General features: G+C 47.2%; 56 protein-coding genes, 1 tRNA gene and 1 riboswitch (2 of these 58 cut by a window edge). Of the genes, 38 read left to right on the top strand and 19 right to left on the bottom strand.

Annotated features, from left to right (window positions below; genetic code table 11):
• The 3 genes from QJS83_RS08785 to QJS83_RS08775 all read left to right on the top strand — a co-directional run.
• Window positions 1-51 carry the 3' portion of a tetratricopeptide repeat protein gene (locus tag QJS83_RS08785; protein ID WP_284604127.1) on the top strand. The gene continues 672 nt to the left of window position 1, outside the view, so 51 of the gene's 723 nt are visible here — the last part of the coding sequence; its start codon lies off the left edge, out of view; its stop codon occupies window positions 49-51.
• An 8-nt stretch (window positions 52-59) separates the two neighbouring features.
• On the top strand, window positions 60-578 hold the full coding sequence (gene hpt / locus QJS83_RS08780) for a hypoxanthine phosphoribosyltransferase (protein WP_284604126.1): 519 nt from the start codon (window positions 60-62) through the stop codon (window positions 576-578).
• A gap of 318 nt (window positions 579-896) precedes the next feature.
• A complete protein-coding gene (locus QJS83_RS08775; RefSeq protein ID WP_284604125.1) occupies window positions 897-1,118 on the top strand; it encodes a Flp1 family type IVb pilin in 222 nt (73 codons plus the stop codon).
• Between the two features lie 29 nt (window positions 1,119-1,147).
• On the opposite strand, the gene QJS83_RS08770 is transcribed toward QJS83_RS08775, so the two are convergent.
• The 3 genes from QJS83_RS08770 to QJS83_RS08760 are packed head-to-tail and all read right to left on the bottom strand — an operon-like array spanning window position 1,148 to window position 3,899.
• Window positions 1,148-2,038 (bottom strand): hypothetical protein, encoded by an 891-nt coding sequence (locus tag QJS83_RS08770; RefSeq protein WP_284604124.1) that lies wholly within the window; start codon window positions 2,036-2,038, stop codon window positions 1,148-1,150.
• Window positions 2,038-2,907: a DUF58 domain-containing protein gene (locus QJS83_RS08765; RefSeq protein WP_284604123.1), complete on the bottom strand. Its 870-nt coding sequence runs from the start codon at window positions 2,905-2,907 to the stop codon at window positions 2,038-2,040. The genes QJS83_RS08770 and QJS83_RS08765 overlap by 1 nt, the downstream gene beginning before the upstream one ends.
• Entirely contained in the window at window positions 2,907-3,899 is a 993-nt protein-coding gene (locus QJS83_RS08760; protein ID WP_284604122.1) for an AAA family ATPase, read from the bottom strand. The genes QJS83_RS08765 and QJS83_RS08760 overlap by 1 nt, the downstream gene beginning before the upstream one ends.
• Before the next feature lie 129 nt (window positions 3,900-4,028).
• On the opposite strand from QJS83_RS08760, the gene QJS83_RS08755 reads away from it, so the two are divergent.
• From QJS83_RS08755 to QJS83_RS08735, 5 genes are all read left to right on the top strand, one after another.
• A complete protein-coding gene (locus tag QJS83_RS08755; RefSeq protein WP_284604121.1) occupies window positions 4,029-4,841 on the top strand; it encodes a M56 family metallopeptidase in 813 nt (270 codons plus the stop codon).
• A gap of 58 nt (window positions 4,842-4,899) precedes the next feature.
• On the top strand, window positions 4,900-5,148 hold the full coding sequence (locus QJS83_RS08750) for a DUF1844 domain-containing protein (RefSeq protein ID WP_284604120.1): 249 nt from the start codon (window positions 4,900-4,902) through the stop codon (window positions 5,146-5,148).
• Between the two features lie 22 nt (window positions 5,149-5,170).
• Window positions 5,171-6,601 (top strand): trypsin-like peptidase domain-containing protein, encoded by a 1,431-nt coding sequence (locus QJS83_RS08745; protein ID WP_284604119.1) that lies wholly within the window; start codon window positions 5,171-5,173, stop codon window positions 6,599-6,601.
• A 294-nt stretch (window positions 6,602-6,895) separates the two neighbouring features.
• Window positions 6,896-7,219: a septation regulator SpoVG gene (gene spoVG, locus QJS83_RS08740; protein ID WP_041872822.1), complete on the top strand. Its 324-nt coding sequence runs from the start codon at window positions 6,896-6,898 to the stop codon at window positions 7,217-7,219.
• Between the two features lie 189 nt (window positions 7,220-7,408).
• Window positions 7,409-7,484, top strand: a tRNA-Gln gene (locus QJS83_RS08735).
• Between the two features lie 139 nt (window positions 7,485-7,623).
• Here QJS83_RS08735 and QJS83_RS08730 read toward each other — a convergent pair.
• Window positions 7,624-8,028 (bottom strand): hypothetical protein, encoded by a 405-nt coding sequence (locus QJS83_RS08730; RefSeq protein WP_284604118.1) that lies wholly within the window; start codon window positions 8,026-8,028, stop codon window positions 7,624-7,626.
• A 142-nt stretch (window positions 8,029-8,170) separates the two neighbouring features.
• Here QJS83_RS08730 and QJS83_RS08725 point away from each other — a divergent pair, with 142 nt between their 5' ends.
• From QJS83_RS08725 to QJS83_RS08690, 8 genes are all read left to right on the top strand, one after another.
• A complete protein-coding gene (locus tag QJS83_RS08725; protein WP_284604117.1) occupies window positions 8,171-8,878 on the top strand; it encodes a hypothetical protein in 708 nt (235 codons plus the stop codon).
• Window positions 8,879-9,022: 144 nt separating this feature from the next.
• Window positions 9,023-9,496, top strand: a complete 474-nt coding sequence (locus tag QJS83_RS08720; RefSeq protein ID WP_284604116.1) for a hypothetical protein — start codon at window positions 9,023-9,025, stop codon at window positions 9,494-9,496.
• A 97-nt stretch (window positions 9,497-9,593) separates the two neighbouring features.
• Window positions 9,594-10,454, top strand: coding sequence for a hypothetical protein (locus QJS83_RS08715; protein WP_284604115.1), 861 nt, complete (start codon window positions 9,594-9,596; stop codon window positions 10,452-10,454).
• A gap of 155 nt (window positions 10,455-10,609) precedes the next feature.
• Entirely contained in the window at window positions 10,610-11,275 is a 666-nt protein-coding gene (locus tag QJS83_RS08710; RefSeq protein WP_284604114.1) for a hypothetical protein, read from the top strand.
• A gap of 32 nt (window positions 11,276-11,307) precedes the next feature.
• Window positions 11,308-12,222 carry a substrate-binding periplasmic protein gene (locus QJS83_RS08705; protein WP_350158685.1) on the top strand — a complete coding sequence of 305 codons (915 nt, stop codon included), beginning with the start codon at window positions 11,308-11,310 and terminating at the stop codon, window positions 12,220-12,222.
• 185 nt (window positions 12,223-12,407) lie between these two features.
• Complete coding sequence (locus tag QJS83_RS08700) at window positions 12,408-15,614, top strand: Kelch repeat-containing protein (RefSeq protein WP_284604112.1); 3,207 nt, start codon at window positions 12,408-12,410, stop codon at window positions 15,612-15,614.
• Between the two features lie 142 nt (window positions 15,615-15,756).
• Window positions 15,757-16,965, top strand: a complete 1,209-nt coding sequence (locus QJS83_RS08695; RefSeq protein ID WP_284604111.1) for a hypothetical protein — start codon at window positions 15,757-15,759, stop codon at window positions 16,963-16,965.
• A gap of 230 nt (window positions 16,966-17,195) precedes the next feature.
• Complete coding sequence (locus tag QJS83_RS08690) at window positions 17,196-18,329, top strand: hypothetical protein (protein ID WP_284604110.1); 1,134 nt, start codon at window positions 17,196-17,198, stop codon at window positions 18,327-18,329.
• A gap of 6 nt (window positions 18,330-18,335) precedes the next feature.
• Here QJS83_RS08690 and QJS83_RS08685 read toward each other — a convergent pair whose 3' ends face one another.
• The gene (locus QJS83_RS08685) at window positions 18,336-18,938 is read right to left on the bottom strand and encodes a hypothetical protein (protein ID WP_284604109.1); all 603 of its coding nucleotides are present in this window, start codon (window positions 18,936-18,938) and stop codon (window positions 18,336-18,338) included.
• 352 nt (window positions 18,939-19,290) lie between these two features.
• On the opposite strand from QJS83_RS08685, the gene QJS83_RS08680 reads away from it, so the two are divergent.
• Window positions 19,291-19,674: a hypothetical protein gene (locus QJS83_RS08680; protein ID WP_284604108.1), complete on the top strand. Its 384-nt coding sequence runs from the start codon at window positions 19,291-19,293 to the stop codon at window positions 19,672-19,674.
• On the opposite strand, the gene QJS83_RS08675 is transcribed toward QJS83_RS08680, so the two are convergent.
• Window positions 19,671-20,966 carry an MFS transporter gene (locus QJS83_RS08675; RefSeq protein ID WP_284604107.1) on the bottom strand — a complete coding sequence of 432 codons (1,296 nt, stop codon included), beginning with the start codon at window positions 20,964-20,966 and terminating at the stop codon, window positions 19,671-19,673. The two genes, QJS83_RS08680 and QJS83_RS08675, sit on opposite strands and share 4 nt — an antisense overlap.
• A 50-nt stretch (window positions 20,967-21,016) precedes the next feature.
• Between QJS83_RS08675 and QJS83_RS08670 the strand changes: the two genes are divergently transcribed.
• On the top strand, window positions 21,017-21,280 hold the full coding sequence (locus QJS83_RS08670) for a metal-sensing transcriptional repressor (protein ID WP_284604106.1): 264 nt from the start codon (window positions 21,017-21,019) through the stop codon (window positions 21,278-21,280).
• A 6-nt stretch (window positions 21,281-21,286) separates the two neighbouring features.
• On the opposite strand, the gene QJS83_RS08665 is transcribed toward QJS83_RS08670, so the two are convergent.
• Together QJS83_RS08665 and QJS83_RS08660 are read right to left on the bottom strand one after the other, a co-directional pair.
• Window positions 21,287-23,956 (bottom strand): RCC1 domain-containing protein, encoded by a 2,670-nt coding sequence (locus QJS83_RS08665; protein ID WP_284604105.1) that lies wholly within the window; start codon window positions 23,954-23,956, stop codon window positions 21,287-21,289.
• A 10-nt stretch (window positions 23,957-23,966) separates the two neighbouring features.
• Window positions 23,967-25,610, bottom strand: a complete 1,644-nt coding sequence (locus QJS83_RS08660; RefSeq protein ID WP_284604104.1) for an autotransporter outer membrane beta-barrel domain-containing protein — start codon at window positions 25,608-25,610, stop codon at window positions 23,967-23,969.
• 235 nt (window positions 25,611-25,845) lie between these two features.
• Here QJS83_RS08660 and QJS83_RS08655 point away from each other — a divergent pair, with 235 nt between their 5' ends.
• Together QJS83_RS08655 and QJS83_RS08650 are read left to right on the top strand one after the other, a co-directional pair.
• Window positions 25,846-26,643 carry a trypsin-like serine protease gene (locus QJS83_RS08655; RefSeq protein ID WP_284604103.1) on the top strand — a complete coding sequence of 266 codons (798 nt, stop codon included), beginning with the start codon at window positions 25,846-25,848 and terminating at the stop codon, window positions 26,641-26,643.
• Between the two features lie 188 nt (window positions 26,644-26,831).
• The gene (locus QJS83_RS08650; RefSeq protein ID WP_284604102.1) at window positions 26,832-27,623 is read left to right on the top strand and encodes a hypothetical protein; all 792 of its coding nucleotides are present in this window, start codon (window positions 26,832-26,834) and stop codon (window positions 27,621-27,623) included.
• Window positions 27,624-27,643: 20 nt separating this feature from the next.
• Here the strand turns inward: QJS83_RS08650 and QJS83_RS08645 are convergent, their stop codons facing one another.
• Together QJS83_RS08645 and QJS83_RS08640 are read right to left on the bottom strand one after the other, a co-directional pair.
• On the bottom strand, window positions 27,644-29,254 hold the full coding sequence (locus QJS83_RS08645) for a hypothetical protein (RefSeq protein WP_284604101.1): 1,611 nt from the start codon (window positions 29,252-29,254) through the stop codon (window positions 27,644-27,646).
• Window positions 29,255-29,391: 137 nt separating this feature from the next.
• Entirely contained in the window at window positions 29,392-30,138 is a 747-nt protein-coding gene (locus tag QJS83_RS08640; protein ID WP_284608787.1) for a hypothetical protein, read from the bottom strand.
• Window positions 30,139-30,352: 214 nt separating this feature from the next.
• Here QJS83_RS08640 and QJS83_RS08635 point away from each other — a divergent pair, with 214 nt between their 5' ends.
• The 3 genes from QJS83_RS08635 to QJS83_RS08625 all read left to right on the top strand — a co-directional run bounded on the left by QJS83_RS08635 (window position 30,353) and on the right by QJS83_RS08625 (window position 32,663).
• A complete protein-coding gene (locus QJS83_RS08635; protein ID WP_284608786.1) occupies window positions 30,353-31,183 on the top strand; it encodes a S1 family peptidase in 831 nt (276 codons plus the stop codon).
• Between the two features lie 115 nt (window positions 31,184-31,298).
• Window positions 31,299-32,057 (top strand): TIGR02147 family protein, encoded by a 759-nt coding sequence (locus QJS83_RS08630; RefSeq protein WP_284608785.1) that lies wholly within the window; start codon window positions 31,299-31,301, stop codon window positions 32,055-32,057.
• Entirely contained in the window at window positions 32,058-32,663 is a 606-nt protein-coding gene (locus QJS83_RS08625) for a hypothetical protein (RefSeq protein WP_284608784.1), read from the top strand.
• Window positions 32,664-32,687: 24 nt separating this feature from the next.
• On the opposite strand, the gene QJS83_RS08620 is transcribed toward QJS83_RS08625, so the two are convergent.
• Window positions 32,688-33,365 (bottom strand): hypothetical protein, encoded by a 678-nt coding sequence (locus tag QJS83_RS08620; protein ID WP_284608782.1) that lies wholly within the window; start codon window positions 33,363-33,365, stop codon window positions 32,688-32,690.
• Window positions 33,366-33,497: 132 nt separating this feature from the next.
• Window positions 33,498-33,779, bottom strand: a complete 282-nt coding sequence (locus QJS83_RS08615; protein ID WP_284608781.1) for a hypothetical protein — start codon at window positions 33,777-33,779, stop codon at window positions 33,498-33,500.
• Between the two features lie 132 nt (window positions 33,780-33,911).
• On the opposite strand from QJS83_RS08615, the gene QJS83_RS08610 reads away from it, so the two are divergent.
• Genes QJS83_RS08610 through QJS83_RS08600 form a run of 3 tightly spaced genes read left to right on the top strand, consistent with a single transcriptional unit; the run spans window position 33,912 to window position 37,025 of the window.
• Window positions 33,912-35,531 carry a S8 family serine peptidase gene (locus QJS83_RS08610; RefSeq protein WP_284608780.1) on the top strand — a complete coding sequence of 540 codons (1,620 nt, stop codon included), beginning with the start codon at window positions 33,912-33,914 and terminating at the stop codon, window positions 35,529-35,531.
• Window positions 35,532-35,540: 9 nt separating this feature from the next.
• Window positions 35,541-36,317, top strand: a complete 777-nt coding sequence (locus QJS83_RS08605; RefSeq protein WP_284608779.1) for a substrate-binding periplasmic protein — start codon at window positions 35,541-35,543, stop codon at window positions 36,315-36,317.
• Between the two features lie 15 nt (window positions 36,318-36,332).
• Entirely contained in the window at window positions 36,333-37,025 is a 693-nt protein-coding gene (locus tag QJS83_RS08600; RefSeq protein WP_284608778.1) for a DUF502 domain-containing protein, read from the top strand.
• On the opposite strand, the gene QJS83_RS08595 is transcribed toward QJS83_RS08600, so the two are convergent.
• Window positions 37,022-37,879 carry an endonuclease I family protein gene (locus QJS83_RS08595; RefSeq protein ID WP_284608776.1) on the bottom strand — a complete coding sequence of 286 codons (858 nt, stop codon included), beginning with the start codon at window positions 37,877-37,879 and terminating at the stop codon, window positions 37,022-37,024. The two genes, QJS83_RS08600 and QJS83_RS08595, sit on opposite strands and share 4 nt — an antisense overlap.
• Window positions 37,869-37,967, bottom strand: a riboswitch (purine riboswitch). It overlaps the preceding gene by 11 nt.
• 105 nt (window positions 37,968-38,072) lie before the next feature.
• Here QJS83_RS08595 and QJS83_RS08590 point away from each other — a divergent pair.
• On the top strand, window positions 38,073-38,993 hold the full coding sequence (locus tag QJS83_RS08590; protein WP_284608774.1) for a TIGR02147 family protein: 921 nt from the start codon (window positions 38,073-38,075) through the stop codon (window positions 38,991-38,993).
• 218 nt (window positions 38,994-39,211) lie between these two features.
• Window positions 39,212-39,769 (top strand): manganese efflux pump MntP, encoded by a 558-nt coding sequence (locus tag QJS83_RS08585; RefSeq protein WP_284608773.1) that lies wholly within the window; start codon window positions 39,212-39,214, stop codon window positions 39,767-39,769.
• Here QJS83_RS08585 and QJS83_RS08580 read toward each other — a convergent pair.
• The gene (locus tag QJS83_RS08580; protein WP_284608772.1) at window positions 39,766-40,902 is read right to left on the bottom strand and encodes a sensor histidine kinase; all 1,137 of its coding nucleotides are present in this window, start codon (window positions 40,900-40,902) and stop codon (window positions 39,766-39,768) included. The genes QJS83_RS08585 and QJS83_RS08580 overlap by 4 nt on opposite strands.
• A gap of 269 nt (window positions 40,903-41,171) precedes the next feature.
• Here QJS83_RS08580 and QJS83_RS08575 point away from each other — a divergent pair, with 269 nt between their 5' ends.
• Together QJS83_RS08575 and infA are read left to right on the top strand one after the other, a co-directional pair.
• Window positions 41,172-41,474 (top strand): RNA recognition motif domain-containing protein, encoded by a 303-nt coding sequence (locus QJS83_RS08575; RefSeq protein ID WP_284608770.1) that lies wholly within the window; start codon window positions 41,172-41,174, stop codon window positions 41,472-41,474.
• A 56-nt stretch (window positions 41,475-41,530) separates the two neighbouring features.
• Window positions 41,531-41,752, top strand: a complete 222-nt coding sequence (infA, locus tag QJS83_RS08570; protein WP_284608769.1) for a translation initiation factor IF-1 — start codon at window positions 41,531-41,533, stop codon at window positions 41,750-41,752.
• A gap of 1 nt (window position 41,753) precedes the next feature.
• Here the strand turns inward: infA and QJS83_RS08565 are convergent, their stop codons facing one another.
• The gene (locus QJS83_RS08565) at window positions 41,754-42,728 is read right to left on the bottom strand and encodes a phospholipase D-like domain-containing protein (RefSeq protein ID WP_284608768.1); all 975 of its coding nucleotides are present in this window, start codon (window positions 42,726-42,728) and stop codon (window positions 41,754-41,756) included.
• A gap of 172 nt (window positions 42,729-42,900) precedes the next feature.
• Here QJS83_RS08565 and QJS83_RS08560 point away from each other — a divergent pair, with 172 nt between their 5' ends.
• From QJS83_RS08560 to QJS83_RS08540, 5 genes are all read left to right on the top strand, one after another.
• Entirely contained in the window at window positions 42,901-43,545 is a 645-nt protein-coding gene (locus QJS83_RS08560) for an ArsR/SmtB family transcription factor (protein ID WP_284608767.1), read from the top strand.
• Window positions 43,546-43,561: 16 nt separating this feature from the next.
• The gene (locus QJS83_RS08555) at window positions 43,562-44,713 is read left to right on the top strand and encodes a cytochrome c biogenesis protein CcdA (protein WP_284608766.1); all 1,152 of its coding nucleotides are present in this window, start codon (window positions 43,562-43,564) and stop codon (window positions 44,711-44,713) included.
• Between the two features lie 54 nt (window positions 44,714-44,767).
• The gene (locus QJS83_RS08550; protein ID WP_284608765.1) at window positions 44,768-46,978 is read left to right on the top strand and encodes a DUF748 domain-containing protein; all 2,211 of its coding nucleotides are present in this window, start codon (window positions 44,768-44,770) and stop codon (window positions 46,976-46,978) included.
• A gap of 180 nt (window positions 46,979-47,158) precedes the next feature.
• On the top strand, window positions 47,159-48,244 hold the full coding sequence (locus QJS83_RS08545) for a hypothetical protein (protein ID WP_284608764.1): 1,086 nt from the start codon (window positions 47,159-47,161) through the stop codon (window positions 48,242-48,244).
• An 86-nt stretch (window positions 48,245-48,330) separates the two neighbouring features.
• Window positions 48,331-48,981, top strand: a complete 651-nt coding sequence (locus tag QJS83_RS08540; protein ID WP_284608763.1) for a hydrolase — start codon at window positions 48,331-48,333, stop codon at window positions 48,979-48,981.
• Window positions 48,982-48,985: 4 nt separating this feature from the next.
• On the opposite strand, the gene polX is transcribed toward QJS83_RS08540, so the two are convergent.
• Window positions 48,986-50,701 carry a DNA polymerase/3'-5' exonuclease PolX gene (gene polX / locus QJS83_RS08535; RefSeq protein ID WP_284608762.1) on the bottom strand — a complete coding sequence of 572 codons (1,716 nt, stop codon included), beginning with the start codon at window positions 50,699-50,701 and terminating at the stop codon, window positions 48,986-48,988.
• Window positions 50,702-50,722: 21 nt separating this feature from the next.
• A complete protein-coding gene (locus tag QJS83_RS08530) occupies window positions 50,723-51,610 on the bottom strand; it encodes a LysR family transcriptional regulator (RefSeq protein WP_284608761.1) in 888 nt (295 codons plus the stop codon).
• 89 nt (window positions 51,611-51,699) lie between these two features.
• Between QJS83_RS08530 and QJS83_RS08525 the strand changes: the two genes are divergently transcribed.
• Genes QJS83_RS08525 through QJS83_RS08515 form a run of 3 tightly spaced genes read left to right on the top strand, consistent with a single transcriptional unit; the run spans window position 51,700 to window position 54,815 of the window.
• Window positions 51,700-52,860, top strand: coding sequence for an MFS transporter (locus tag QJS83_RS08525; RefSeq protein WP_284608760.1), 1,161 nt, complete (start codon window positions 51,700-51,702; stop codon window positions 52,858-52,860).
• A gap of 24 nt (window positions 52,861-52,884) precedes the next feature.
• Complete coding sequence (locus tag QJS83_RS08520; protein ID WP_284608759.1) at window positions 52,885-54,327, top strand: DNA-3-methyladenine glycosylase 2 family protein; 1,443 nt, start codon at window positions 52,885-52,887, stop codon at window positions 54,325-54,327.
• Window positions 54,324-54,815, top strand: coding sequence for a methylated-DNA--[protein]-cysteine S-methyltransferase (locus QJS83_RS08515; RefSeq protein ID WP_284608758.1), 492 nt, complete (start codon window positions 54,324-54,326; stop codon window positions 54,813-54,815). The genes QJS83_RS08520 and QJS83_RS08515 overlap by 4 nt, the downstream gene beginning before the upstream one ends.
• A 35-nt stretch (window positions 54,816-54,850) precedes the next feature.
• Here QJS83_RS08515 and QJS83_RS08510 read toward each other — a convergent pair whose 3' ends face one another.
• Together QJS83_RS08510 and QJS83_RS08505 are read right to left on the bottom strand one after the other, a co-directional pair.
• A complete protein-coding gene (locus QJS83_RS08510) occupies window positions 54,851-55,750 on the bottom strand; it encodes an alpha/beta fold hydrolase (RefSeq protein ID WP_284608757.1) in 900 nt (299 codons plus the stop codon).
• 483 nt (window positions 55,751-56,233) lie between these two features.
• Window positions 56,234-56,428, bottom strand: the final stretch of a protein-coding gene (locus QJS83_RS08505) for an endonuclease I family protein (RefSeq protein WP_284608756.1). 684 nt of this gene lie beyond the right edge of the window; the window shows 195 of its 879 coding nt (coding positions 685-879); its start codon lies off the right edge, out of view — the gene reads right to left on this strand; the stop codon is at window positions 56,234-56,236.

Raw genomic sequence — 56,428 nt, 5'->3', positions numbered from 1 at the left:
CGCTATTTGAAAATGGCTCAAGCAGCTGGCATTACTTCCATCGATTTGTAGAGGCAAAAATGGCACAACTTAAAGAACAAATGGTTCCCTTCCTTACGAGCGACGAAATCGCTGAACTTGTCGAGTCACTAGCGATGCAAATCGAAAGCGATTATGAAGGAAAGGATGTTGTCTTTATTTGCCCTCTTCGCGGTTCCGTTCATTTCACCGCGGATCTTATGCGCAAAGTAGATCTTCCTCAGCAAGTGGACTTTGTTCACGTGCAAGCGGTTGAAAAAGGCGGCGCGATCAAGATCGTGAAAGACATCTCTGTAAACATCGCCGGCAAACACGTTTTGATCGTTGAAGAAATCATCGATACAGGCCGCACATTGAGCTTCTTGAGAAGCCGTTTATTTGCGTCAGCACCGGCTTCATTGAAAATCGTAACTTTGTTGGATAAACCGGCTCGCCGTGAATTGCCAATCAAAGCGGATTATATCGGCAAGACGATCGACGATCGCTATGTAGTTGGATACGGCATGGACTCCGAAGAAATCGGAAGAAACTATCCAGATATCTATACGTTGAAGAACTAAGAAACGACGACGTTCACGACAAAAAGAATAACCACACAGAACGCATAGAGAAACACAAGTTGTTTTGGCATGCTGAGAACTCCCTCAGCCCCAATCTATGCACTCTTAGGACCTTCGTCAATCCTCACTTGACCAAGGTCTATCAAAAACTTCGCGTACAAACAGTTTGAAATCGTAAAACTCTTCGACAGGAAGAAGGTCTAAGGGGCCTCCCTTTCCATTTCTCAAAATGAGACACGTTCAAACTTCGGTTTCTGTAATCCGTCCCCTAAAGAGAATCCCAAAATTATCCGATATTGTGTCTAAGGGGGAACATCTATGAAGAAGTTCAAGAACTTTTCTAAGAAGCTATTGAAAAACAAATCCGGTCAAGGTGCGACTGAATACATCCTATTATTGGTTGTCGTCGTTGCATTGGTTTTGATGTTTAAAGATCAAATCAAAACGACTGTGAGCGGTAAGATCACCAAACTGCAGCGTCGGCGTTTTCTTTTTTCTATTCCAGAAAATCCACGCCAGCACCAAAACCAGAGGAACTAAAAACCAAAAAGCCCAAAGAGAATGATAAGTCATGACATTCTCTCCATCTTCTCAAGCAAGATCCGGCAGTGCTTCGTTAAATTCAGAACGTCTTGTTCTTTGACTTGGTCTTTATCTTGAAAGCCGCGGTGATACTCGTTAAGAAGCTTCCGCAGCTCATCGCCGTACTCGACATAAACGCTGTGATGATATTTCTTAATATCTTTCAAGATAAGTCGATCGCTCCACTCCATTGCCGGCAAACGATATTTGCGCGTCAGATACAGACGAAGCATCTTATTTGTTTCCTGCAAAACTTCCTGCACTTCTTCTTGTGCGGCCGGAACTCCAAAGAAAACTTTGTTCTGACGTTGCAATCGGCGCAGACTTTGATGGAATTGATTCAGAGGCGTCAATGCCGAGTCATGCTCTTTCAAGCGTTCCAGCATATTTCTTCTTTGTACGATTCGATAAATTTTAGAAACGCAGAGAAGAACAAACAACCCTATGACCCCAGCAAGTATCGCCCAATACAACATCGGGACACCGATCTCGGCGGGACCGATCGGTCCAAAAGGCTCTTGCTTCGTTGGCGGCTCCCCCGGATTCGGTGGCGGCAAAACGCTTTGCACTTGGTACTGCACTGGCCCCAAAGCGAGCGTCGTTGTCCCATCGCTAAGCTGCAAATCTGGATATTGAAAATTTCCCGCCTTATAAGCGGTGACTTTGAGATCCGCCGTCGTTGGCGAGCGGAATTCAAAACCCAGCAAATGAATTTGATATTTTTCTTCAGGCTTGAGGATAAAGTGCAATTTTTCCTGCGCGAGATCTTTCGGAAATTCACCGTCGCAAACCAACAAGAACTCACGACCCACCGTGAGTTGGTTGTCATTGAGCCCTTGAACAGAGGGCGTTTCTACTTTGCACTGCACAGCTGCCATTATTTTCTCTTCTTAAAAAAAGCCACCAGCGGATTTACGTAATCTTCGCTGGATCTTACGTCGATGCGCTCTACCTGAGAAAGGCGCAGCGAACGATCGCGTTGATCTTTTCGTTTCATCACCGCCTCTTCATATTGAGCGCGGAATGAGGGTGAAGATGTATCGACAGTGAGAATTTCTCCGGTCTCTGCATCTTGCACTTCGATCACGCCCATTTTCGGAAGAGAGTACTCCGCCGCATCGTTCACAACGCACGCAACGACATCATGCTTTCTTCCCAAAAGGCGTAAACTTTGATCAAAGTTTTCATCCATAAAATCACTGAACACAAAAACAGTCGCACGCTTCTTCAAAATCCCCTGCAAATAAGTAAAGGCTGAAGACAACTTAGTGCGATGGCTTTTGGGTTTATAATAAAACAAATCCCGAAGCAGACGATGCACGTGACCGCGGCCTTTTTTCGGAGGAACAAAATGTTCCACTTGATCGCTGAACAATAACAAACCCACTTGGTCATTATTTTTCACAGCCGAGAACGCCAAAAGAGCCGCCATGTGAGTCATGACTTCCCCTTTGAAATAAGGCCCGGTTCCGAAATCGCTGGAACCACTGACGTCGACGGCAAGAATCAACGTCAATTCACGTTCTTCTTCAAAAGTTTTGATATACGGTTTGCCGGTTCTAGCCGTCAGAGGCCATGAGATGCTGCGCACGTCATCGCCCGGAACATACTCGCGGAAGTCTGCGAAAGTCATACCCTGACCTTTAAAGGCCGTATGGTATTCACCGGCAAAGAGATTGTTCACAAGTTTTCTTGTGTTGATCTCTAAGAGTTTAACTTTCTTTAAGACCTCAGGAGGTAAACTCACTAGGGAACCTCAACCTGGCTAAGAATTTCTTTGATGATATCGTCGGTTTTAATGTTTTCCGCTTCGGCTTCGTAAGTGAGGATCAAACGATGTCTCATCACGTGATAAGCAATCGCCTTTACGTCCTCTGCCGTCACATAACCACGACCGCGAATAAACGCATGCGCTTTTGCTGCACGATACAGACTGATCGTCGCACGCGGTGAGCCGCCCACGTTGATCAAATTCGCGATACGGCTAAGACCGTACTCACCCGGCTTACGTGAAGCCATGATGATTTCAACGATGTAGTTTTTGATTTTGTTATCGACATAGATTTGGTCGGCACGTTGAGACGCGCGCAACAAATCCTCTTTCGAGATCACAGAGTTTACCACCGGCTTGTCGTTTGTTCCCATGCGGTTGAGGATCTCAAGTTCCTCACCTTTGCCTGGGTAAACCACATTGATCTTGAACATGAAACGGTCCATCTGCGCTTCTGGCAGTGGATAAGTTCCCTCTTGCTCCAGCGGGTTTTGCGTTGCAAGAACCAAGAATGGCGCTTCGAGTTTGTAAGAGACGTCGCCGATAGTCACTTGTTTTTCCGCCATCGCTTCAAGTAGAGCGGATTGAACTTTTGCCGGCGCACGATTGATCTCGTCAGCCAAAACGATGTTCGTGAAGATCGGTCCCTTACGGGGAGCGAACTCCCCTGATTTCGGATTGAAAATCATCGTCCCGATAAGATCCGTCGGCAAAAGATCGGGCGTGAATTGGATGCGTTGAAAATCCAAAGAAATGGATTTTGAAACCGTGGCAATCGTCAGCGTCTTCGCCAAGCCAGGCACACCTTCCAAAAGAATGTGTCCACCGGTGAGAAGGCCCATCATAATGCCCTCCACCATTTCTTTTTGCCCCACGACAACTTTGTTGATTTCAGCCATCATTTTTTCGATGAATTGGCTTTCTTGCTTAATGGCGGCATTCAGGGCCATGATATCGACTTCACTCACGCTGCATTCCTCCTAAGAGATTAACTTATTTATTTCACAGTTTTCCCTGAGACTTCGCAAGCTTAGAGTTTCTAGAACAGTGCTTCCTCTACCCTTGCCAAGGCCCGAATAAAATGGGACAAAAATATTATGATCAACAACAATACAAAAGTCTGGATATTCATTCTTGTTAGCTCCTTAGCCCTTCTTGTTTTGGGGTACCAGTTAGGCGAACGACTGGGGTTGCTGATCGGTTTTCTTTTCGCTCTCTTTCTTAACTTTTTCGTTTTCTTTTACGGCGAGAGCCGCGTGCTTGCAAAACTCAATGCGAAACGTGTGCGCGGTCAAGATGCCTGGGGCCTCATTGACAAAGTTGAAAAAATGGCCGCGCAACTGCGCATGCCGACGCCGGCGATTTATGTTACACCACACTCTTCCGCGAATGCGTTCTGCGTGGGTCACTCTTGGAAGCGCGGCTCCTTGGGTTTCACTGCGGGGCTTTTGCAGAAATTAGACGAGCGCGAACTCGAAGCGGTCGTTGCCCATCAAATCTGTCACATCCGCCGTCTTGATACTTTCGCCTTTAGCGTGAGCAGTACACTTGCGAATTCCGTCGTGGGCCTTGGCCAATTTTTGGATTCTTTCTTGCCTTACAAGTTGCAATTTTTTATGCCGCTTTTGTCTCCGATCGGCTGGCTGATCATCAAAGGCGTTGTTGTCGAGAAAACTTTTTTCGAAAACGACCTCATGGCGTCGGAGCTTCTTGAAAACCGCAACCGTCTTGGCGAAGTTTTGTGGCGCATGGAAGGCCTTGCGCAAACACATCCTCTGGAAGTTCCGCCTTGCACAAGTCACTTGTTCATGGTGAATCCAGAGGGTTTTGAACAAAAGAATTTATTTTTAAAATCTCACCCTCCTATCGAAGTGAGACTGCAAAAACTGATGGGATATTATCCGATCTAATTGCGGCGGCTTGACAGAAGGATTTTTCAACTCACGTTTTTAAATAACGAGGTCGTATATGAATGAAAACCTAGAAGCCTCTTTTTCAGTCCTAGTTATGTCTATCGCTTCCTCCGCCATTATGGCGATGGGGTTGGCGCCTCATCCCCAAACGGGAGAAACCAGCAAAGATAAGAATATGGCTCGGTTTAATATCGACCTTTTGCTGGTTTTACAAAAAAAGACTCAGGGAAATCTCAGTAGCGACGAAGCTAAATTTTTGGAAAACTTAATCAGTGATCTACAAATGAAATACGTGTCCGTATAGGGTTCTGTTAAAGGAGACTTGTATGAAGAAGCTGTTGGTAGTGATTCTTGCTATGACGATGATGGCGCCGTTGGCTCAGGCGCAGACGACTCTTCCTCTTCCGAAGGAAGCGCCGAAATTGAAACTCAACGATCCGCTTCCGGGAAATCTTTTTGTCGAATTGGCAAAGGCGATCAACCCTGCGGTTGTGAATATTTCTACAACGGCTCTCCCTAAAAACATGCCGGGCCGCCGCGATCCTATGCTCGACATGTTGGAACAGCTTTATGGTTTCCGCATGCAACAGCCGCAGCAGCAACGCCCGCAACAAATGGGTTTGGGCACAGGCTTTATCATTCGTGAAGACGGTTTGATTGTGACGAACAATCACGTGATCGCCGGTGCGGATGTGATCAACGTTCAGCTCAGTGAGAAATCCAAAGACGTTTATGAAGCGACTTTGATCGGCAGTGACGAAAGAACAGATATCGCTCTTATAAAAATCACTCCGAAAGAAAAATTGCCAGTCGCAGTTCTTGGAACTTCGAAAGATCTTGAAGTCGGAGAATGGGTTGCTGCCTTCGGGAATCCTTTCGGCCACGGTCACTCGATGACAAAAGGGATTGTTTCCTCTAAAGGCCGCGACATCACAGAGATCAATAAGATTCCTTTGATTCAAACAGATGCTTCCATCAACCCAGGGAACTCAGGCGGTCCTCTTGTGAATACAAAAGGTCAAGTTGTCGGCGTGAACTCGGCGATTGATGCGCGCGCGCAAGGCATTGGCTTTGCGATTCCTATCGACGAAGTGAAAGCGGTTATCGCGATTCTAGAAACGAAAGGCCGTATTGCTCGCGGTTACATTGGCGCTGCTCTTGGCGATCTTGATCCTGAAGCGGCTGAGTATCTTGGTCTTGGTGACGTTCGCGGTGCTGTTATCACAAATATGGATCCGCGCGGTCCGGCGATGAAAGCTGGAATGAAAATCTATGACATCATCACAGAGTTCAACGGCAAAACCATCAACAGCTCCTTGGATTTGATCGACGCTGTTGCTGACGCTCCGATCGGCAAATCGGCTAAGGCCAAAGTCATCCGCAATGGAAAGACAATCACCCTGAACGTCAGCGTTGCAGAGCGTGCGGAAGAAAAACGTCCAACGAGAGCTCTCGTAAAAACTTATCAAGGGCAAAAAGCTCCCTTTAACCTGGGCTTCTCAGTGACTGATCCCACTCCGGATTTGCGCAAAGAGTGGGGCCTCCCTGAAGATATGAAACAACCTGTGGTGATCGAAACAGAGCGCGCGTCTCTTGCAAGCCGCAATGGCCTGCGTGTCGGTGACGTCATTCTTGACGTTAACAAAGTGGCTGTCGAAAACACAAAAGACGTTCTCAAAAACCTCAAAAAGGGCCAAAACACTCTCCGCATCGCCCGCAACACCCGCATCCAAATCATCACCCTCCAAACCCCTTAAAAAAGGTGTCCGGTGATTTTTACGTCTACAAAGCGTCAAAGCCCGTCATTCCGACGGGCTTTTTATTTTAGCGAGCACCGCTTCATTACCTATCTGCGAGTAGGCATCTCCGAGTTTCGTGCTATATAAACAAGCAACTGTCGGCTCAATCTGAGACGATGAGGCGATTTAATACGGAAATTAAAAAATTCCTCGACCTAGGTCTTTAGTTTTTTAAGGCGTCGCCGAGAAGAAATACGGACCATAGTTTGGCTCCAAGGTGTGCAACAAGAACGGCAACAGGAAAGGGACTCTATGAAAGTCACCGAGGTCAAAGTATTCCCCGTCAATGAGGACCGGCTCAAAGCCTACGTCTCAATCACTCTCGACAATTGTTTCGTCGTTCGCGACTTGAAGGTGATTCAAGGCACTAGCGGCTTGTTTGTGGCAATGCCGAGTAAGAAACGGAAAGACGGTCAGTTCCGCGATATCGCGCATCCTCTAAACCAAGAGACGCGCACAATGATCGAGGATCTGATTTTTGAAGCATATGAAAAAGAATTGAAATCCATGGGCGAAACGCTAGTAAATCTCAAACGCCAAAAGGCGCCTAACAGCGACTACGGCGACGATTACTAGTCTGAAGTTCCCTGCTCACTCGCCGACTTGCCTTCTGGTGTGGAGAAGACAAGGGAGGCGGCTTCAACAAAAGTCCCATGGTCCTTTTAAGCCCGTCGCATCCCGACGGGCTTTTTTAGTTAGCCAACGCGTCATTTATTGCTTTTCGGCCCCAGAATCCGTAATTTAGCGGTTCGTAAGTCATCTTGTTGGGGTATCGACAAGTTGGTAAGTCAACAGATTTTGATTCTGTCATTCGCAGGTTCGAGTCCTGCTACCCCATCCATTTTTTCTAAAAAATCAAAGAACAACATAGAAACCAAAGTATCTGCTAAAGGCCGAACTACGTCTTTGGGGTAGCATGACTCGAAAAGCGGCAGGCCCGGATGGCCTGAGAAGACCGAGCCTTACTCCTTGTTACCCGATTACGATTTCTTTGATTCAAGAAGACGTATTTTTTCTCTTAATTCCTTCGACGCGATTTCTGTCTTCGTAAAAATACTTTTGTCAGGCCATATTAAAGAAGCTGCAATCGCTGCCTCTTTTAACTCTTCAATATTTTCGACAATGGAATATGCTTGCAGCCTCCATTTAGGTACTTGCACTGACCAAACAAGCCAACCAAGCACAAAGCCTCCTCCGAAGAAAAAGGCAAACCACAAGAACCCCTTTGTTCCTACAGATTCAACCAATCCGTAGTTGCTAAGAACAATAAATAATAGCCATGGGAAAAACGCCGCAAACATCGACGGATATGTGATTCGGCTTCGACCAAGAGCAATCGCCTTTTCCAATTTTTCGTTTTTATCTACTATTTTCGTTGAAGTCATAAAGTCGATCCGGCCTTCCTCATCTAATACTCGGTTCCTTTCTTGTTTAATTCAAGATCTTAAAGGTCTTTGCTCTTAACCAAAACCTAACTTTACATAACGAACCGATTTTCATTAAGTGGTCGCCCAAAGGAGACCTCTTATGAAAGTGTTTATTTCTTCTCTAATCCTGGCTCTCGCGGCTCAGGCGCAAGCTGCAACGGTTTATCAAGGAACCATTGATCTGCGAAATGCGTCCAATCACGCGCGCATCCCGACTGAAATCAATGCCGGTCTTTACTCTGTGGAGGTATCAGTTGAATCTTCGCCGGCTAAGAGTGAAGAAAATATCGCGCTCTCCAAGCAAGCTTTCTCAGACGACAACGAATACGTCTGCAACGTGACGGGGCAATTTAAAGTGGGCCAATTCACTTTGAAAGTAAGAAGCCTCACCACTCACTGGGAATCTGAAACAACAACAGATGTTTACGCCACTTTCGGTTCTTCGCAGTCTTTCCCTCGTGGTGAAAGCACGCAGAGCTGCCGAATCAACACAAAAGACTTTGAAGGAGTTGCCGCTTATAGCATTCACTTGCCTGACGTCACTCTTGAACTGCCTATCAAGGACGCCCGCTTCTCTTCGGTGAAACTCAGAATGAATCCGATCGCAGAGGCTTTTCTCGCGCAATATGAACTGTTAGCTGGGACGAAGGAAAACACGCTCCAAGTACTAGCTCCAGGTGCTCCTTTCGAATCTGCATTGCAATCTTCAGGCAACAAGAACATCAGCTATGAATTAGGTATTACAACAAAGCAAGGCTCTTACCTTTATTTCGGTTCTGAAAAAGCCCTTGCTCAGCGAGTAAAATAGTCCCGTAAGGTGCCAGGCCCTGTTTCTGGGAACGGCGCTTCCAGAAACAGGGCCTGGCACCTTTTCTTGTTCGCGTCTTTGCGTGCGAACACTGTTGGTGTGAGCCTTGCAACCGATGGGACTCCAATCAAAGGAGTTCATTTTATGAAGATGATAAATTTACTCAACGGTCTTCTTGTCCTTGGCTGTGTCATGGCCCTTCAACCCGGTTATGCAATGGAACCTCTCTCTGATAACGAGCTTGCGTCGGTGACTGGGAGAGAGGGCTTTAATAAGGAACGCCTTCTTCAGGACTTTGCCGACCTTCAAGCAAAGCTCGTTGCCGACGCTAACGACGGTGACGGAAGAATCAGCGCAGAAACATTTATTGGCCAAACGCAGCTCATTTTTGGCGCTATGGGTATTAGCTTAGACAATATCGTGGTCGATGGTGTTCAGTACAACGGCACCATGACATTGGATGCAAATGGCGTAAAAACCACAGTCGCTATTCCTTCTTATTTTAAGAGCATTCAAATCGGAGCCGTTCGTTTAGGCGGTGGCCCTTCGATCGGCATGGTTGAAATCGTTGGTTTGAATCTGCATAACGTTCATGTTCAAGTGTCATTTCATAAGTAACTTATCTGAGAAACGCCCACATCGGGCGTTTCTTTTTACCGACATACTGCGGGAATATTTCTTGCTTTAAAAAAGCTGATTTTTTCCTGGAGAACTTATGAGAATGCTTCTTCTTTTTATCCTCACCTTTTCTTTCCTCAATGGCGCCACAGCCGAAGCGAAAGAATTGAATATCCCCGCGCGCATTCGCACCATCAGTAAAGAAATCCGCAAAATCAGAGAACGCCAACAAAAGGAAGCCTATTACGCCAAATGGTATCGCGAGCAAGAAGCCGTCTTAGCTCAGCAAAGAGAAAAGCCATGGCAGATATTTCCATCGCTCCAAGAATGGCGTCATCGACAAACCGCTCGCGGTTTTGACGAGTTGATCACGCAAGAAAATCAGACCGTTGAAATCTATAAAAACAGTATTTACCTCTATGCCTTAGCTCACGTTATCACCTATGACAAAGAGGCACGAAAAAATCTTTTAGTTGCGAAAAACCTGGTTCCCTACATCGAAGAAGGTCGTCGCGCCCTCCAATCCTTGGAAGATAGCAGAAGCGCTATTGATAGCGCTCAGGCAGCAGAAACGATGAGTTTCGTCAGCAACGCCATCGTAAGAAGAAGCGGCACCGTGTACAGCGCCATGGGCACGAAAGCCTCCCGCGACGCTTTCGCAAAAACACAAGAGAGCTTCAAACTTGCTTCGGCTTTTTATGAGAAACTTCATCAAGGAGCACAACAGGGTCGACAGTCTGTCGAACCCCTCAATAAAAGTCCTGCGTATAATCCTGCGGCGAAAGCTTACAACTCGGTCCTCACACTGAAGAGTCTTGCCGAGATTGACGAGCATATCACCACTGTCTCCACGCACATCGACCTCGTCGTGACAACTCTGGTGGAAAGCGTTCACATGCTGGAAAAAAAGAATGATCGCATCGCCATAGATTTTGCGAATAGTATTTTGTCTGAGTAGAGATACTTTCCGCATTTGATCGAGCGGACTGGCAAATTGATGCGAACAGCAAACACATTTTTGAGAGGTCGCATCGCAAAACTGTCTCAGACTGAGAATAAGTCTTTAGTAGCCCTACGGACAACCGATCAGCTTGGTGTCAACAGGGAGCGTTCATGAAGTTGATTATCAGGGGCACACTCGCCATCGGCCTTGCGATGCTACTTTCTTCTTGTTCTTTGGAATTGGACCTTAAAGCAAGCAGATCCGACTTAGCTTCAACTCCTGACACTCCAGCGACGCCTCCGCCTTCAGGTGCTTGGACACTTTCTGACGTTTACGGCGCCTGGCAAACCGATTGTTTTTTAATGGGCGGCACTTTCAGTCGAGTGTTTTACAATATTACCGCGAACGACATTTCAGGATTGCAGTGCGCTTACTCCTCTCTTCAAGATTGTCAAGATCGAGTAAGCCCCACTCCCGCACCCTCGGGACCTATTGCCTTAACCTGGTACTCGCAAGAACTCAAAGCAGAGAGCGAAAGTCTTAACAATAGCATCAGTGCCTACGAAGGGTATTTTTTCGGTGCTGATGATCCCGGCGGAGCCTTCACACCTTTTTGGGGAAGTCCTACTTCCAAAAATACGATGTTCGGCCTTGTGCCTGACTCAAGCACGAATCTTTGGGTGATTCTAGATAACGGTGTTATTGACTACGCCGCTTTAAAAACCGGCTATCAAACCGCTTTGCAAATTGATTTCAACCAAGTGTCTTCTACGAATCCAACAACTCATATTTATCTTCAACGACACACAAGTTTTCCTGCGGACTGCTCGCAATAAGAACTAACCGTCCTCGTTGTGGCATTACACACTTGGATGCGTTCGCTGAGTTAAGGCGAACCAAAGATTCATCAAAAGACTTGCCGATCGAGCAAAAAAAAACTCAAAATCTAAGTCAAATACCTCGTCTGGAGAAAGTATTGAGAGCATTCCTTCTTTGTTGTTTATTTTTATCAAATACAATCCCGGCTCTATCCTTTGCAGAGACGATAAAAATTCTTTCCGAAGATGATTTCCCGCCTTACAGCTATATGGAAAAGGGCACTCTAAAGGGGTTGTCTGTCGACATCATACGTGCCGCATTCAAAGAACAAAACATTGATGTCACTTTTGAAGGCGTTCCTTACTCGCGCTGTTTGACAAAAACGCAGAATGCTTCGGAACTGGCGTGTTTCAATTCCACTTATGACGAGAAGATGACCAACGTGCTGATATTTCCGAAATCTCCGCTTGTCGTGATCAGCGCTGTGGCCATCACTCATCGAGATAACACGTTAGGACCGAAGGTGCGCCAAATTTCCGACTTGCATGGACAGAAAGTTGTTCTAACAACGGGTTACTCTTACGGTCCCTTTGATTACGACACAAAAATTGACAAGCACTTTGCCAACTCAGATGCCAATGTTTTGAAGATCGTTGCCAATAAAAGAGCGACTTACGGAGTTATCAATATTTTGGCGTACTACTATCACGCAAAACAGACGGATCCCAAAACTCGAGATGCATTGAAAATTTCTGGTCCCATCGGCTCCGGCGGGTTGTACGTAATGTTCAGCAAAAAACATCGTCAGGGCGCGAAGTACGCGCAAGAATTTGACGAGGGAATGAAGAAGATGCTGACTTCGGGCAAGTACGAAAAGATCCTCGATCAGTGGGGCGATCTCCTCGGCATGTCTCCCGCAGAACTCAACGAAATTTCAGCGAAAAACAAAGATCCACTTCGCTAAACTGTTCCAGCAAAGGCGCCGGAAGCATTTTTCCGTCTCTTTTTGAGACTTATCAAGTACTGAACAAAAAATATTTCTGAAGCGCTTTGTATTGCTAAAAGACTGTCGCAAATTTCCCGATAAGTTATCTAATCAATATGAGGAACGTAATCGGTTCAGTCCTTTGGACTATATTATTTATTACTATGCCGTTGCTGAACGGCTGTACTTTGGAAGTGGCCATAGATGCTTCCGAGGAAATCACCGACCTTCCAAGCCTTGATAACACCCTCAACTCTTCAAAGCTCCTCAGAGTTCAATATCCGCAAATCGCTCGCGTTCTGAATACCTCGACGACTCTTCCAAACGGAAAAATTCTTGTGGCGGGCGGAGCCCTCAATAGGAGTACCACACCAACCAACCTCGCTCTTTCCAGTGCGGAAATTTATGATCCAGAGACAGGTGTTTGGTCGCAAGCAGCGTCTCTTCCCCAAGAACGACTTAGTCACACGGCGACCTTGCTTCAGAATGGAAAAGTTTTGTTCATCGGCGGAGCCATTAACAATGTCATCACCACTGCGTGCCTTGCTACCGCGTCTCTTTATGACCCAAGTACCGACACGTGGAGTTCGGCTGCTTCTTTGACAACGGGCCGTTGTTTTCACACAGCCACACTTCTTCCGGATGGACGTGTGATGGTCGCTGGCGGCAGAACGGAGAATTCTATATCTCTCGTAACGGCAAATTATATCAGCAGTGTTGAAATCTATAATCCTACAACCAACACGTGGGCCTCCGCTGCGAGCATGACAGCACAACGAGCAAACCATAGCGCAATCGTACTTAAGAGCGGTAAGGTCTTCATCGTAGGCGGGAGAAACACTTCAACGCTTGTAACGACAGCCCTTTATACTCCGTCCTCGAATACATGGGCTGCAGGTCCTTCACTGACAAAATCCAGAAAAGATCACACGACCACTCTGCTCCCTGATGGTAAAGTCGTTATCATTGGTGGAATGGACAATCTGACGTTACTTGCAGATACCACTGTGTACGATCCCACGGCTGGAGCCGTCGGTTCGTTTTCAAATGGTCCCGCCATGCCAGCTGTCCGTAAACTTCATACGGCGACTCTGGTTGGCAACAGGGTTTTTGTTGTCGGTGGTGGTTCCGACACAAGTACTTATCAAGACACGATGATTTACGATCCCGCTGCAAATCAGTGGGAAACCTTCGCGAGTCTTAAAAGCAGCACTCGTTATCTGCATACGGCGAACATCGCAGGCAAATATTTGGTTATTCTTGGCGGACTTCCAGGAACGAACTACAACTCTCCTGTGACGACGCCGGAAAAACTGGATATATCGGGGTTCCTCTGGAAATCCGAAGCCAGCTTGTCCATCGCACGTTTTATTCCTACTGCGGCCCTTTTAAAAAATGGCAAAGTGCTGGTGGCTGGCGGTGTTTATACATCACCAAGCTTGGGTTATCCCGTAACGACTGAAATCTTTGATCCTGTGACCAACACGTGGAGTACAGGCGCGGACTCTACGGCCCCACGAGCCCGTGCCACCGCCACTGTTTTACAGAACGGAAAAGTGCTTGTCGTTGGCGGTCAGGACTCGGCGAATATTTTAAATACGACAGACATCTATGATCCCGATTCAAACACGTGGACTGCAGGGCCTTTGTTAACTAAGGCTCGCTCCGGGCACACGGCAACTCTCTTACCGAATGGAAAAGTTCTTGTCTTAGGTGGAACTGGAGACTTCGGCGGCAGCATACGGCCCGCTGAAGTTGAGATCTATGATCCAGACACCAACACGTGGAGCCTTGGCGCCAACATGCCAACACCTTGTTATTATCCTTCAGCAACACTCGTCCCGGGAGGGGCCGGAGGAAAAGTCGTCGTCATCGGCGGCCAAACCGCCACCTATCTTACAGCGGCACAAATTTATGACGTTGCTACAAACACGTGGACCATTGGCGCTTCAATGACTACAGGCCGAGTCGCCCACGCCGCGGTTCGCATGGGCGGAAAAATTTTCGTCGCTGCCGGATATAACTCAAGCAGCGCTTTAAGCTCCGTCGAGATTTATGATGTCGCAACGGATACGTGGCAGCCGGGCCCCGCAATGACGACGGCGCGCAACTCTGCCGGAGCAGCCACTTTGCCCGACGGAAAAATCATCGTGTTTGGCGGACAGGCTACAACGGCTAACGTTTACGCCACATCTGAAATCTATAATCCTGTCACTAACACTTGGAGTACTGACACCCGACTTTTAAACAACGCTCGCGGCCTGCCTTCTGTTGTTACGCTGGAAGATCAACGCATCCTGATCATCGGCGGTGCCGATCCCTACAATGCCATGACGAGTGTGGAGTCGTACCGTGCAGGCGTTGCCGCTGCGGAAGAATGGCAAGTGCCTCCACTTTTACCCGGAAGAGGCGCGCATATCGCGACTCTTCTTAAAGACGGCAGAATTTTAGTTACTGGCGGAAATGAGGGCACAAAAATTATTGGCAGCACCGCGATTTACAACCCTGCGACAAATCAGTGGCAGAAAGGTCCCGATCTTTCAACCCCACGACAAAATCATACCGCGACACTTTTAGCTTCCGGAAAAGTATTTATCGCTGGTGGCTCAGGTGCCGGAGGTGGTTTAGGTTATAATCAGACCGCCGATATCTTCGATCCAAGCACAAATACGATCACCACGATGCCATTGCTTATGGAGCGTGCTGCTCATAGTGCAATCGCATTGCCCAATGGAAAAGTTCTGCTTTCTGGTGGGATCAATACGACAGATATTACGACGAAAAATGAAATTTGCGATCCCGTTACGGGAACGTGCACAGCTTCGGCGGACCGACCTAACGGGCTTTATGACGCTGTCATACCGTTGAATTCCGATAAATATTTATTCATCGGCGCTTACGGAAACGTGACGTATCAGCCTTCGACCGACACTTGGACTGCAGTCGTCTCCATGACAGCTCAACGCGCTTACCATGCGGCGATACGCCTACTCTCTGGCAAAGTTATGGTGATCGGAGGAGTCAACGTTTTGGATGGTCAAACTCTTGCCAGCACAGAAATTTATGATCCAGACACCAACACCTGGACCGCGGGACCCCCTCTTGATACGCCCATTCAATATGTAATCGCGAATCTTCTGCCCTCTGGGGAGATTGTCGTTACGGGAGGTACGAGAAGCGACACTAGCAGCGACGCTAATGTACGAGTTTATAATCCAGAGACAAATCAATGGGCGTTGGCAACACCGTTAAAAGAAGCACGTGCGCTTCATACGGCGACGCTTTTATCTAATGGCCATCTCATGGTCTATGGCGGTGACAATTCAACCTTTGGTGTTCTCCCTTTCTGGGAGCAAGTCTTCGATCCGTAGAATCATCTGTTCGATTTCTTTCATCGAATAACCGCATCACCTTTATTCCCTACAACCGCAGTGAATTTTTACAAACCTCGAAAGGCTTCTTTCCGAGTTTTCCTTATTTCTGTATATGCACTCGACAAACAGGAAATAGATTATGAACTTAAAAATGTTTTTGTCTGCGTTACTCGTGACAGGTGTCACGATCACGGAATCCAGTCACGCTTTTTTGGTGGCGAACGAGCCCGCACAATTGCAGGCCGGAATTCCAACCGATGTATTTGTCGCGGGAGAAGGCGGCGACCTTGGGGATCTTTTTATTAAAGCTGCGATCTTAGGAGCGAAAGTTTCCCGAGACCGTTTCCCGCAAAGACAAAGACTCATTATCAGCGCCGTAGACGATTCCGTTTATCACGAAAGCGCCTTTCTGACCGAAGCTGGATTGCATCTGCGCAAGGCTGATAAAGAAAAACTCAATAAAGAAAATCTTTTGGCTTTGTTAAACCGTTATCAAGTCTCTATCTCTTCTTTGCAATTCTTTGCTCACTCAAACCCTCGTGTCGGCATGCAGCTCGAGGGCTCTTCACGCCTTGCTCCCGAAGACGCAGAATTTACAAAGCTCAAGCAGTTCCTTGCTCCGAATGCCATAGCCGTTTTCCATTCCTGCAATTCTGCTTGGGTCATGGCCCCGGCTGCGGCAAAAATATGGAATCGCCCGGCGTTTGGAAGTTTCACCTCTGACGACTTTCAAGAAATGATGTCAGATGGGAAATGGTACTTTCACGACGAAGGATTTTTTCCTGAGAACCTTTCACGCATTGGTTCTACCACCAGTATCGTGCGTGAGCGAATCAAGTGCTCAAAGCTTGAATGTCTGCGCATGAAACCTTCCAATACGCTTTATCGTGGAGCCGTGGGGAAATTCGGAAGAGGCTTGGGTTTCTATAAAGTCTTTTCAACAAATACTGATAAAATTCCTGCGGCCCTCATTCACTACACTTTATTATTTCCGTCGGTCACACCCCTCTCAATGCAGTCCTCGCGAAAAGAGTTTCTTACGGTTGTTAAAGACTGGATGTGTCCTAACGATAAAAGCAGCCAGCGTCGCGAAGCCTGCTCGCGGGCCATTGACAGCGGAGCCTTTCAAACAAATCCCACGCTTAATTTTTTTAACGGTGAAGCGATTGCTTGCAACAACATCCGTTGTCAGACGGTTGTCAAATGCAGCAATCTCAAGTCCGCTTTCGGCCTGGCCTCGTGTAAAACTCAAACCCTGAGTGAATCCCCTTCTACGGTCTTCAGCGATCAAATGAAGATGATTATGAAGGGTCTCCAGATGCTGGAACAACGGCAGATGGTGCTGTAAGGGAGGGCGGAACTCTCCGCCGGTCCCGCTTCGCTAGTATCCTTATTGCAAAATCCCATAATGAATCCGTGATTTCTGAATGAATACCGAGCCATGTTCGATCGAACAGGCGTCTGTAACATCGGAAGTCACTTTGCAAAATACTTAGACACGTTTCGAGGATTCCCCCTCCGAAACAGTGGGAGCCGGCGATGCACAAAAGACCATTATGCCTTATTTTCATTTCAGCAATGTCATTGTTGTTCTCTCCCCTTTCAAGCTCGGGAAAAGCGTTGACTGAAAGAAGCGATATCCAGGTTTTGAGCTTTAAAGAAGTCGATTTCAACAGTGCGGGTAAAAGCGACGAAATCGTTTTTGATGTGCCGGCAAATATAAAAAGCTTTCTGGTGCAATACACGGCTGACAGTGATTATGCGGATATCGATTTTGAATCCCTGTCTGATCCCAACGGTCATTTTGTTATGGGAAAGCGAGTCCGTCAGTTTAACTACATCAACGAGTCTTTAAAAAATGAAGTCCCTTATCTGGAATGGGAAAATCCCTCTGCGCCCTCCTCAATTACCGGAATGGCGACGGCTTTGGTGGGCAATAACCTTGATACACGTCTGATCCCCGGCAAATGGCGGTTGAAATTCACGTGCTCGGCACCACACGACGAATGCAAAAAACTTAAAGGCTTGGTGCAAATTATCATTAAGAAAAATACGAACACGGGAAAAAAGGCAACCCTTCCTCTGCGCTTGTATTTCCCGGGCAAGAGCTTGTGGACTGCTTCTTCCGCGGCGAAGAACAAAGACTTTAAACTTTTCATGAAGGTGCTTAAAGATATTTTCGCCCTCGTCAACATCGAGGTGGAAGTCCTTTCAAGGGAAGATACGCCTGACACCGTATTTACGGATATGGCCGGTGGCTTACAACATATGTTGAAGCACTCTAAAAACGACGCGGTAAATATCTATTTTGCGAAAACAAATTTCGACTGGATCGGCCGAGGCACCGTTGCGGTGGCCTATCAATTGGCAGGCCCTTATTTAGCGCCCTACTCGACGGGTGTGATGATCCGAATGAAGACGATGATGACCCGAGCTGAGTTAAATCACCCGAATAAAATGGATTACACTGCCATGGACTCGGTCTTGTCCATCCCCGACTACGCGTTAACGACAGCTCATGAAATCGCGCACTACCTCGGCTTGTATCACGTCTGTGAAGCGCCGGCCTTCAATGTCCCTATGGGAGTGCGCGATCCGCTCAATAGCGCTTGTGACGTCAAGAACATGATGTACCCTAGCGTCGGTCACGCCAACTTTCATCTGACACCGGCACAAGCGGAAGTTCTCAAAAGACATCCACTTGTGTACTAATTCTTTTTAGCGCGAGAAGTGAATATCGAGACTAGGACTGTTGGGTCCGTACTTGCTGATCACTTCTCCGTTGGGTCCCGGCAAAAGATTCGGATATTTCGCCAAGATGCTATAAGGATTTAGGTGCTCAAGCAGAAGAACAGCGCCCGCATAGGACGGATTATTTTTGAAGTTTGAATGCATCACCGCATTGATAAATCCCTGCATGATGGCTCTTCTTTGCGCATCCCGAAGTTGCGCTTCTTCGTAAAGACGTCTGTTGATAAACATACGGTTGAGCATATCCAAACTTTGCGCCAAGCGAGCATCTGACATCGCAACGCTGTTCATACGTTGAATCTCTCTGCGAATGGTTTCTTCCGCAACAAGTTCAAGGTGCATGATCTGCAAGCGCTCATTTATTTTGTCCGTGAGCAACTCTGTCGTGTTGCGATTATTGGCGATAAGCTCCATAAGAACGATGGCCTGACGCTCGTTCAATGCCGGCGAGATAATTCGTCCTTCGACCTGTTTCATTTCATTATCCGTCAACGCACGCAGTTCCGCGAAAGAAACTGAAGAGCATAATGGGAACACAAGCATTAGTGTCGCCAAAAACCGTCTTCTCATCTTGAACCTCACTTGAAAAATATTTTATGACCGGGAGATGTATTGCGAAAACAGGCACGGGGCAAGAGGCCCCCGTGCCTGTTTTGTTATTTTCACGCAAAGTCCGCTGAAAAACGCAAGATTCTGTTCGCACAGATTTACGAAACAACCGTAAGGTCAAATCCTTGAAAGTGAGCGCATCGAAAGACCACCGCAAGAGTCAGGGCCGCAACGCTTGGCTTCTGAACCCTAAGGAATGTCTTACAAAGCTGCTAAACCCTTAAACACTTTTTTTGCCTTCATAACGAATCTAACGGGATCAAAGAACGTGGCATAAACATCGCATGACCCCTGACTCCAAATAGGAGACTTTATGAAATCACTGTACGTTTTTGCCGCAATTGTACTGAGCGCAAATCTCAGTCACGCGAAATTGACTCTCGAATGTAAAAACTATCGCACTCACGCTGTGATTGAAATCGATGAGCGCGCGCAAAATGCGCTCATGCATCTAGAAGACAAAGAAGGCTATGTCACGAAAGGCCTCGAAACTTACGAATTGTTTCTTGATACCGTTGAATCCCGAAAAGGCGATTTGGTTTTCGTCACGAGCAACGAAGACTATTTGATTAAGTTCAAATTGCCCAAGAGCATTTTAACTCGGACTCCACGCAAGCCTTTCACGATTGAATTCGATCCTGCGTTTGACGGCTTAAAACCCCGCTATAATACTTTGACCTGCACTGCTCGCGACTAATCGCGAGCGGCGGCCTTATTCTTGTCAGCCCATCTTAGGAAAACGACATTTGCGATAAGAACGGCCGCGAGCGAGCCATACACTAAATATTTAAAATCCTGAGTGCCGGGCAAAAGACTGCCCGCGCCGAATAACACAAGAGTGGCCATCGTTGTCGTAAGATAGCTGAGTGAATTCAACTCTCCCCGTTTTCTTTCGGGAATAAGACGCTGCCTTAATTCAAACTCGCCGTTTGAAAACCCATAAAGACCAATGCGCGAAAACAGAATACAAACAAGAAAAATATAGATGCCCGTTGTTGATCCCACTGCGAAGGCGACAATCCCCATCACAAGCATCACGCCTTGAAATCCTAAATGCAGCTTCGAGCTTCCGATCAAACCCCATCTGTGAACAAAATAGGGAAAGGTCACCGTTGAAATAAGACCGAAGACGGCACCAAGTCCTCTGAATAATCCTATTTGCGCCTCGGGCAAGGCCATCTCGTCTTGCAAATATCCCGCGAGCAAAACCCCATGCGGACTTAAAACGGATAGCCACAACAGCGCATAACTGAAGATCAGCCAAAAAATGGGATTCGCAACCGACTCTTTGATATTGAAATGAAAGAGCTCTTTCCAAGTTTTAGGGGCCTCAATCTCTTTGCTCTGCAGTCCTGAAACTTTGATGACATTTAGAAGAAGGATGTACTCGGGCACAAAAGAAATAAGATTCCAAAGCGCTACAAGCCACAAACCCAAGAGATGAACATGCACGGAATCTAAAGCGAACAAAATCCCCGCGACAATCGGAGCCGCAACCTCCGTCCCTAAATCAATCCGTCGCAACCAACTATTGAACTCTGTCAATTTGTCGGAAGAAACCAACGCGGGCGCCAGATCGTTCCCCACAGAGATATCCGTGATCAGCGAGCCTAACGAAGCAAAGATGCCAAAAATCGCAAGCAGGGCAAAAAGAAAAACAATCACTCCGTTTCCTTCAAAGTACGCCCATTGGCGATGAACCGCTCCGTCCAAGAAGTAAAAACAGAAGACACCCCCCAGAACAGCGAAGAACTGAATCCAGATGCCGTTTTTTACGACGCGGTTGCGTTGATTGGAATCAATCCACTTCCCCACCCAGGGAGTTAATAAAAAGGAACCGATTTTTATGAGAAGATAATAGAACGCTGCGATCTGCAGCTTTCCTGGAAACACATGAAGCAAAGCAAAGGGAATCACAAAGTCCCAAGCTTGGTCTCCAGATCTCGTCAAAAGCCTTCCAACCAGCAGCTGTGTTTCAATCTTTAACATTTTTCCATCCCTATTGACATCCCATCCCCCGGGAGGGGATACTTACCAACATGTCACACAAAAAGCAACACGCAAGTCATGAAGATGTCTCGAAACGCTTAAAAAGAGCCAAAGGGCATCTTGAAACCGTTATTGCTATGATTGAAGACGAGCGAGAATGTGTGGACGTGGCCAGGCAGCTTCACGCTGTCGTGAAAGCTCTTGCTGCGGCAAAGAGTGTTTACATTCACGATCATATCGAACACTGCCTGGATGGAAATCACAGAGATATCGATCTTGACGAGATCAAAGAAATCACGAAGTACATTTCCTAGAAGGAACTACTTCCGCGCCCCGGGAACATAAGACGGAAGATGAGTTCCTACTGGAAGCCCCATCTCTCCGAAGTAGTCGATCCCCCAACAGCGCAGTCCGCCGGCTGTCGTGATTCCGCAGCTGGCACTTCGTGTCCATGCCGCGTGGCCCACGGAAATACTTGAGTAACTTGTTCCGCTATCGATAACGATGGGAGCATTCGGAGAGACCGTCGTTCCATCCCCTACCATGGAATAAAAGTTATATCCCCAGCATTTTAATACCCCAGCAAGAGTGATTGCACAGGAGTGCGAGCCTTTTAAAGATACTTCTTTAAACTGTGTTCCCGCATCTATTACAATCGGTGAAGTTCTTTGTGTCGTGGTTCCGTCACCTAGATTCTTCTGGCCATTATAGCCCCAACACTTCAACTCATTAGATGTCGTAATTCCACAACTGTAACCACCTAAGAAGGCAGCACCGACCGCTATTTTTGTATAAGTTACGGAGTCGATCACTTTCGGCAATGTTGAGTTTGTCGTTGTCCCGTCACCTAATGCCGCGTGAGCGTTGCTCCCCCAGCATTTGAGAATTCCCGCAGTCGTTATGGCGCAAGCATGCACTTTACCATTGTCATAATCTTCTGAGATGGCAACTTCACTGTAGGTCACTCCCGCGTCGACTACTTTCGGCGTTAAGCTATCCACGGTAGTGCCAATGCCTAATTGCCCGTTGTTGTTACGCCCCCAACACTTCAACACCCCGGCCGTCGTCACAGCACAAGTATTCCAAGCAGCCACGGCGACTTTCGTGTAGGTTACACCTGGGTCAATAACTTTAGGCATGGTCTTATCAACGGTCGTACCGTCACCGATCTTTCCATAGGAGTTATCACCCCAGCATTTCAACACACCTGTTGTTGTGATTGCGCACGTGTGCGGCGTTTGCGACGACGTCACAGTGCCGGCAGCGACTGATACAAAGGAATATTTATTTCCAGCATCCGCGAAAACCGGAGTGTAGCGGTTCCAGTCCGTTCTATCGCCAATTTGAAAGTTATTGTTAGCACCCCAGCACAATAAATCCTGATCCGCCGAGATTCCGCAACCGCTGCGTCCGCCCATCGAAATTTTCGAATAGATGGCACCGATATCAACGTCACGCACGCTCACCGTTTCTACACCTACTACACTGTTATTAAAGATCCCGTTGGGGTTTACACCCCAGCATTTAAGATAATTTCCAACAGTCACACCGCACGAGACCGGAACCGAGGCATTGTAACTTCCTCCGCCCACGGAAAGGCTTTTATAGTTTTCAGAAGCATCGATTTCCGTTGGTACTTTTATTTGAGTTTCTCTTCCCAATTGAAATGAAGTGTTGTCGCCCCAACATTTCACTTTATTTCCCGTTGTCAGCGCGCAGACGTGATCCTGAGCAACGGACACCTTCGCGTAGGAAACGCCGGAATCAATAAGAACGGGTGCTGTTCGTGTCATGACTGTCCCATCGCCGACCTGCCCCTTGGCGTTACCGCCCCAACACTTCAATGCGCCCGATGTTGTAATAGCACACGACGTATTGTAACCAATAACGACCGATGAGTAAGTAACACCGGCATCAACATTTTGTGGGCTCGACTGATTCGTTAAACTTCCGATTCCCAATTGACCGAAATCATTCCGTCCCCAACATTGCAACTGACCCGCTTGCGTGATGGCGCAAGTATGGCCGCCTCCACCGTCGTTGCTTCCACCTGCTGAGATATCACTGTATAAAGCACCTCCGCTGACAAGAACAGGAGACGATGACGCTGTCAAAGTTCCGTCACCCAATTGACCTTTGTTATTCGCGCCCCAGCATTTAGCGACTCCACCCGTTGTGACCGCGCAAGTGTGCGTGTATCCCATACCGACAACGTCATAGTTCGTGCCGGAATTAATAACCGTAGGAGACGATCGATTTATCGTAGTGCCGTCTCCAATTTGTCCATAAGAGTTGTGACCCCAACATTTCAAAACACCTGCTTGAGTAATTCCGCAAGTAGAGTTCGCACTCATTTTAATTTCTTTGTATGTCGTTGCAGAATCAACGGCCGTGGGGACTTTGACAGTCGTGAAGGTTCCGTTTCCGACTTGCCCATAAGCGTTTACACCCCAACATCTAATTTTTGAATCTGAGTTCAAAAGACATATGTGACCGGCAGAAGTGGCCACGGAATTTAAATTCACATACGTCGATTCATCATCAACGATCATGAAAGCCCGATATGGTTCGAATCCTAATTTAATTTTTTGCTTTTTCTGATTTGTTCCCTTCAGATAGACGTAAAGATTTTTTTCATCTTCGGTCAGTCCATTCTGAAGAATATCAATACTGATCTGCGCGCTCGTCTGTCCTTTAGGAATAGTAATCGACTTCGTGCCGCCGGTAGAAAAATGCGTGCCTTCCGTGCCAGTGGAAAAATAATTGTAAAAAATCGGAAGATCGATACAGGCTTTTTTTGACAGGCTGACCGTCAAATTCACTACACCTTGTCCTTCGGTCAAAAGTTGCGCGGAAGAGGGCGCAATGCTGACGTCCGCCGCACTACACTTTCCCAACATCTGATTGAAACCTTGATGTTGAGGTCGTGCGTGAGCAGCGAAAGAGCCGAACACAATGAGGCTTATCCCTAACAAACGTGCAAGTTGCATGGGTCGTCCTCTACATAAAGTCCGTAGACCAAGTGATATAACATTTCCACGAGGCCGCGACATAGATCATCGTGATTCCATAAATTGTTTGAGAACCCGCGGTCGTCGGCCCACTTTCCGGGTTAAAGTAAGAGCTATCGCATCCGCTAAAGCTGTATTCGCGCGACGTCGTATCCGCAACAACGATGGTATAAACACCGCCGTTCGCGGCATTTGACAGAGTGATTGTAGAGCCACCAACATTGTTAAGATAATGAATATTACTAAGACGCAGATCTACCGCTCCACCTGAGGCGACCACATTTGTCGGCGCATGTGGAGAACTCCAAGACAAGTTTCCCGCACCGTCAGTCGTCATGACGTCTCCTGACGAACCCGAAGTGCCTGGCAAAGTCATACTGAGATTTGAACCGACACTCGCCGGAGATCTCACGGCCACATAATTCGAAGAATCCGCATCGGCAAAACGAATTTCATTGCCCGATGCCATTTGCACATAGTTCGTAAAGGCTTTGGCTCCACTGATCGTCTGCGTAGAAGACTTATCAACAATGCCTGCGACATCCGGAGTTCCACTCGCCCAACTCGCGATGCCAGTTCCATAAACGATGTTTCCGGCAGAACCTGAAGCCAACGAGGTCACGGCTCCCGTTCCGCCTCCGATTAAGATATTCCCAGAGCCTAAGGACGAAGCGCCCGTGCCTCCGTTTGCAACCGGCAGAATACCCGAAAGATCCGTCGCTGCATTGATGGCGGCATTAATCCAGTTACTGCCGTTGTATTGAATAACCTGTCTTGCCGAAGGAGAAGAAATCGTCGCGGAAAATTTCGCGCTAAAGCTGTCGAAATCCGTTTTACTGATCAATCCCGCCGTCACACTCCCCGAGGACGCCATCGGGATATTCAGCGTGTGAACTCCGCCGCTGGAATTAAATCCTGGCGCCGTACCCGCCGTGCCTACAGCGAAACTTTGATCGGTCCAAGATAACTGCCCTGCCCCGTCTGTTGTTAAGACCTGCCCGTTTGTTCCTGAAGTTGCGGGCCATGTCGCCCCATTGATATTGCTACAAACAAAATGAGTCCCGTTGAAGGTAAGAGCTTCCCCTGCGCCACAACCGCTGCCTGGAAACTTATCCGCCAACATAAAGTCAGCCACTGTCTTATCCTCTAACTTTCCAGCAGAGTTCGCGTGAGCCGCAAAAGGAACCGTTCTAATCACGTTGTCAGGGCTGATCAAATTCCAGCTAGATCCGTCATGAAATTGAACTCTTAACAAACGCTCATGACTTGCGGTCGGGCTGTAAGTCACGCCCGAAGGCACATGACTGGCATTCGCACAATCGAAAGTTCCCGTATTCTTAAACACATCTAACAACCCCACGCTTGCCGGAAACAGCTTCGTACCGCCTCCAATAGGGACATCAAAAACCCCTGCCGAATTCGCCATACTGATACCATCACGCTGTTCGCGATAGAGCACACAAGATCCACTGGGGTTTGTAATCTCAAAGATAAAGCTGACGTTATCATACTCAAACGGTGTTCCGTTGGAGTGCATGATTCGCCCCTGGTAAGTTAAACTTCCGGGCGTGGCATATGCGCCATGAGCACCCATAAAAACAATGACAACGTTCCATAAAAACAGGTGTTTCATATCCTTCTTATCGGCAGATGTACGCTCGCAAAGAACTCAATTGTCTGTCTCTTTTTGAAACTTCGTCGGGAGAAAACAGGTATTTCATTTCTGCCGGTTACAATTGCGCAATGTAGTTATTCTTTTTCCCGTTTTACTTGTTTCTGCGAACGGATTCTCTGCTGGCAACTATTTGCTGCATCCCCTTACTTCTTTTTTGTTGTTATGAACCCTTCCTTCAACAAAAGGAAAACTTATGAAAAAAAACTGGCTTTTACTTACGGCTATTTTTGTTTTTGCTTCCCCTGCTTTCGCGGATATCTGCGGAAAAACTGACGATCGCACTCTTTCGTTCGATCCCAAAGTGGGCCGCTTAGCCCGCGAAGGTGAACATCAAGGTTGTGCGGCGACTTTGATCGGGCGCAGCTGCGTGATTACTGTCGGTGCGTGTGCCGAAGACCGTGACTATGTAGAGTTCAACGCCCCTGTTTCCATCGCGGGCATTCCGCAAGCTTCCACTCCCGAAGACACTTATTACGTTAAGAGAGGATCTGCGGTCTTCAGACAAAAAGGCATCGGCAATCAATGGGCTGTTATGGAGCTTGAACCGAATCGTATTACTCAAAAACTTCCCGGAGATGTTCAAGGCTTCTATCAAGTGGCGAAAAGAAAGTATTATAACAACGAACCCATTCGTGTTGTTAGCTACTCTTATGCGTTGAATGATACGGATTATGTCCGCAGCGGAGATGTCTTGCCGAACACTCTTGGTGACTCAATGAACTTTGCGCAACAAGTGTCTCGGGGGCTCTTGGTGAAGGCTGGTATCTTCTTGATTCCTGAAATCGTCGAACACAATGCCGATACTTCCTATGGAAGCTGGGGAGCTCCGATCATCAGTGAAAGAACAAACGAGATCGTAGGCATCAACACTCACGGAGGCTGCCAAGCGAAGTATGTGGTTAAGGCCGGCGCACGCTACACAAACTCAGGCACCTCTGCTTTCGGCTCTAAGTCATTTCGAGACGCTATTGCGGCTTGCCTGGCAAAGTAATCTAAAATCAAAAGACAGAAGCGTTCGATAAGAAACCCACGAACACTTTCGCTCGGAAATCCCTCGTTTTGGCATCAAAACAGCAATGTTCATAAAATGTCTGGCGCGATTGAAATAAATTCGCGCTGGGACCAAGAGAAACAAAAAACGGAACTCACCTGTTGATTTGTTAAACGAGGAGGGATTTTATGAACCTAAAGACTTTCATCATTAAGAGCTGTGTGACTTTGCTTATTCCCATTCAAGTCTTTGCATCGGGCCGAACTACAGAGGCGTCTCATTGTGAGACGTGCCTTGTGCAAACCGCCAACGGTCCTCGTATGAAAAATAATTTGGGTTATGTCGCGACGACTCTGGGCAATATCAACGACAAGCTTGATTGGGGCCAGAAATGCGAAAACTTCGTAGACGAATCGACATTAGGCAAATGGGCGCAAGAAATTCGCAGCGTCTATATGAGTTCGGATTTTAGCAATCTTGATGAGGGCGCGAAAGATATCCACCGCCTCTGCCCGACCTATAAAGAAATGAAACCTACTGACAAAGCCAACTTCTGGGTGCTGGTTCTCAATGCGATGGCTCACTATGAGAGCACTTGCAACAAAGCTGTCACAGCAAAAGGCCCGAACGGAAGCCTTGTCGGTTTGCTGCAACTTCATAACGGAAGAGAAGGCGTTTACTCCAAAGGCTGTGACAACGGCGACGGTCAAACCACAAAAGGAACATTCCGCTGTGCGCTTTCCATGATCAACGATCAGATCCGCCGCGAAGACGAGTTGTTTAGCAGAAAATCTTACTGGGACGTTCTACGCCCCCAAGCGAAGTCGCAACGTGTTCCTAAGATCTCCAAAGCGATCTTGGCTTACACTCCTTGCCATGACGAAAGCAAATTGAATGTAAGACAGGCAAGTAACAACGCAAATGTGATTGAAGCTTTGCAGGCGATGGATGTGAAAAAGACAAACTCTTACGACATGTAAGAGTTTGTCCTGAACTTACTTTAGAAGATGATAACTTTTAATTTGTCAGTACCCGAGAGTTTCGCATTAATTTTAATTCGACCGTCGCGGTACTCGTATTGATCAGGAGTCAGCTGCAGGGAGGCTGACCCGCTGCCTTGAGGAAACAAAAGCACGTCGCGGATTTTCATTCCCGCAGGTACATCAAGAGCAAAATCCTGGCTCACGTAAGAAATAGACTCTGCAATCTTTTTAAATGCGGCTTTATATCCGTCGTCTCCCTGACATAAAGAGTACGTTTGCACTTTAGAGGGACTGAGCTCCGCCATGCGCTGGAAAATAGCGCCGTAAGACTGACCGCTTTTCAAACCACAAGATTGGCCTTCTTTATTCATCACGACGCTGACAAAATATTTATCCTGCAAAGCCGTATTGATCTGAGAAAGAAACGTCGAAGCCACGTCTGTCGGATTTTCTAAGAAGTACTTAGTGCGAATCACTCCACGCGCCATACTTTGTGAAGTTAAAAGACAAGGCTGGCTGGCAGAGACACCCGTTTTCGTTGCCGCCAAATATGTCAAAACGTTTGAATAGCCTCTGTAAGAGTTGTTGCAATAGTCAATAAGGCCTTCGCTTTCTAAGAATGTGTGCAGCACCGACGCTTCTTTGTACTGACAGCCCGTCACAGTCGCATCTTTGAAATAGAAGTTCACGCCCGTAAGATTGAGTGTTTTACCAATATAACCATTCACGCGTGACTGAACGACCTTCCAGTCCTCGCTATGACATTCCTGACCGGCCAAGCTTGCGGCCCCATTGATAACAGACGCTCCGACTCCTACAAACGGACGAGTTTCTTCAACAGCTGTAACGCCATCGCGATAACCAACACCCGTGAACGTATAGCTGACTTGCGTCTGCTTGTAAGTAATCATTTGAGTTTTGTCCCAATTGAAAACTTGTTCAGCCTTACAATGAGTCGCGCCGTTATAGTTGTCTTCGTCGGTCAAAACAAAGAACACGACTTTTTCGTTGGTATTTACAAAAAGAGGTTTGCGGTTCGCCATCTGCAGAACGCCACACAGCCCTGATTCATTGTCATCTCCGCTGATACCCATAACGAGGATCGACTGTTTAATTCTATTAATAGCCGCTTGTCTCACCGATGCTGAATCCGTCGGATTCAAAACGAAAGGAAGAGTGTTAGGACCAAACTCCGACTTCATAATTGCATCAGTTTCAGTGGGACTTAGATCTGCCGCTGAATTCACGTAAGTTTCGACACCGTTTTTAAACGTCCCGAAAGTGCTCTTACTTGCGTAGAGGTATTGCGAAGTCGAGAACATGTGCAACGTGACTTTCTTATTCGACAACGTCGCCAAAAGGCTGTCGATTCTTTCCGCCAACTCTTCTTGAGATTGTTTCATCGTCGCCGAGTTGTCGATGACAAGAACCACTTGTGTGGAAGGATACTCCGTGGATTCTTTGGGCTGAAGCTCTACGACTTTGGCGTTATCCGGCAACTCACCGTAAACGCTGTAGGCGGACTGCGAATCAATCCCGAATTGCACGCCAGCGTTGGGCGCACAGTTCTGAAAGGAAACCGTCATTAAGAAAAACATCATGAGATAAAAAAGAAGACTCTTTTTCATTCGCAATTCCCCCTAGTAATAACTTATCGGCTAGGGAATGGCGGGTCTGTATAAGATGGACACTCGTGTTTACATGATTCGTTCGGTATTTTCGTGCAAACGTAGCAAATTAGCTCTTCATCTCAGTTTGAGAATGGTTAGGAGCCTACGATTATCGCATCCAAGAGATGGATTTGATCGCGCGTATTGTTGATCAATGCTAAGAGTAGATTTTTGATAAAGGCAGGTTCCGTAGAACCTTTGACGACCTCTTCGAGTTTTTCTAAACGCGCGCTTTCACTTTCGTGGTCGTCGCTTTTTTGCATATAAGTTTCGGCGAATATTTTTTTGCGGATGTCCTGAAGCTCTTTCCACGCGGCGGCTAAAGACGAAGAAGCCACGCGCGTTTTAATTCCCTGCCAGTCGCAACGAAAATAAGACGGATAAGCGGCACGTTTTCCCTGAACGAAGGTATCTTGGGTGATATACCAGCGGATGTTTTCGTGAAGAGAAACGATGCTTGTCGGCTCTTCTTTTCTAAAACCCATTTTTGCAAACACCTGTCCGGCCCCGAGATACAAAATCGCGTGCCCCCATTTCGCTTGATCTTGCGTTTCCATACCGCCAATGAGAATAAAATCCCCTTCCCGCAACTCATTTTCTGATGATAACTGAGCGCACTCGGGTGCTTTTAGGACCGCCTCATAGACACTAGAGTCGAGGTAAGAAGCCTCGTCTAAAAAACCGCTGGCATAAGCCACGGACGCAAAACAATTGGGACCGTCATATTGATAAAGGGAGGAAATTTTTTGCAGATACTCAACCCTGGATGAGTCCACGGCGCGCGGATCAGCCACCGCCTGCAAACTGATTCCGAATAAGAGTCCTAATAAAATCCGCTTCATAACTTGGACAGATGCAAGGCGATGCCAAGCAAGTTCGGGCTCTTTTTCAGTAAAAGATTCAGGCAAAGTGCCCAAATACGACCCTCGCGTTTTCCCTCTGAATATGCTCGCACGGAAACATCGAACACTCTCGGGTTTGGCATCATTTCCGCAAGGACATCCAAAACGGGATCAAGAGTGGATCTAGAACCCGCAAGACAAATGGAGATACGACATGAGAGTTCTATTGTGCTTTTTAGTTTTGACGATGCTTGCCTGCCAACAGAATGCCGATTCTTCAGCAACATCCTGGGATGAGAGCCAAAACGGAATCGTCGGAGGCTTCGACGTTCCCGCAACTTCCCGCCTTCATCAGCAAGTTTTAGACTTCAAAATTGTCGTCACTGTAGAAAAGAAAGACGCTCCACCGCGTTCTGTGACCTCACAATGTACGGCGAGCGCCATTGCGCCCACTATTCTTTTGACAGCGGGCCACTGCATTGCCACATCGGCGGCGACAGAAGCGCACACGGTTCACGTGATGGATGCCCAGGGCGCGAAAGTCAGTTTGCGCGCCATCCGGGTTGTCGTTCACCCTGAATATATAGCGGGCAATAAGAACTCGGACCTTGCTTTAGTACTTCTCGAGAAGCCTCTTCCAGAAAATATTGAGATTTTGAATCTGCCAGAGAAAGAGCCGTCTTTAAACCTTGTGCAAGTTCAAGCTGCCGGCTATGGCCGAATGGACGGTCGTCCCGCTTATAAGGGCTATACGGGCATTCTGCGCACAACGAACTTAGATGTGGTTGCGTATGATCCTTTGGCGCCTTCTTTTATTGTTTCTCAGAACCAAGGCAAAGGCTTCTGCCAAGGCGATTCTGGAGGCCCGGCCATTCTTGTGATGGAGGACAAATCCTATGTCGTTGGCGTGGCTTCGCGAACTTTTTTCAATCCGGAAGTTCCTTTAGAGGAGCGCAATCTTTGTATCGATCGCGGCGCTTATATCACCGTACAATTCCATATCGATTGGATTCGTGAAGAGGCGAGGAAATTAAGCCAAAACTAGCCGTTCTCATGAAAAAATCGAACACTTTGCCCGGGCGGAAACATTGCAACATCGTTGAATGTGAAATTTAACATTGTAAAGAGGCGCTACGTTCTAATACATTCGCAACGACTGTATGAAAACGTTGAATCAATTTTTACTATCCAAGTTTAACGCCATCAAAGTGACGAACCCGCGTTTCTCACTCCGGGCTCTGGCGCAGAAATCCAATATCTCTCCAGGACATCTTTCCGAGATCCTGACGGGTAAACGCGGCCTTACGGTGAAGAATTTAGAAAAACTCATCACGGCTCTTCGCCTGGCGCCCGATGACGTGACGACGGCGTACCGCTATTTTGATTCTGAAAAAGCCCGCAAGAAGGCGACTCAGTCCATTGAAAAGGTTCTTACTAAAAATGAGTTTGCGGAAATTTCCGGCACTGAGTTCTTTCTGGTTCTCGCGGCCATGGATCTTTCTATCGACAATCTCGACATCGCTTCTGTTGCAAAAAAAACGGGACTTTCCGAAGAGCACATCGAAAACGTCATCAATAAATTCGTGAAAATGGGAATTCTAGAGAAAAACGACGACGGTGCTCTTAACAAGAGCCTGCGCAGTCTTAGCACGGAAAGCGAAATTCCCAACTTTGACATCCAGAGATTCCATAAAGACGCTTTAGACCGCACTAAGAGCGTTTTCGCCGAGGTCGCGACGAATAAGCGCGAGATGGTTTACATGACCATGGCTATCAACCCTAAAAACCTTCCTCAAGCCAAAAAAGAAATCGAAAAGTGCTGGAAAAAGGTTTATACGAAGCTCTCTCAAGGGGAAAGAACTGAGATTTATTCGCTGGGAATTCAACTCGTTCCCGCGCATACCGGAAAGGAAAAATAAATGAAACCGTCTTTATTTGTATTGGTTCTGTTTATCAGTTTCCCAGCATTCGCCCAATACGTCGTTAGAAACGGCGGATACACGGTGCAATGCCTCGACGCCCGTCCCAAAACTTTGGAAATCATGGAAGGTGAAGCGCAGGGCTTTGCGATCCACTACTCTTCAAAACGTTCTTACCTGGCGAAGGCTGCGGATCTAATTTCGCGTATCAGCCTTGTCGATGCGGGAAAATCGCAAAAGTACACGGCGTGGCTGAAAGAGTGGAAGTCGCAGATCATTTGGATGCCGGAGCTGGATCTTTACAGTCCTGCCGACAAGGGCACCGTGGTTCTTCCGTTTAAACATTGCCGTGAAAGAATCGGCATCGTGCAAATCAACGAGACACGTTTTGGTGAGCAAAAATACTGGATCAACCCGGTGGTTTGGAACAATCTTGATGAAGATCAAAAAGCGGCGCTCTTGCTTCACGAATTGATCTATCGTGACTTGCTGGAAGAGCACCCTGAATCCAACGCTTTTCTTGTTCGCAAAATCAATCTTAAGATTCACACCGTCGATATCGCACGCGAAAAGAAATCCTTTGCCGAACTTCTGAGCCTTCTTTAAGCGAAGGCTCTTTCTAATTTCATTTTACAGCTTTAGCCCGGGGCACACGGACTTTAAATAAGTAAAAAAGGCGGCGTCATTCTTATGACGAAAGACCACGTCGCCATCGCTCGGGTATGCAAATAAGTTTTTATTCTTAAGCTTGCATTGACCCTTGTCTTTTTTCAGCAAGGCCAGTCCTTCGCGGTTTTCTCCGGGATCTTTATTTAAAGCAAAACCGACATCAACAAGAAGACCGCCGTATTGCACGATCTCAACGCCCCCGCGGTTGGTTCGCAGAACGTGGTCAGAAACTTGGACTGTGGCATCCGAGATACTTTTAAGTTTGGCATCCCGTGCATCGAATTTAAAAATCGCTCCGGTAACGTGTTTTAAATAAATCTCCTGCGTGTCTTCTTTCCACTCGTAGCTGAGTTCACCCGTGCGGGGAAACATAAAGAAATCGCGTACGCCGAATTCGCCTTCATTTCCGTAAAGATTGAAGACCATAAACATGCCATCGCTCGACAACGTATAATCGCGATAGACCATGTCTTTGTATCCATCCGCTGGAGAAACGGAAAGCGCACAGACACCTGAACTTTCGATCCACGTGCGCTGTAAGTACGTTCCCATTTTTGTTTCACGAACAGAAGTACATGATGACGGCGCTGCTGCTTGCGCACCCGTAAGGAAGAATATTGAAATAAGAAATGATAGCATTAATGCCTCCCATTTCTTATTCAGATTCAGGAAAAGATTTCGGTCAATCTACGAATCCGCAATCCAGTGAAGAGATGTTTGCGGATAATTTTCGAACAGGACTTACTTCCGTGATTCTGCTTCAGGAGTTCATCAGTGCTTCACTCGTGTCTTACCTGATTCGACATTGCGCTCGCGGCGCTCTTGACTGCGCTCGGGATTCTGCGATGTCCCTTTCTTGCGATGGTGCGTTTGGCTTTGCGCGCTCTTAGGCGCCTTTCTTTGCCGAGGCTGAGTCATTGCCTCCACTTCAGATTCAATACTTCTTTTGAGGCCGGGACCAGGCCCGCCTGACAATTTTTTTGTGGCCGCTTTAGATGCTCCCACGTGCGCCTTTTCTTTTCTAACCAGAGATTTTGCCGCTTGAGCTTTCATGTGAATCCTCCCTCAAAAACCTTACGCGCACCCACGCCGCAAATGTAGGTGATTTATAGCACACTCATGTTGAAGGACGTGTTTTCGCATTCGTGGCGGCGAGCTACCATTTCTGCATCAAGAGGAGTTCTTATGAAGAAATGGGGCTTGTTCTTTCTTTTATTTTCATCACAAGTTTTTGCAAGTGAACCCGAAATGGCGCCCGGAGAATTCCTGGTAAAATTGAAAAAACGCGTCTCGGTTATTAAAACATCACCGACGGTTGTAAGTGCGCAACTGCATTCATCCATTAAGACGCTCATTCCGGAACAAAACATTGTTGTTGTAAAGCGAGCGATCTTTGAAGACAGAACCGCGGCTCTGAAAGCTTTACGCGAAAATCCGTTCGTTGAAAACGCGGAGCCGAACTACAAAGTTTTTGCTCACAGGACTCCGGATGATCCGATGCTCCCGCAGCAATGGGGCTATCACAACTACGGTCAGGCGGATGCTGATCGCACCTTGGGTGTGCGCGGGATGGATATCGGTGCTTTGAAGGCCTGGGATCTGACAACAGGATCCAAAAATATTCTTGTGGCGGTTATCGACTCGGGAGTTGAATACTTTCATGCTGATCTACAAGAAAACATGTGGGTGAACCCCAAAGAGTTTGCAGGCAAAGAAGGCGTTGACGATGACGCCAATGGCATTGTCGATGACATCTATGGCGCCAACTTCGAAGATGCCGCCAAACCGACTGGTGAACCTTTGGATGACTTTGGCCATGGAACTCATGTCGCCGGAACAATCGGAGCCTTGGGGTTTGACGGACGAGGTGTGGTCGGTACGGCTTGGCATGTGCGCATTCTCCCCGTCAAATTTTTAAATGATCGCGGTGAAGGATATGTGGATGGCGCCATTAAAGCGCTTCACTATGCGCAGAAAATGGGTGCTAAAATCTATTCCAATTCTTGGGGAGGAAGTGGCTACTCCGAAAATTTGAAACAAGCCATTGAAATGACAAATCAAGCGGGCGGCGTTTTCGTCGCCTCTGCCGGAAATGATTCATCGGATAACGACGTGATTCCCGAGTATCCCGCAAGCTACCCGGTTGCAAATATTATTACGGTCGGTGCTATGAACAATCGGGGTCGTCTGTCCGATTTTTCGAACTACGGCAGATACACCGTCGACGTGGCCGCTCCCGGAGAGAACATTCTTTCCACCGATATTTATGGCGGCTATGCCGTTTTGTCAGGAACGTCCATGGCGGTGCCGCACGTTTCAGGGATCGCCGTTCTTTTGTTAAGTAAAAATCCTACGATGAAAAACACGACGGTTCGCAGCCGGATTATGAGCACCACCAAAAATCTTTTGGGAGGAGCAAGAATCCGCCGAGGTCTAGCTTATGCTCCGGCGGCTTTGCAAAATGCAACAACCTCTCCCGACCCCGACGATCCTCGGTATTGGAATACAAGCGTCTTTAAATTTTCGTCCGCACATCCCTATGCAAATAACACTCGCCAGGAATTCATCATTTCCATTCCAGGTGCCAAAAGAATGTCGGTCTATTTTTCCAATCTAGATACAGAGGTGGATCTCGACAAGCTGGAATTCTTTGATAAGAATGGAAAGAAAGTAGGTGAGATTTTTGGACATAACCGCGCCCTTTACTCTCTTCCCATTGCGGGAGATTACGTAAAGGTTGTGTTTACGTCAGATGACACTGTCACCGACTACGGTTTTGACATAACAAAAGTTGCTTGGGAGTAGGATGAGCCCGTGTTGAAATGGACTTTGCTGATTTTTTTCATGGCGGGATTTGCCAGCCCGCTTTTCGCCGCCGAACCTAAAAAACTGACTCGCGGAGAAAACTTTTTCATTATCGGAGTCGGCAATTACGATTATCTGCCGCACACGGGTTTTAAAGATGGCAAGTTCACCGGCTTTGGTTATTCACTTTTAGAAGCGTTTGCGAAAACAAAAGGCTACACTTTTGAATACCGAGCCGTCCCGGTTGCCCGGATGTTTAAAATCTTTCTTGATGAAAGAAGTACGGATTTTCTTTATCCCAATAATTATTACTGGAATGAAGACGCACAGAAAAAGCATAAAGTCGTTTTCAGTGACCCCATCACCGCCTACACCGATGGCATTGTCGTCAGAAAAGAAAACAAAGATATCACCATGGAAGAGCTGCACTCATTTGGAATCATCAAAGGATTTACGCCCGCTCAGTATCAAACCGCGATCGCCCAGAAAAAAATCAAAGTTTACGAACATAATGACGTCGTCGGACTTTTAAAAATGGTGCTGAGCCAAAGAATACAAGGCGTCTATTTGAATCCTGTTGTTGCAGATTACTATTTAAAACAAGAAATCAAATCCGCTGACCGTTTGGTGCTGGCAAAGAAGCTTCCTCATATCAAGTCCTACTATCATCTCTCGACGATAGAGCGAACTGATGTTTTGCAGGAATTCAATTCATTTCTAAAAAGAGAAAAAGAGATCGTTGATAGATTGAAAATGCAATACCGGCTTCAGAACGAAGAGATTTAAAGATGCAGAGGTGCCATGAAAACGCTCGGCAAATTTATAAAATCGACCTTCAGCGCAGCGGCGGGTGTCGTTTTGCCGCTCGCACTTATTGCGCTTATCTTACAAAGGCTTTTTCAAGCGCTCAGCACCTCGATCGCGCCCCTTGCTAAGGCGATTTTCCCGCAAGCTTTTATTGATCGTTATATCGCGACAGAAATTCTTACGCTGATTGTTCTTTTGATGTTTTCGATGCTTGTCGGTCTTATCGCGCAAACCCGTTGGGGTCAGAGCTTCGGTCATTGGCTTGAAGACCGCACCCTTGGCCACCTTCCAATTTACCGCACGTTAAAAGAATTTTCCGAAAGGCTCATTCCATCCGACAAAGACAATGTGTTGTTTCAGCCGGCTCTTCTTATTCGTGGCGATGAAATGAATACATTTGTCTATATCGTCGAAAAATACGGCGAGGATCATGTTGTGATCTTTGTTCCGAGCGTGCCATCAACACTGAGCGGATCCCTGTGTATCGTTCCTAAGACAGACGTTCGGGTCTTACCCGTCCCTGCACTCGCTATGGCGAAGGTTTTTTCAAGATGGGGCGTGGGAACGTCCAAGATACTGGATTCCACGCAGACAAGCCCGCTATTGCAAAAAAGCGATCGCTTGGATACGGAAGCTTCGTCCTCTGCCGAAGCTCCGCCGATACGACCGCCTGAAGCGACGCCTTAGAAATCTCCTAAGCTGTCAATAAGCTCTGGATAGTCGACGAAAGGATTGCGATTTCCTTGGACTTCTTGGATGAAGTCATTGCGACGAACTTCTTCTTCATCAACGGGATCTTCTTGATTCCATTTGCGTAGAGTGGCCTCTTGGCGGGAATCAACTGGAAGATCGTAACGAACAGAGAAATAGAAAATCGCTCTGGCAACATTGCCTTTGTGATTTTGCGGTGGCTCGAACACTTCAGCGCCGCCACTGGCTGCTTTACCTGTACGTGATTCGCGGCAGTCCAGGATCTTAGAATCTTTAACGACTTCGCCGAACGGATTGTTGCCGCGGACGGAGTTCATGTGATTGTCAGTAGGATACAAGTGGTGCAAATCGGACTTTTGCATGCCTTTGTCAAAACGGCCCGAGAAGCGGCTTTGGGGCCACGTGTGCTCAGTGTTCAGAATATTGCCGTCAGGGATCACGCGAGGACCGGGGCCATTTCCGTTTGGAAAGTCTTTCGTCGTTTTTTCTTTGTTACAGTAAACGTCAAAAACGCCGTATTCGCCGCCGCCATGATCAATAAGGTAATATACGCCCATCATGAAAATACGCGCGCGATCGTAACCTAAAGAGATGTGAGAGTAACAGTTGCTGCCGCTACAAGCATTCACGATTTGATCAAGGCCGCCGTTGGTTTTAAGGTGATAACTGCGCAAAACTTTTTTGATGGTTGTTTTTAGCTCGTCGTCGCTAATACCGGCAGAGAGGTCTTGATAGAATTGCTCTCCGTAGTATGGAATTTGTTGAGAAACTTGAGCCGCCGAACACAGGCTCGCAAACATCAGAACGAAAAGAGACGCTACAGTCTTCATACCCCTCCATAGTCAGGCATTTCTTGGTGCCTTGTAGAAACGCCACGCCATATTCGCAGCTTATACGGAAACTCCTAAAAGTTATTCCTTGGATTGTTGCAAGGTTGCAAGAATAAACTGCCGTCTTGTCATAAAACTGATGTTTTTGTGCGGCGCAAACAGAACCTCGGAGTGCCACCGAAAATATTCTGTCATGATCTGTTATAACCAGACATTGACGGAAACTCAGCCCAAAGGCTTGGCATTTTTCTTCGCGATTGTTGCGCAGGGACAGTCATTTTACCATCAAAGAATGACAGACATGACGAGCATCTACGAATACCGAGAATACCGCGAGTTTCTTCACGATAAATTCATCTTTCTTAAGTCCACTTATAAAAAAATGTCGCTGGAATTCTTGGCAAAAAAAATTGGCATCTCAAAATCCTTTATGAAAATGGTGTTGGATGGAGAACGCCATCTCGCCATCGACAAGCTGGCCAATGTCGCTAAAGCCTTCGAACTTTCACGCAGTGAAAAAAGTTATTTTGTTTTCATGGCCTGTCAAAATATGATGGAGGACAAAGAGATGTCTTCCTTCTTTGAAGACATTCTCAAGATCCTTCGCATTCATCAGGGCGCGTATTTCCCATCTGCGGAAGAAATCAAAGTCGAACGCAGTGTGTACGCCAGCGCGCTAAGCATGACGATTCAAACGATGCGCCTTCTGCCCGAATACCAAGACGATGCTCATTGGATCAAAGAGCAGTTGATGGATCCGAAGGTCACATTGAAAGAGATCGAAGAAGTTCTCGCGTCGTTACAGAAAAACGAAGTGGCTCCGGAAAACTTTCAAGGAGTTCTTTACCCCTCGCAAGACGGTTTTATGCGCGTGAGAATGGGCTTAAAGCTGGCGGCAGAAATGTGCGCGGCTCCAAAAACGTTTATGCCTGCAAAAGCGTTCATGTGCACCTACACCCTCGATGATCAGACAGAAAAGAAAGCTTTTGAAATCTTCTCGGATATGCACGACAGACTCGAAGCTCTTGAGAAGAACACGAAGACTCCGACGATGGTTCTGTTTGCCTCCGACACGCTATTCTGTGTGGCCGATACCAAAAAACTAAAAAAGTAAGCCTTGACGAAAACGCCTGCGAGGCGCTAATTTGAGCGCATCGTTAGGGAGTAATCGTTCAGCGCAAAGCTGAAGGCTTGGTCGACATAATGGGAATAAAGCCCCGGCTAACCCGCAAGAATCCTATCTTGTTGATGAGACTGACACTGGTGTTAAATAACGCCGTGTTGTCTCATTTCCGCAAAAGACCCACGGCAAAAATACAAAAGGATTTTTTTATGTGGGGTTTTTCCGAAGTACTTTTCTTAGGCTTGGTTCTTAGCGCTGACTCGTTTTCTGCTGCCGTCGCGATGGGCAGTCGTCCGTTTAAACGCAAAGATGCCTTGAAGTTCGCCCTCTGCTCCGGAGGTGCTGAAACCCTGGCCACATTAGTTGGTTTCCTAGCGGGCGCTCACATCATCAGTCTTATTTCGTCGGTCGATCATTGGATTGCTTTCGGCCTCCTCGGTCTGGTCGCCGTTCACATGGCTATCGAAGGAATCACGGCGCTTCGATCTCAAGAAAATGCAAGCGAGATGCTGGACTTTCACAGTTTCACAAAAGTTTTATTGGTCTCTTTCGCGACAAGCTTGGATGCCTTTGGCGTGGGAGTCAGTTTAGGAATTGCCCACAAGGAAATTGGTCCCTACTTGTTCTCGATTGGCTTTTGGGCTTTTGCCGCGACTCTCGTGGGTCTTTATCTTGCGCGGAAACTTTCAAGTAAATTCGGGCCTCTCTTCACACTTGCAGGCGCCGTCGTTTTAGGAATCATGGCTGTACAAATGTTAAAGATCTAAATTTTAGGAATCGTAAAATAAAAGTGGGAGCCTTTGCCAGGCTCCGACTCGGCCCATATTTTTCCGCCGTGATTTTCGACGACCTTACGGCAAGTCGCCAAACCGATCCCCGCTCCTTGATAGTTTTTTCCTGAATGCAAAGTCGTATAAAGACCAAAGATATTTTCTTTCTGTTTCGGGTCAAATCCCAAACCGTTATCGCTGACCGAGAAACGCCACTCCGCAGGGTTGATATCGCCGTCGACACGGACCGTGATCACAAGAGGTTTTTCACTTCGAAACTTGATCGCGTTCGCAAAAAGATTCTGAAAAACCTGGCCCAGCAAATCCACATCACCCAATACCTGCGGAAGAGGCGAAACATCGATACGCGTCCGCGTCTCATGAAGCGAACTTTGCAGATTTTCCAAAGTCCGCTGCACCACGTGATTTAAATCGACTTTTTGAAATGCCTTCACCTTCGTTGTGAGACGAGCGTATTCTAAAAGTCTTTCAATCAAATTGCGCATGCGCTCTAACGCTTTACTCATGAACTCCACGTACTCCAGCCCTGGTGATTCAGGTATGTTTCGCAGTTCTTCATCGAGCAGATCCAGATATCCCGAGATCGTCGCCAAAGGGGACTTCAAATCGTGTGCTGCGACCCCAGCAAACTGCTCAAGATCCCGGTTGCTGATCTCCGCCTTCGTCAGCGCTTCTTGTGTATGCTCTTGCTTCGCCGTCGCAAATTCGGTTGCGGCCTCCGACACAGTGGAGTCAATCGCTTGATCAACAATGTTGCGAGTCTTGTACGTCAGCTTGCCGCGGGCATAAAGCTCGGCATTGATCGCTTGACGAAGCAAACTGTATTCCTTGAAAAACTGCGGCAGAAGATAACCGGCGACGCCGGCTCTTCCGCGACCGTATCTTTGTGCCATATCTGAATTGAAGGCCTTGCGATGATCACGAAATTCAGGACCGAGTTGCGACATCAAATTATCCAGGAAAACATCCATGGAATCCAAAGTGACTGGAGAAATATTTCGCTGTTCTCCACCACTCTGCTCATGTACGGCCTTTATCCAACGTGCCTTGATGGAGTCCTTGAAGGACTCCGCGGTTTTTTTATCTTCGGATTCCAAGCTTTTTTCCATACTTTATCTTTTCGCATTCCTGGCGCGGGAGGAATACTCTTTGACAAAAATCATGTCAGGACTCACAACCTCGCTTTTAAGTCCCTCTTTTTTCGTAAACGAACACTCAAATCGAGCGTGCTCGATCTCATCTCGAAATCAAAGAAATAGAATTCGGAGGTATCTATTTAGAGGCGACTGTGTTCTACTCTCCCTACTTGTCGTTCTCATTCTTCATTAGATGTCCTTTTGTCTTCTGCGAATGGCACCCAGCTTTCAAGGAGGCACACATGGGAAAAAAATTATACGTAGGCAATCTCTCTTTCAACGTCGACTCGGATCAACTTACTGACGTTTTTGCTGAATTTGGATCTATCATATCTGCAAACGTTATTATGGATCGCGATACAGGACGCAGCAAAGGTTTTGCTTTTGTTGAAATGTCCTCTGACAGCGAAGCTCAAGCCGCTCTTCAAAAACTTAACGGTATGGAGCTTTCCGGTCGCGCCATGAATATTTCCGAGGCGAAACCACAAGAAAACCGCAGCGGCGGAAATCGCCGTGGCAGCTTTAGTCCTCGCCGCGCGTACTAAGCCGATGCCCCGCCGTCTCATTTGAGACGGCTTCACTTCAAAGCAGAGGAGGCTTTATGGCCAAAGATGATCTCGTAAAAATGGAAGGTAAAGTCACTGATCTTTCCGGCGGTGGAATGTACTCCATCAATCTGGAAAACGGCATTGAAGTAAAGGCTCGCCTTTGCGGAAAAATGAAACGCTTTAATATTAAAGTTGTCGTTGGTGACCGCGTCAGCGTCGGTGTTTCGCCGTACGATCCAACACACGGACTTATTCTTCATAGACATAAAATTTAACTCAAAGAGTTCTTGGCTGGCTTTCCGCCGCCGAGGACCGAGCCATCTGTCGCTCTAAATGCTTTGAGAGTTCTTTGCTTAACTTCGGATTCTCAAGATAAATGGAGAGCTGCGGATGGATCTCAACGTCTTCCTTCAGCCAGTTGCCTGTTCCCAACAAAACTTCACGACCATCTTTGATCAGATACTTTGAGTGAGCAAAAAAGCTTGCCGGCGTAAAATACAGCTCCCTGATTCCCGCCCTTCGCAGAGTCTCAATAGTTCTGCGCGTGCGATAGACGTATCCCAGCGCAAAACTGGTGTGATAATGACCAAAGCCTTTTATTTTCACACCCCGCTCGTGCGCCTTAATAAAAGCATCGCGGATTTCTTTGTGATCGAAAAAATAAATCGAAAACTCTAAAGACTTGCGCGCGGAATTGATCATTCCTACCAGCACATCTTTAAAAGCGCCGTCGGCCAGCAGGGGTCTTTCTAAGTCGACTTCACCATGTCCCCCGCCCTCCCAAAGATGTTGGAAATAGCGATGAAATTCTTTGGCGACTTTTTTATCGTCGATAAGCAAATTGGCTTCATAGTTCTTCACAATGGACTGCTGGGTTAGATTCGTCGAACCAAAAAGCACTTGGGCGCGGTCAATGCAAAATCCCTTTGCGTGTGTCGCCCCGAACTCGACAACAATCCCGGCCTCTTCCAAAAAGCGGGCCGTGACAAAGTTTCTATCGGAAGTCGAACGGACCGCTTCCAGAAAAACGCGGATGTTTAATGACTTTTCTTTTTTTAGATCGACCAACTTTTGCGCTATTTGAAACGGCGCTGTAAATTTATTCAACTTGCCTGCCGCGCTGCCAATCGCAAACGAGTACGCCATGACATCAATCTCTTTCCGCGCCTGACCTAACAAACGCAGAAGAACGTCAAGATAATCATTGTCGGTGACAAGTTCTATGCGTGCTTCGACTTTCTTTGCAACCAAACGAAGCTCCTTCCTGGTGAGCTCATTGTTTCCCGGCGCCTAAAGACTGGCAAACGCGGCTTTTGCTGCCGGCAAAAAACAAACGCTCGGCCTAAAGCTCTGATTTCACACACAAAATATTCATCAAAATTTGCTGGTTGCTTATTCAATAATTTTATTGAATACTTGAGTAATGGATTCATCAATCGCCGTAAGAGCCCGAGTTTATGACAATCTTAGTTTAGTTTCCCAGGCAGTCGCTTCGCCTATTCGTTTGCGTATCCTGCAAACACTGGCCAACAGTCCCAGTACCGTTGAATCGATCAGCGCCAAAACTCTGGAATCCGTCGCCAATACGTCCCAACACCTGCAAAAGATGTTGCGGGCCGGAATTTTACGCTGTGAAAAACAAGGTGTCTCGCGAGTGTACAGCCTCGCCAATGAGCAGGTTCTAGAGATGTGGCTGACGTTGCAAAAACTGGCTTTCACTCTGAACCCGCAGATTCAACAAGATGAAGAACTGCTTTGCCCGCAGGAGCTTTGCACGGATATGAATCTTTCCGCCATCTGGAAAATGGTGAAGGCCGGAAAAGCGACCTTCTTAGACGTTCGTGATTTAGATGATGCGCAGGGCACGCCTCTTAAAGAAGCTCTGCACATTCCCTCGGCGCAAATAAAAAAACATTTGAGTGCTATTCCCAAAAGCAAAACGATTTTTGTTTTTTGCCGCGGACGATATTGCAGCCTTGCAAATCCCGTTGTCGAAACTCTGCGCAAGCACGGCTACAAAGCCTATCGCCTGCGCGAAATGTCGTACGAGATTGAAAAGCTTTACTAACGTAAGGAGATAAAAAATGGACATGAGCTTCTTGGGTGTCTTCGGCGCCGGCCTGCTGACTTTCTTTTCACCTTGTGTTCTGCCCATGGTGCCGATCATTGCCGCCAATTATCTGATGGCGGGATCTGCAAACCGCTTTGCACGCGTTCAATCGACACTTTTATTTTCTTTGGGTTTCATTTTTACATTTACTCTAATGGGCCTGAGTCTTCCCTTTGTCAGGGACTTTTTAGGGAATGCCAAAGTTCCGTTATTGATCGCTTCCGCCGCCGTTATTTTTCTTTATGGTTTAAAAATGAGCGGCATGGCATTTCAAAACAGCGACGGCTCTCGTTTCATGTCGTGGCTGAATCGCTCCGCATACATTCCGGATCTTCGTAAGTATATTCCCCGTTCGTTGCATGGCTTTCTGTTCGGCGCCACCTTTGGATTAGCTTGGACTCCTTGCGTGGGCCCGATCCTTGGCGGAGTTCTTACATACGTTGCAACGAAAGACCGCTCACTCCTTGAAAGTGTTTCTTTGATGGGAAGTTTCGCTTTAGGAATCGTCATGCCTTTTTTGGCTTTGGCGATGGGCGGTGACTTAGTCCAAGGTCAATTCAATAAGCTTAAAAAATTTCTTCCGCGCATCGAAAGGGCGACAGGTTACGGCTTGATCGTCGTCGCCGGACTTATCCTTACGCAAATCAATCTTCCGTCGACGACAACGCAAGATAACGAACATGCGCAGATCAGCTTTGTGACTCCTCAAGGAACAACGACTTTAGAGCAACTGCCGATGAGTGCCAGCAAACTTCTTTTCTTTCATACGGACACCTGCCCTATTTGCCATCAGATGGAAGCATTTCTGCCGCGTATTGAAAAAGAATGTACTTCGAGTTCTTTTCAAGTCGTGCGTATCAACGTCGCTCATCCTGAAAACCAAAGGATCGCGAGTAAGTTTAATGTAAGGGCTGTACCGACTCTGAGTTTGATTGCGCCAACCGGTGAAGAGATCGCGCACACCGTGGGCTATCAAAGTGAAATAAATCTGCGCAAAGCCATCGATGCTTTGCCGAAGATGGCTTGCTTAAATGCGGCCCACCAAGAGCCAACACCGCCTTTGCCTATCAAAGAAGGAGAAAGTTGTGACCCCGCAAAAGGGTCAGGAAACGGGCTGACTTGTTAAGTCAGCTCCCGGCTTATTTCTTGAACTTTAAATAAGACGCAGTTTAAATGGGGAATGACTGCGTTAACGAAGAAGATTATTTACTCCTGCGTCGGCATTTTGGTGGCGTACTCCCTTCTTGGATTTTTCTTAGTTCCTTTTATTATAGAAAAACAGATTGCTAAACAGGTGCAGAGTAAACTCGGTGTCGAGCCTCGCATAGGCGATCTAAGTTTTAATCCCTATACTTTCGAACTCACGCTCTCGGATTTCAAGATTCCCGCAAAACAAACCGGTGCAGACATCCGTGATCGTTTGCTGCTTAAAAAATTCTACGTGAATCTGACCGTCTATCCCCTTCTCAAAAAAGAAATTCGTCTTAGAGGCGTTGAACTCGACTCAGCCGAAGGACAATTTATTGTTTTCAAGGACGGCTCTATAAACTGGGCGCTTGCACCCGCGCCAGAACCAGAAGAGCCTGAGCCCGAAGGCAATACGGAGTGGATTCTCACTCTTCAAAACGTCAAAATCGCCAATAGCACTCTGGATGTTCGTGACTATACACACGAGATTCCGTTGGCGTTGCCCCTCGGACCTCTCAGCTTAACAGCAACGAACATCAGCACCTCGCTGGGATCGCAGACGTCTCTTAAAAGTCTTTCCATTGCGGTGGGAGAAAAAGGTCATCTTAATATCAGCGGCAGTCTGAAGATGAAACCGCTCTCGGCCCATGTTGATTTGGAGGTGAAATCCTTTCCGATGGATTTTTTAACGGCTTACTTGTCGGATCGAACTTTGTTAAGTTTGCGCACGGGCGCGTTCGATCTTGACGGAAAAATCAAATATGAACAGGGTGCTTTAAGTTTCGATGGAAATTCAACGGTTCATGATTTTAGTTTGCTCCAACAAAATGTCGAGAAACCCGTACTTTCTTGGCAGACCTTGGGCTTAAGAACAATCAGTGCCGCCACAAAACCGATGAAACTCAGTATAAACGAAGTGCGGCTTGATAAATTCAAGACGGCTATCATCCTTAGAAAAGACGGCACGCTTAACTACCGCTCCTTTTTAAAAAATCCCGCAGCACCGACGGCTGCGAACGCGATATCAGCAACAACGGCGCAGGAGCCTGACAAAAAGTCCACCGCTTTTTCTTATTTGATTTCCAAGGTCGTTTTCACAGACGGTGTCATTGACTTCGCGGACCAACAAATCCGTCCTAATTTTGCAGCGAAAGTTCACGGCTTTTCCGGTACGCTGGGACCTCTTTCAGAAGATCTTACGCAAAAGATCAAAACAGATTTATCCGGAAAAGTGGAAGCTTTCGGAAAATTCAAGGGCGATGGTTATCTTATTCCGGGAACGAAAAAACCTTCCCTTGATTTCAAAGCAAATTTTCACAATATCGAACTCACAACGTTTACTCCTTACGCGGGTCGTTTTGCCGGCTATGAGATCAATCAAGGTAAAATGTTCCTCGATATCAATTACACCCTTGTCAACAATCGCATCCGAGGCCAAAACCGCGTGATGCTGGATCAGTTTACACTCGGGGATAAAGTTAAAAGCGAGAATTCAACAAACTGGCCCGTCAAATTAGGTCTGGCTTTGATGAAAGATCGTAAAGGGCAAATCAAGTTTCAACTGCCCGTCGAAGGTGACGTGAATTCGCCGTCGTTCTCGTTAGGCAATCTTGTTTGGACCGCGCTTAAAAACATGGTCATTAATATCGTCGCTGCTCCATTTGATTTTATCGCAAGTCTTGTCGGCGGCGGAAAAGATCTTCAATTTATTCTCTTCGAACCGGGCACGCCGATTTTGCTTAAAACTGAGGAAGAAAAAATTCAAAAGGTGGCGCAAGCTCTGCAAGAGCGTCCACAATTAGCCGTCGAGATTCAGGGCAAATACGAACAGCAGGATATCGAAGCGTTACAGCAAATAGAAATAAATAAAATGCTCGATAAAAAAGGCGATCGTTCCAAGGCAATCCGTTCTTTAGCGAAGGATCTTTTGCCAAAAGAAGAACTGAAGACCTTTTACAAAGACTACGCAGCGGCTCATGGTGAAGACGAGAGCGGTCTTGCTTCAGCCCTGGAAAAAAAGCTGCTCGCCACAGTCGTCATTCCAGAAGACCAGCTGAAAGCTTTGGCGCTTTCCCGCGGCAATGTCGTGATGTCATTGCTTGCGAAAAATAATATCAATACCGAGCGGGCTTATCTTCTGGCTGGCAGCAAAGGCGACACTGAAAAGCCTCCGCAGGTCACCTTGTCTTTAAAAGAACGCTAGGCTTATCGATTGCATTTAAAAAGGCTCAGCACCGCAAAAGTGCTGTAGAACGCATTAGAGACTTCGCACGAATGACCTTTTTCGTCTGAAGTCACTTCTTGCACACTTCTGCCTTGCGTAGCGGCCCCTGCGTCTCGTTGTGAGACAGCAATGCGGGACGGAAACACGAAGGAGCCTTTTATGAAGAAATTCAGCCTTATTCTCGCGATCAGCTTAGGTTTGAGTGCCTGCGCCGAAAAGGATTCCGAATTCGCGCAAAAAATTCGTGAAAAAGGAAAACATAAAACAGCTCAAGCCGCGAATACTCCCGACGGAAAATCTTTTGAAATTTGCGAAAAGCCCGCCGAAATCATTTGCGGGGAAAAAGTATCCTCTGTCGCGGAATCCCTCATGAGAGAAGGCCGCCAAAGGGCCCTTGAGCTTTTGAAAAAAGAAAAAAATCTTCCTGAAAATTTTGACGGATCCGCAGAAGCCTTTATAAAAGCATTTGGGCAATCACCAGAAAGGTCTGCGGCTCAAGACAGACTTCTTATCCTCGCAGACCAAGAATATCGCTCGATTTATAATTATGATGAAGATCTTAAAGAGGCCGGCGAGATCGCTCGCAAACTTTTACTGAATGTTATTGAAAAAGAAAAAATGGACGAAGATGGACGTTACAATCTGATTGGCGCTATCAACACGACGGTTTTTCAAACTGTCAGCGAAACTTTTGAAACGGAATATCTCAGAAAAGATCTCGTCAAAATTCAGATGAGCACGGCATGCGGAACGGACGGACTGGGCAAGTTGGCGATGTCACTTCTTCCCCAGGGCGGTCCTAACGGAGTGATCTTTGTATGTCCGGGAAATCTTTTACTCAGTGCCGGAAAGAGCAAAGAAGAGCGCATCACAAGATTAGTTATGCAGCTAGGTCATGAGTTGGCGCATCAGCTGCAATTCCGCGGTTATCAAGCCGATGCAAAAGCTCTGTCTTGCGTGACGGCTGACAACGGTGCCATCACAAGCGCGGCGACGACTCTTGACAAAATCAAAGATGAAACCCAAGCCGATATCATCGGATACCGTGTTTTAAACGCGTATTTGGCTAACGAAAAAGATTCCAGCGTTAAAGCAGACAAAGCCAAGGCTGCTCTTAACTGGATTTGTCACATGCCAGAAGAAAATGGCATGCAACATTTCGACAATGCGTCGCGGGTTAAAAACTATTTTAAAATGGATGAAACCGGCGCAACTCTGTCTTGTTCCGGCGGTCCACGCTGCTAGTTAGATTTTAAAAGACTTTGTATTTTAAGCCCGTCGTTAGACGGGCTTTTCTTTTTGATGGATAGTGACGGTAACAGGAGATGACCGTGGCAAAAACAAAAGGCATTTGGGATTCCAAAGACTGCGCTCTTATTTTAATCGACTATCAACCGGAAATGTTTCGCGCCTTACGCTCTACCGATCCAAAGCTTGTTGAACTTAACGTAGGCGCGCTTACGAAAGCGGCGCTGGCGTTTAATATTCCTGTCGTGCTTAGCACAGTGGGAGTTGCAAAAGGCGTGAACCACCCGACGATTCCTTCGCTGGAACAGCTTCTGCCGAATCATCCCGTCATTGACCGCACAACCATGAACGCCTGGGAAGATAAAAACTTTCTTAAAGCCGTCAAAGACACCGGCAAGAAAAGACTGATTTTTTGCGCTCTTTGGACGGAGATCTGTTTGGCCTTTCCCGTTGTCGATGCACTTAAAGATGACTATGAAGTTTGTTTCGTCGTGGATGCCGTCGGTGGCCAGTCCAAAGAAGAGCACGAAACAGCCGTGATGCGTTTGATTCAAGCCGGAGCCGTTCCGAACACAACCTTCGCAATGATTGTTGAATGGTTTCACGACTGGAACGCACCACTGGCGACCCAAGGCCGCCAAATCATCGGGCCCTATCTTAAAGAACGCTCGGAAGTTTTGGCAAAAGACTATCCAACGGAAAGACCGCACTCGAACGGCATTCACCCGCACTGACGTTTTAAGCCTGAAGAAGCTTCAGGAGTTTTGCAAGAGACAACGTATTAACGACGTCGTCTCTTTCGAGCCATCCCCTTCGCGCCTGCCCAATTCCATACTTCATCAGCGTCAATTGTTCGACACTCGCTGCCGCAGTAGAAATCATCATTTTGACACCCAAGTCCTTGGCCATTCGACAATGACTGTCGGCAGGATCCATTCGGTCGGGCTGACAGTTCAATTCCAGAATTTTATTCGACTGTTGTGCGGTCTTCATGACTTTTTCAACGTCCATTTTGAATATCGCAGGACGGCCGACAAGTTTTCCCGTAGGATGCGCCAATATTTTAAAATGAGGATTTTCCATCGCACGTAAAATACGCTCCGTCTGTTTCCCTGTCTCGAGCTGCAACTGAGATTTTAAGGAACAGACCGTGTAATCGAGCATCGCCAAAATTTCGTCAGAGATTTCCAAACGGCCATTTTCCAGAATTTCGACTTCTAAAGATTTTAGAATTTTAAAATCTTTCCACTGGTCGTTCAGTTTATCAATTTCTTCAATCTGTTTCAGAAAAGCTCTTTTACTGGTTTTTGTAATGAGCTTCGCCGCGACATCTGAAATCCCGATATAGGAGTAACCTAGGTCTTGCGCAGCCAACGCGATGTCGTTAATAGAGCCTTTGCCAAGACTCGCGGAGGAGTAAAGATGCAAATCGCCGCGAATATCTTTGTAACGAATAAGATCCGGCAGGGTTCCTTTTATCGCGGCTTCCACTTCGCCGCGATTTTCGCGCAGCTCCGGCTCAATATAAGGAAGTTTCAGCAACTCATAGATGCCTTCTTCCGTCGCTGAGGTTACGGCTTTATCACCTTTGAAAACACCGTACTCATTGATTTTTAATTTTCGTTTCTGCGCCATCGCCCGCAAGGCGATGTTATGAGCTTTCGATCCCGTAAAATATAACAAAGCCGCCCCGTAACTTTCATCGGCCACCACGCGCAAATCCACTTGAAAGCCCGTGCGCAAGTTCACAGTCGACCGCGTGCTGCCTTTGGAAATCATTTTGCCAACTCTTTCATAGCGTAAAAAATGATCCATCACCGCCGAGGGGTTTTGCGCCGTCACTACGATATCAAGATCGGCGACTTCTTCTTTTCTTCTTCTTAAACTCCCCGCCACGGTCATTTTCAGCAAGCCTGGTGCTTGCGCAAGATAATCGCAAAGATGTTGCGCAACTTCCTCGGCCTCGTAAAGACTCCATTTGCGCTTTTCTTCTTTTTGCAGTTTTTCAATGCCTTCAAGAATTTCGAGCCGCGTTTTTTCGCCGAAACCTTTTACTTTCAGAATTTTTTTGCTCTCGGCCGCCTGCTGCAGCTCTTCCAAAGTTTGAATGCCCAGCTTTTCGTAGAGCAGCTTAACCCGCTTCGGTCCCATGCGCGGAAGCTTTAGCATTTCGAGCAAAACTTTCGGGGTATGCGCCTCGACATCGTCTAACACTTTAAGATGTCCTGTTTGCACAATCTCTTCAATCTTCGAAGCCAGGTCTTTTCCTATTCCCGGCACTTCATAGAGTTTTCCATGACTCGCGACAATGTCCGAAACGTTTTGCGGAAGTTCAATAAGAACAGCGGCCGCGGTTCGATAGGCACGAATACGAAATGGATTCTCTCCTTGAATTTCAAGAAGATCTGCCAATTGACTGAATGTCTGGGCGACTTCGATATTTTGCACGGGCATAGCCCCAGGCTATGCCCTTCTTTAAATGTCCTTCAACTTACTTTTAATAAATTTGATAAAGACCTGCGCTCGATGAGAAAGCTGTGTATTTTTATAGTAGACCGCATGAATGGCTTCACGCACGTCCACTGTCGCGCCTTGCAGAATCTGGGTTAAAGTTCCCGCATCGCGATCCACCTTTGTCATAAAGTCTGAAAGGCAGGCAATGCCGACCCCGTTTCTTGCCAAATGCAAAATCGTTTCGCCACTCGATGCGGCCGTCGTAGGTTTGACGGCGTAAGACGTGCCTCCACCAAAGCGCAAAGGCCAGTGATTAAGTTCGCGCGGGTCCGTAAAACCGAGCAAGTGATGATTTTGCAAATCCTCGACGCTCTTAGGGGTGCCATGTTTCTTCAAATATTTCGGACTGGCGTAAAGACGCCTTTTGCTGGCGCCCAATGAAACCGCATGCAATGAGGAGTCGCGCAAGTTGCCGATACGAAACGCCACATCAATACGGTTCTCAAGAAGATCAATGTAGCGCTCACTGCTGAAGAGCTCCAGACTCACTTGCGGATAAAGTTCTGTGAACTCTTCAAGATAAGGCGTTATTGCGTGCAGCACGAAAGGGGAAGCGGAATCAATTCTTAAGACTCCGGAAGGAGTCCCCTTTGATTTAACGGATTCTTCCGCATTTTCAAGCGACTGAATAATTTCCCGCGCTTGCTTTAAAAAAGTTTCTCCTTCGGCAGTAAGATCTAATTTGCGCGTCGTCCGACGGAGAAGAGTCACCCCAAGCTTTTTTTCCAAACGCGCAAGAGTCCTACTGATGCCCGAAGCTGTTTGATTAAGCTCCTCGGAAGCCGCCGTGATGGAACCCTTATCAATGATCGTGATCAGTGTCTGTAGCTCATCTATCGTCGTTTTCATTATTGACTCCAAATCAACTATAATTTGCCATTTCGTGACTCAATCAGCAAGGGTTCCAGTGTTATATTGAGCCTCATAAAGGAGGCTTTATGCCTTTAGCTATATACGCTCTGATGATCGGAGCTTTTGGAATCGGAACCACGGAATTCGTCATTATGGGACTTCTGCCGCAAATGAGCGCGGATCTTGGAGTCAGTCTTTCGGCCGCAGGGCTTTTAGTCAGCGGTTATGCCTTGGGTGTTGCTGTGGGCGCTCCGCTTTTGTCACTGCTTTCCGCACGTCTTCCGCGCAAAAGTTCTTTAATGGTCTTGATGCTGATTTTCACGCTAGGCAATCTTATCTGTGCGCTGGCACCGAATTACACTGTGTTGATGGTCGCTCGCGTGATTACCTCTTTCGCGCATGGGACTTTCTTTGGTATCGGTTCGATCGTTGCCACCAGTCTTGTGAAACCAAATCAAAAAGCGTCCGCGATTGCCTTGATGTTCACAGGATTGACCATCGCCAACATTTTAGGAGTTCCCTTTGGTACATGGCTTGGCCAAGCTTTCGGCTGGCGCTCGACATTTTGGGCGGTCACTGCCATTGGACCTTTGGCATTCGCGGCTTTAGCCTTCTTTGTTCCGCGCGATAAAGGTGAGAACAACGCGGTGAATTTCGCCAGCGAGTTGCGCACCGTCTTAAAACCGCAAGTTCTTACCAGTCTCGTTCTGACGATGCTTGGTTTCGCAGGTGTTTTTGCCGTCTTTACTTATATTGCTCCAATTCTTACGAAAGTTTCGGGATTTTCAGAAAGCGCGATCTCGCCGATTCTTCTGCTCTTTGGCGTGGGACTTATTTTCGGAAATATCGTGGGCGGAAAAGCCGCCGACAAAAAACTTATGCCGACTCTTGTCGGAAGCCTTGTGGCCCTAGCCGCAGTTCTTTTTGCCTTTGGTTTTTTGAGCCACAGTCAAATCGGTGTTGTGGTTCTTGTGGCACTTTTAGGCTTTACAGGCTTTGCGACCGTTCCGCCTTTGCAAATGCGAGCTTTGGATGTAGCTCAGGAAGCTCCGACACTGGCCTCCGCTCTGAATATCGCCGCTTTCAACGTCGGCAACGCCTTGGGTGCCTGGGTCGGAGGTCTGGTGCTTGATCATGGCGGCGGGTTAAATGCCATACCGTGGGCTGCAGGTCTTATCACCGTCGCCAGCGTCGTTATCGCGGTCGCCGAAGCTAAACGACCATGTCCGAAAATGGCCATACAATAGCGGGTTTTGTGTTATCCTGCGAGCATGAAGAAAAACGATATTTATTATCAAGCCATGCTCGCGCGCGATCCCCGTTTTGACGGCAAATTTTTTATTGGCGTCAAAACGACCGGAATTTACTGTCGTCCGATCTGCCCCGCGAAACCGAAGCGCGAGAATGTCGAATTTTTCTCTACCCATCTTCATGCGGAGCGCGTGGGCTATCGTCCTTGCCTGCGTTGCCGCCCTGAAAGCGCGCCGCAATCCCCTGCTTGGATTGGAACTTCCGCCATCGTGCAAAGAGCCGTCAAAGTTTTGCATTCCCAAGAACTCATGGAGTTTAACGAAGATAAATTCGCGGATCTTTTCGGCGTCTCGGCCCGGCATTTAAGACGTTTGTTCGTCGATGAAATTGGCAAAACGCCAAAACAACTGTCTTTTGAAAACAGATTGAACTTAGCCCGAAAACTGATTGTGGAAACAAATCTTCCGTTTCACGAAATCGCCTTCGCAGCTGGCTTTGCCTCCATTCGACGTTTCAATGACGCCTTCAAAGAGCGTTTTAAAAAAGCGCCGCGGGACATCCGCCGCAATAAAATTGCAAGCAAAGAAGTTCTTAAAATCTCTCTTCCCTACCGACCTCCTTTTGATTTTGAAGGCCTCTTAAAATCTTACACCAATCATCGGGTCGGAGATCTTGAATGGTTTAAAGACGGAAAAATGCATCGCGTGCTTTCCATGGGCGGCAAAGTGGGAGTTGTCGCCATTTCTCACGGCGCGGAAAGAAACGTGGTCGATGTCGAAATTGACTTTCCCGACACATCGATCATTCACGCTGTGATTTCGCGTGTACGAAATCTTTTTGATTTGGATTCGGATCCGCTGATTATCGCCAATGCTCTTGAAGCGGATCCGCAGGTTAAAAAACTTCTGAAGCGTTATCCCGGAATTCGTCTGCCTTCAGGCTGGGACGCTTTTGAGATCGCGGTTTCCGCCATCCTTGGGCAACTTGTGAGCGTCGAAAGAGGCCGGGCCTTAGTGCATGATCTTATTGAAATCGCAGGCCAGGATTCGGGTCTGCAAACAGAGGGAAAGTCCATTAAACTTTTTCCTTCTCCGCAAGATATTTTAAACGCGAACCTGCAGAGTTTAAAAACCACCAACATTCGGCGCCAGACGCTGGTGGATTTTGCCCGGGCTGTTCATGATAAAAAGATCTCGTTAGAACCCACCCAGGATGTCGAGGAGTTTGTAAAAAAGGTTATGCAAATTCGCGGGATCGGACCGTGGACCGCCAACTACATGGCGCTCAAGGTTTTAAGACATACCGATACGTTTCCGGCGACTGATTTAATCTTAGCAAGAGCTTTAGAACTGCACTCGGCCGAAAGCCTGTCCAAAATGAGTCCTTGGCGTGGTTACGTCGCGGCTCTTTTTTGGCGGGTCTATTCTGAAGATTTGAAGAAAACGAAAGGAAAAAGAAAATGAAATCACTTCAAGCACAATGGAAAATGGACTCCATCATCGGTCCTCTTTTTCTCGTCGCCTCTGAACAAGGCTTGCAGTGCGTTCTTTGGAAAAAACAAAAAGTAGAAATGCTGTCTTCCTTAAGCGAAGATTCCGCACCGGCGCGCTTTCTTGCGCAAGCCGTGCAAGAACTCAACGAGTTCCTAAACGGACAGCGACAAAGCTTTACGGTGGCTCTGGACATTCAAGGCACTGAATTTCAGAAGCGCGTTTGGCGGGAACTCTGTAAGATTCCCTATGGAAAAACACTTTCCTATAAAGACGTCGCCGCGAAAGTAAAAACCAACGGCATCCGTGCTGTGGGAACCGCAAACGGCAGGAATCCATTGTCTATCATTGTACCCTGTCACCGCGTGATTGCGTCGAATGGAACGTTAGGAGGCTATGCCGGCGGTCTTCCGATTAAAACCCGGCTGCTTGAATTGGAAAAACAGATCTCAGCCAGATAAAAAGCCGCAGACGGTGCCGCGGCTTGTGGCTTTGTTTATAGATCCGCGATAAAACGCTTCAAAAGTTTGATAAACCGTTTGGGCTGCTCCCAGTGAATCGCGTGGCCCGCGTTAGGCACAGTGACGATCTGATTTCGCCACAATGTCGGCAGCTCCGGAGCTAGTCCCGTTAAGTATTCATAGCGAGTAAACGCATCTTGTTCGGCATGTACGATAGCCAAAGGGATCGACATGTTTTTCACCAGTTGCACTTCGTCAGAAAAATCAGGATCGGCGCCGATAACGACATTTAAAACCGCCGCACGAGTTCCCGGATCTGTACGAAGTCCCATATCAAAAAAGAACTGTGGGATCGGAGCATAGTTCGGCTTAAAAAACGCGGTCACATAATCCGTGACTTGCGGGGCGCTTAAGTTTGCAACCACACCGTACCCCACAGCCGCGCCGGCATAAGACTCTTCAGGCGTTAAGAATGCCGGCGGAAGCCCCGGCGCATTTCCCACTGGCACCGTTCCAAACACGAAAACACCTTTTAGATTTGGTAATTCGCCCATCGTTTGAAAAGCCATATCTCCTCCCAGGCTCCATCCGACAAGAACTCCGTGATCGACATTCAATTGGCGAGCGGCTTCCGCAATCGTGCTTTTAAAGAGCTGCATATTGTATTGAGGAGCATTGTCGGAAAGACCGTAGCCCGGCAAATCGATAGCCACCATACGATGCTTACGCGCGTAGGTGGATTTTAGAACTCGTTCATACGACCGCGCTGCCGACGTATTCCCGTGAATCAGCAAAATGCCCGGCCCTTTCTGACCCGAACTCTCGTAGGCCGCAATATTTAAACCATTGATATTCATAATACGCGTCGGCTGAAAACCGCCGGCGAAACTCAGCGAAGCGAACGCGCTTACAATGAGAACCATTAAAAACTTCATTCAACACTCCTTTGTTGTCGTTACTCAAAGAAGGTTGGCACTTTTGCATGCAAATTCAACAAGTGTGAGTTTATAAACAAAATATTTAGTTTTTAGTACAGCTCGTTTCCGACGAATGTCTGATGATTTTCGGGAAAAGAAAAAGGCCGGTATTTCTACCGGCCTTTCTTAAGTAAAATTAAAATAGAGGTGAGAACATCATGCTCCCCGAGACCTTCCTTGGTATCACCCCTCCCGTAAAAATGATTGCAGCATAACAAAAACTGGAATGCAAGAGACTAATTTCAGATTTTTTAAGATTTTTAAAATGCTAAAGAAAAGCGCCCGCTTTTTAAGCGAATTTTTTTATTATGTTCGAAGGCTGGTCAAAAAGGTTCAGATGCGAGGCGGATGATTTCGGCCCGCACGCAGGCGTACTCCAAGTACGCCGGAGGAGGACCGAAGTCCTCCAACGAAGTCGGATGGGCCTTTTTCACCAGCCGACTAAAAGTCGGAAATTCTGTCGGCGAGTTCTTGATAATCTACGAATGGATTTCTGTTACCTTGAACTTTGAAGATCTCGTTGTTTCTTCTCATTTCTTCTTCATCCACAGGATCTTCGTGATTCCATTTGCGAAGCACGTTTTCTTCGCGAGGATCAATCGGAAGATCATAACGAATCGAGAAGTAGAACAACGC

It is taken from the genome of Bdellovibrio sp. 22V, from assembly GCF_030169785.1.
Taxonomy (GTDB): domain Bacteria; phylum Bdellovibrionota; class Bdellovibrionia; order Bdellovibrionales; family Bdellovibrionaceae; genus Bdellovibrio.
The sequence above is the reverse complement of the archived record's forward strand: the minus strand, read 5'-3'. Positions and strand labels throughout refer to the sequence as shown.

What these genes read in the sequence shown, in the direction of transcription:
- QJS83_RS08695 (WP_284604111.1), top strand. Translation starts at nt 15,757, where the DNA reads ATGAACTTAAAAATGTTTTTGTCTGCGTTACTCGTGACAGGTGTCACG.
- QJS83_RS08620 (WP_284608782.1), bottom strand. Translation starts at nt 33,365, where the DNA reads ATGCTATCATTTCTTATTTCAATATTCTTCCTTACGGGTGCGCAAGCA.
- QJS83_RS08635 (WP_284608786.1), top strand. Translation starts at nt 30,353, where the DNA reads ATGAGAGTTCTATTGTGCTTTTTAGTTTTGACGATGCTTGCCTGCCAA.
- QJS83_RS08600 (WP_284608778.1), top strand. Translation starts at nt 36,333, where the DNA reads ATGAAAACGCTCGGCAAATTTATAAAATCGACCTTCAGCGCAGCGGCG.
- QJS83_RS08555 (WP_284608766.1), top strand. Translation starts at nt 43,562, where the DNA reads ATGGACATGAGCTTCTTGGGTGTCTTCGGCGCCGGCCTGCTGACTTTC.
- QJS83_RS08625 (WP_284608784.1), top strand. Translation starts at nt 32,058, where the DNA reads ATGAAACCGTCTTTATTTGTATTGGTTCTGTTTATCAGTTTCCCAGCA.
- QJS83_RS08585 (WP_284608773.1), top strand. Translation starts at nt 39,212, where the DNA reads ATGTGGGGTTTTTCCGAAGTACTTTTCTTAGGCTTGGTTCTTAGCGCT.
- polX (WP_284608762.1), bottom strand. Translation starts at nt 50,701, where the DNA reads ATGCCCGTGCAAAATATCGAAGTCGCCCAGACATTCAGTCAATTGGCA.
- QJS83_RS08775 (WP_284604125.1), top strand. Translation starts at nt 897, where the DNA reads ATGAAGAAGTTCAAGAACTTTTCTAAGAAGCTATTGAAAAACAAATCC.
- QJS83_RS08650 (WP_284604102.1), top strand. Translation starts at nt 26,832, where the DNA reads ATGAACCTAAAGACTTTCATCATTAAGAGCTGTGTGACTTTGCTTATT.
- QJS83_RS08655 (WP_284604103.1), top strand. Translation starts at nt 25,846, where the DNA reads ATGAAAAAAAACTGGCTTTTACTTACGGCTATTTTTGTTTTTGCTTCC.
- QJS83_RS08560 (WP_284608767.1), top strand. Translation starts at nt 42,901, where the DNA reads ATGGATTCATCAATCGCCGTAAGAGCCCGAGTTTATGACAATCTTAGT.
- QJS83_RS08590 (WP_284608774.1), top strand. Translation starts at nt 38,073, where the DNA reads ATGATCTGTTATAACCAGACATTGACGGAAACTCAGCCCAAAGGCTTG.
- QJS83_RS08725 (WP_284604117.1), top strand. Translation starts at nt 8,171, where the DNA reads ATGAAAGTGTTTATTTCTTCTCTAATCCTGGCTCTCGCGGCTCAGGCG.
- QJS83_RS08645 (WP_284604101.1), bottom strand. Translation starts at nt 29,254, where the DNA reads ATGAAAAAGAGTCTTCTTTTTTATCTCATGATGTTTTTCTTAATGACG.
- QJS83_RS08545 (WP_284608764.1), top strand. Translation starts at nt 47,159, where the DNA reads ATGAAGAAATTCAGCCTTATTCTCGCGATCAGCTTAGGTTTGAGTGCC.
- hpt (WP_284604126.1), top strand. Translation starts at nt 60, where the DNA reads ATGGCACAACTTAAAGAACAAATGGTTCCCTTCCTTACGAGCGACGAA.
- QJS83_RS08630 (WP_284608785.1), top strand. Translation starts at nt 31,299, where the DNA reads ATGAAAACGTTGAATCAATTTTTACTATCCAAGTTTAACGCCATCAAA.
- QJS83_RS08640 (WP_284608787.1), bottom strand. Translation starts at nt 30,138, where the DNA reads ATGAAGCGGATTTTATTAGGACTCTTATTCGGAATCAGTTTGCAGGCG.
- QJS83_RS08730 (WP_284604118.1), bottom strand. Translation starts at nt 8,028, where the DNA reads ATGACTTCAACGAAAATAGTAGATAAAAACGAAAAATTGGAAAAGGCG.
- QJS83_RS08610 (WP_284608780.1), top strand. Translation starts at nt 33,912, where the DNA reads ATGAAGAAATGGGGCTTGTTCTTTCTTTTATTTTCATCACAAGTTTTT.
- QJS83_RS08710 (WP_284604114.1), top strand. Translation starts at nt 10,610, where the DNA reads ATGAAGTTGATTATCAGGGGCACACTCGCCATCGGCCTTGCGATGCTA.
- QJS83_RS08665 (WP_284604105.1), bottom strand. Translation starts at nt 23,956, where the DNA reads ATGCAACTTGCACGTTTGTTAGGGATAAGCCTCATTGTGTTCGGCTCT.
- QJS83_RS08745 (WP_284604119.1), top strand. Translation starts at nt 5,171, where the DNA reads ATGAAGAAGCTGTTGGTAGTGATTCTTGCTATGACGATGATGGCGCCG.
- QJS83_RS08510 (WP_284608757.1), bottom strand. Translation starts at nt 55,750, where the DNA reads ATGAAGTTTTTAATGGTTCTCATTGTAAGCGCGTTCGCTTCGCTGAGT.
- QJS83_RS08525 (WP_284608760.1), top strand. Translation starts at nt 51,700, where the DNA reads ATGCCTTTAGCTATATACGCTCTGATGATCGGAGCTTTTGGAATCGGA.
- QJS83_RS08700 (WP_284604112.1), top strand. Translation starts at nt 12,408, where the DNA reads ATGCCGTTGCTGAACGGCTGTACTTTGGAAGTGGCCATAGATGCTTCC.
- QJS83_RS08550 (WP_284608765.1), top strand. Translation starts at nt 44,768, where the DNA reads ATGACTGCGTTAACGAAGAAGATTATTTACTCCTGCGTCGGCATTTTG.
- QJS83_RS08715 (WP_284604115.1), top strand. Translation starts at nt 9,594, where the DNA reads ATGAGAATGCTTCTTCTTTTTATCCTCACCTTTTCTTTCCTCAATGGC.
- QJS83_RS08615 (WP_284608781.1), bottom strand. Translation starts at nt 33,779, where the DNA reads ATGAAAGCTCAAGCGGCAAAATCTCTGGTTAGAAAAGAAAAGGCGCAC.
- QJS83_RS08575 (WP_284608770.1), top strand. Translation starts at nt 41,172, where the DNA reads ATGGGAAAAAAATTATACGTAGGCAATCTCTCTTTCAACGTCGACTCG.
- QJS83_RS08515 (WP_284608758.1), top strand. Translation starts at nt 54,324, where the DNA reads ATGAAATCACTTCAAGCACAATGGAAAATGGACTCCATCATCGGTCCT.
- QJS83_RS08670 (WP_284604106.1), top strand. Translation starts at nt 21,017, where the DNA reads ATGTCACACAAAAAGCAACACGCAAGTCATGAAGATGTCTCGAAACGC.
- infA (WP_284608769.1), top strand. Translation starts at nt 41,531, where the DNA reads ATGGCCAAAGATGATCTCGTAAAAATGGAAGGTAAAGTCACTGATCTT.
- QJS83_RS08675 (WP_284604107.1), bottom strand. Translation starts at nt 20,966, where the DNA reads ATGTTAAAGATTGAAACACAGCTGCTGGTTGGAAGGCTTTTGACGAGA.
- QJS83_RS08690 (WP_284604110.1), top strand. Translation starts at nt 17,196, where the DNA reads ATGTCATTGTTGTTCTCTCCCCTTTCAAGCTCGGGAAAAGCGTTGACT.
- QJS83_RS08530 (WP_284608761.1), bottom strand. Translation starts at nt 51,610, where the DNA reads ATGAAAACGACGATAGATGAGCTACAGACACTGATCACGATCATTGAT.
- spoVG (WP_041872822.1), top strand. Translation starts at nt 6,896, where the DNA reads ATGAAAGTCACCGAGGTCAAAGTATTCCCCGTCAATGAGGACCGGCTC.
- QJS83_RS08660 (WP_284604104.1), bottom strand. Translation starts at nt 25,610, where the DNA reads ATGAAACACCTGTTTTTATGGAACGTTGTCATTGTTTTTATGGGTGCT.
- QJS83_RS08680 (WP_284604108.1), top strand. Translation starts at nt 19,291, where the DNA reads ATGAAATCACTGTACGTTTTTGCCGCAATTGTACTGAGCGCAAATCTC.
- QJS83_RS08770 (WP_284604124.1), bottom strand. Translation starts at nt 2,038, where the DNA reads ATGGCAGCTGTGCAGTGCAAAGTAGAAACGCCCTCTGTTCAAGGGCTC.
- QJS83_RS08750 (WP_284604120.1), top strand. Translation starts at nt 4,900, where the DNA reads ATGAATGAAAACCTAGAAGCCTCTTTTTCAGTCCTAGTTATGTCTATC.
- QJS83_RS08685 (WP_284604109.1), bottom strand. Translation starts at nt 18,938, where the DNA reads ATGAGAAGACGGTTTTTGGCGACACTAATGCTTGTGTTCCCATTATGC.
- QJS83_RS08520 (WP_284608759.1), top strand. Translation starts at nt 52,885, where the DNA reads ATGAAGAAAAACGATATTTATTATCAAGCCATGCTCGCGCGCGATCCC.
- QJS83_RS08595 (WP_284608776.1), bottom strand. Translation starts at nt 37,879, where the DNA reads ATGAAGACTGTAGCGTCTCTTTTCGTTCTGATGTTTGCGAGCCTGTGT.
- QJS83_RS08580 (WP_284608772.1), bottom strand. Translation starts at nt 40,902, where the DNA reads ATGGAAAAAAGCTTGGAATCCGAAGATAAAAAAACCGCGGAGTCCTTC.
- QJS83_RS08720 (WP_284604116.1), top strand. Translation starts at nt 9,023, where the DNA reads ATGAAGATGATAAATTTACTCAACGGTCTTCTTGTCCTTGGCTGTGTC.
- QJS83_RS08755 (WP_284604121.1), top strand. Translation starts at nt 4,029, where the DNA reads ATGATCAACAACAATACAAAAGTCTGGATATTCATTCTTGTTAGCTCC.